The sequence below is a fragment of the Metabacillus rhizosphaerae genome, from assembly GCF_037201795.1.
GTDB lineage: Bacteria > Bacillota > Bacilli > Bacillales > Bacillaceae > Metabacillus > Metabacillus rhizosphaerae.
Genome location: NZ_CP147403.1, coordinates 2,082,672 through 2,140,342, shown reverse-complemented (window position 1 = coordinate 2,140,342; position 57,671 = coordinate 2,082,672). Strand labels below are relative to the sequence as shown.

General features: G+C 35.1%; 57 protein-coding genes, 1 pseudogene and 1 other annotated feature (1 of these 59 only partly in view). Of the genes and pseudogenes, 11 read left to right on the top strand and 47 right to left on the bottom strand.

The genetic code is table 11. The annotated features are described in order from the left end of the window. The 5 genes from ccpA to WCV66_RS10415 form a co-directional block, all read right to left on the bottom strand. Positions 1-368, bottom strand: the beginning of a protein-coding gene (ccpA, locus tag WCV66_RS10435) for a catabolite control protein A (protein ID WP_066326634.1). It extends 637 nt beyond the left edge of the window; the window shows 368 of its 1,005 coding nt (coding positions 1-368); the start codon lies at positions 366-368; its stop codon lies beyond the left edge, outside the window. A 568-nt stretch (positions 369-936) separates the two neighbouring features. Next, positions 937-2,013 (bottom strand): bifunctional 3-deoxy-7-phosphoheptulonate synthase/chorismate mutase, encoded by a 1,077-nt coding sequence (locus WCV66_RS10430; protein ID WP_066326630.1) that lies wholly within the window; start codon positions 2,011-2,013, stop codon positions 937-939. A 370-nt stretch (positions 2,014-2,383) separates the two neighbouring features. Then, a complete protein-coding gene (ytxJ, locus tag WCV66_RS10425; protein WP_260445645.1) occupies positions 2,384-2,713 on the bottom strand; it encodes a bacillithiol system redox-active protein YtxJ in 330 nt (109 codons plus the stop codon). Between the two features lie 43 nt (positions 2,714-2,756). Beyond that, on the bottom strand, positions 2,757-3,248 hold the full coding sequence (locus WCV66_RS10420; protein ID WP_338788921.1) for a YtxH domain-containing protein: 492 nt from the start codon (positions 3,246-3,248) through the stop codon (positions 2,757-2,759). A gap of 39 nt (positions 3,249-3,287) precedes the next feature. Then, a complete protein-coding gene (locus WCV66_RS10415) occupies positions 3,288-3,716 on the bottom strand; it encodes a DUF948 domain-containing protein (RefSeq protein ID WP_066326619.1) in 429 nt (142 codons plus the stop codon). Between the two features lie 231 nt (positions 3,717-3,947). Here WCV66_RS10415 and WCV66_RS10410 point away from each other — a divergent pair, with 231 nt between their 5' ends. Further along, a complete protein-coding gene (locus WCV66_RS10410) occupies positions 3,948-5,063 on the top strand; it encodes an aminopeptidase (protein WP_338788920.1) in 1,116 nt (371 codons plus the stop codon). Between the two features lie 54 nt (positions 5,064-5,117). Here WCV66_RS10410 and WCV66_RS10405 read toward each other — a convergent pair whose 3' ends face one another. Together WCV66_RS10405 and WCV66_RS10400 are read right to left on the bottom strand one after the other, a co-directional pair. Next, on the bottom strand, positions 5,118-5,882 hold the full coding sequence (locus WCV66_RS10405; protein WP_338788919.1) for an ABC transporter permease: 765 nt from the start codon (positions 5,880-5,882) through the stop codon (positions 5,118-5,120). Further along, a complete protein-coding gene (locus WCV66_RS10400; protein WP_338788918.1) occupies positions 5,879-6,808 on the bottom strand; it encodes an ABC transporter ATP-binding protein in 930 nt (309 codons plus the stop codon). The genes WCV66_RS10405 and WCV66_RS10400 overlap by 4 nt, the downstream gene beginning before the upstream one ends. Positions 6,809-7,008: 200 nt before the next feature. Here WCV66_RS10400 and WCV66_RS10395 point away from each other — a divergent pair, with 200 nt between their 5' ends. After that, positions 7,009-7,683 carry an FHA domain-containing protein gene (locus WCV66_RS10395; protein ID WP_338788917.1) on the top strand — a complete coding sequence of 225 codons (675 nt, stop codon included), beginning with the start codon at positions 7,009-7,011 and terminating at the stop codon, positions 7,681-7,683. 81 nt (positions 7,684-7,764) lie between these two features. Here the strand turns inward: WCV66_RS10395 and murC are convergent, their stop codons facing one another. The 9 genes from murC to WCV66_RS10350 form a co-directional block, all read right to left on the bottom strand. Continuing rightward, complete coding sequence (gene murC / locus WCV66_RS10390; protein ID WP_338788916.1) at positions 7,765-9,063, bottom strand: UDP-N-acetylmuramate--L-alanine ligase; 1,299 nt, start codon at positions 9,061-9,063, stop codon at positions 7,765-7,767. A gap of 450 nt (positions 9,064-9,513) precedes the next feature. Further along, the gene (locus WCV66_RS10385; protein WP_066326584.1) at positions 9,514-10,161 is read right to left on the bottom strand and encodes a hypothetical protein; all 648 of its coding nucleotides are present in this window, start codon (positions 10,159-10,161) and stop codon (positions 9,514-9,516) included. 2 nt (positions 10,162-10,163) lie between these two features. Then, positions 10,164-10,292, bottom strand: coding sequence for a hypothetical protein (locus tag WCV66_RS10380; protein WP_260445646.1), 129 nt, complete (start codon positions 10,290-10,292; stop codon positions 10,164-10,166). Positions 10,293-10,353: 61 nt separating this feature from the next. Continuing rightward, the gene (locus WCV66_RS10375; protein ID WP_338788915.1) at positions 10,354-13,173 is read right to left on the bottom strand and encodes a DNA translocase FtsK; all 2,820 of its coding nucleotides are present in this window, start codon (positions 13,171-13,173) and stop codon (positions 10,354-10,356) included. Between the two features lie 361 nt (positions 13,174-13,534). Continuing rightward, positions 13,535-14,338 carry a DUF1444 domain-containing protein gene (locus WCV66_RS10370; protein WP_338788914.1) on the bottom strand — a complete coding sequence of 268 codons (804 nt, stop codon included), beginning with the start codon at positions 14,336-14,338 and terminating at the stop codon, positions 13,535-13,537. 165 nt (positions 14,339-14,503) lie between these two features. Next, the gene (locus tag WCV66_RS10365; RefSeq protein ID WP_413789642.1) at positions 14,504-14,818 is read right to left on the bottom strand and encodes a thioredoxin family protein; all 315 of its coding nucleotides are present in this window, start codon (positions 14,816-14,818) and stop codon (positions 14,504-14,506) included. A gap of 165 nt (positions 14,819-14,983) precedes the next feature. Beyond that, positions 14,984-15,487, bottom strand: coding sequence for a hypothetical protein (locus WCV66_RS10360; protein WP_338788912.1), 504 nt, complete (start codon positions 15,485-15,487; stop codon positions 14,984-14,986). A gap of 331 nt (positions 15,488-15,818) precedes the next feature. Continuing rightward, the gene (locus WCV66_RS10355; protein WP_066326568.1) at positions 15,819-16,346 is read right to left on the bottom strand and encodes a DUF84 family protein; all 528 of its coding nucleotides are present in this window, start codon (positions 16,344-16,346) and stop codon (positions 15,819-15,821) included. Between the two features lie 14 nt (positions 16,347-16,360). Then, entirely contained in the window at positions 16,361-17,434 is a 1,074-nt protein-coding gene (locus WCV66_RS10350; RefSeq protein WP_338788911.1) for a M42 family metallopeptidase, read from the bottom strand. Between the two features lie 249 nt (positions 17,435-17,683). On the opposite strand from WCV66_RS10350, the gene WCV66_RS10345 reads away from it, so the two are divergent. Next, positions 17,684-17,995 carry a PepSY domain-containing protein gene (locus tag WCV66_RS10345; protein ID WP_066326560.1) on the top strand — a complete coding sequence of 104 codons (312 nt, stop codon included), beginning with the start codon at positions 17,684-17,686 and terminating at the stop codon, positions 17,993-17,995. 54 nt (positions 17,996-18,049) lie between these two features. On the opposite strand, the gene WCV66_RS10340 is transcribed toward WCV66_RS10345, so the two are convergent. Together WCV66_RS10340 and trmB are read right to left on the bottom strand one after the other, a co-directional pair. Further along, entirely contained in the window at positions 18,050-18,895 is an 846-nt protein-coding gene (locus tag WCV66_RS10340; RefSeq protein WP_066326552.1) for a YtnP family quorum-quenching lactonase, read from the bottom strand. 112 nt (positions 18,896-19,007) lie between these two features. Continuing rightward, positions 19,008-19,658, bottom strand: coding sequence for a tRNA (guanosine(46)-N7)-methyltransferase TrmB (trmB, locus tag WCV66_RS10335; protein ID WP_066326550.1), 651 nt, complete (start codon positions 19,656-19,658; stop codon positions 19,008-19,010). A 466-nt stretch (positions 19,659-20,124) separates the two neighbouring features. Here trmB and WCV66_RS10330 point away from each other — a divergent pair, with 466 nt between their 5' ends. Then, complete coding sequence (locus tag WCV66_RS10330; protein ID WP_066326547.1) at positions 20,125-20,403, top strand: YtzH-like family protein; 279 nt, start codon at positions 20,125-20,127, stop codon at positions 20,401-20,403. On the opposite strand, the gene WCV66_RS10325 is transcribed toward WCV66_RS10330, so the two are convergent. The 8 genes from WCV66_RS10325 to thpR form a co-directional block, all read right to left on the bottom strand. After that, positions 20,400-21,200 carry a phosphotransferase family protein gene (locus WCV66_RS10325; protein WP_198165125.1) on the bottom strand — a complete coding sequence of 267 codons (801 nt, stop codon included), beginning with the start codon at positions 21,198-21,200 and terminating at the stop codon, positions 20,400-20,402. The two genes, WCV66_RS10330 and WCV66_RS10325, sit on opposite strands and share 4 nt — an antisense overlap. Positions 21,201-21,466: 266 nt before the next feature. Further along, positions 21,467-23,593, bottom strand: a complete 2,127-nt coding sequence (pulA, locus tag WCV66_RS10320) for a type I pullulanase (RefSeq protein ID WP_338788910.1) — start codon at positions 23,591-23,593, stop codon at positions 21,467-21,469. 47 nt (positions 23,594-23,640) lie between these two features. Further along, entirely contained in the window at positions 23,641-24,063 is a 423-nt protein-coding gene (locus WCV66_RS10315; RefSeq protein ID WP_413789641.1) for a hypothetical protein, read from the bottom strand. A gap of 205 nt (positions 24,064-24,268) precedes the next feature. Continuing rightward, on the bottom strand, positions 24,269-24,553 hold the full coding sequence (locus WCV66_RS10310) for an acylglycerol kinase family protein (RefSeq protein WP_338788909.1): 285 nt from the start codon (positions 24,551-24,553) through the stop codon (positions 24,269-24,271). A gap of 135 nt (positions 24,554-24,688) precedes the next feature. Then, positions 24,689-25,657: an NERD domain-containing protein gene (locus tag WCV66_RS10305; RefSeq protein ID WP_338788908.1), complete on the bottom strand. Its 969-nt coding sequence runs from the start codon at positions 25,655-25,657 to the stop codon at positions 24,689-24,691. Between the two features lie 66 nt (positions 25,658-25,723). Then, positions 25,724-26,410 carry an LrgB family protein gene (locus tag WCV66_RS10300; protein ID WP_338788907.1) on the bottom strand — a complete coding sequence of 229 codons (687 nt, stop codon included), beginning with the start codon at positions 26,408-26,410 and terminating at the stop codon, positions 25,724-25,726. After that, positions 26,407-26,793 (bottom strand): CidA/LrgA family protein, encoded by a 387-nt coding sequence (locus WCV66_RS10295; protein ID WP_066326529.1) that lies wholly within the window; start codon positions 26,791-26,793, stop codon positions 26,407-26,409. The genes WCV66_RS10300 and WCV66_RS10295 overlap by 4 nt, the downstream gene beginning before the upstream one ends. Further along, entirely contained in the window at positions 26,793-27,368 is a 576-nt protein-coding gene (gene thpR / locus WCV66_RS10290) for an RNA 2',3'-cyclic phosphodiesterase (protein WP_338788906.1), read from the bottom strand. The genes WCV66_RS10295 and thpR overlap by 1 nt, the downstream gene beginning before the upstream one ends. A 198-nt stretch (positions 27,369-27,566) precedes the next feature. On the opposite strand from thpR, the pseudogene cysK reads away from it, so the two are divergent. Then, positions 27,567-28,496: pseudogene (gene cysK / locus WCV66_RS10285) on the top strand (cysteine synthase A). 33 nt (positions 28,497-28,529) lie between these two features. Here cysK and WCV66_RS10280 read toward each other — a convergent pair. Together WCV66_RS10280 and pepV are read right to left on the bottom strand one after the other, a co-directional pair. Continuing rightward, on the bottom strand, positions 28,530-29,711 hold the full coding sequence (locus WCV66_RS10280) for an MFS transporter (protein ID WP_338788905.1): 1,182 nt from the start codon (positions 29,709-29,711) through the stop codon (positions 28,530-28,532). 333 nt (positions 29,712-30,044) lie between these two features. Continuing rightward, positions 30,045-31,442: a dipeptidase PepV gene (pepV, locus tag WCV66_RS10275; RefSeq protein WP_338788904.1), complete on the bottom strand. Its 1,398-nt coding sequence runs from the start codon at positions 31,440-31,442 to the stop codon at positions 30,045-30,047. A 378-nt stretch (positions 31,443-31,820) separates the two neighbouring features. Between pepV and WCV66_RS10270 the strand changes: the two genes are divergently transcribed. Next, positions 31,821-33,125 (top strand): NCS2 family permease, encoded by a 1,305-nt coding sequence (locus WCV66_RS10270; protein WP_066326508.1) that lies wholly within the window; start codon positions 31,821-31,823, stop codon positions 33,123-33,125. A gap of 81 nt (positions 33,126-33,206) precedes the next feature. Here WCV66_RS10270 and WCV66_RS10265 read toward each other — a convergent pair whose 3' ends face one another. From WCV66_RS10265 to WCV66_RS10255, 3 genes are all read right to left on the bottom strand, one after another. Beyond that, positions 33,207-34,160, bottom strand: a complete 954-nt coding sequence (locus tag WCV66_RS10265; protein WP_066326500.1) for an ArsR/SmtB family transcription factor — start codon at positions 34,158-34,160, stop codon at positions 33,207-33,209. Between the two features lie 239 nt (positions 34,161-34,399). Further along, positions 34,400-35,146 carry a type I methionyl aminopeptidase gene (gene map / locus WCV66_RS10260; protein WP_338788903.1) on the bottom strand — a complete coding sequence of 249 codons (747 nt, stop codon included), beginning with the start codon at positions 35,144-35,146 and terminating at the stop codon, positions 34,400-34,402. Positions 35,147-35,239: 93 nt separating this feature from the next. Further along, entirely contained in the window at positions 35,240-36,373 is a 1,134-nt protein-coding gene (locus WCV66_RS10255) for an ABC transporter permease (protein ID WP_338788901.1), read from the bottom strand. 369 nt (positions 36,374-36,742) lie between these two features. Between WCV66_RS10255 and WCV66_RS10250 the strand changes: the two genes are divergently transcribed. Continuing rightward, on the top strand, positions 36,743-36,964 hold the full coding sequence (locus WCV66_RS10250) for a DeoR family transcriptional regulator (protein ID WP_046590011.1): 222 nt from the start codon (positions 36,743-36,745) through the stop codon (positions 36,962-36,964). Positions 36,965-37,038: 74 nt separating this feature from the next. Here WCV66_RS10250 and WCV66_RS10245 read toward each other — a convergent pair whose 3' ends face one another. Together WCV66_RS10245 and WCV66_RS10240 are read right to left on the bottom strand one after the other, a co-directional pair. After that, positions 37,039-37,767: a pseudouridine synthase gene (locus WCV66_RS10245; protein ID WP_338788900.1), complete on the bottom strand. Its 729-nt coding sequence runs from the start codon at positions 37,765-37,767 to the stop codon at positions 37,039-37,041. Positions 37,768-37,896: 129 nt separating this feature from the next. After that, positions 37,897-39,528 (bottom strand): polysaccharide biosynthesis protein, encoded by a 1,632-nt coding sequence (locus WCV66_RS10240; RefSeq protein WP_338788899.1) that lies wholly within the window; start codon positions 39,526-39,528, stop codon positions 37,897-37,899. A gap of 242 nt (positions 39,529-39,770) precedes the next feature. Here WCV66_RS10240 and WCV66_RS10235 point away from each other — a divergent pair, with 242 nt between their 5' ends. Further along, a complete protein-coding gene (locus WCV66_RS10235) occupies positions 39,771-41,042 on the top strand; it encodes an NAD(P)/FAD-dependent oxidoreductase (RefSeq protein ID WP_338789433.1) in 1,272 nt (423 codons plus the stop codon). A 163-nt stretch (positions 41,043-41,205) separates the two neighbouring features. Continuing rightward, positions 41,206-41,388, top strand: a complete 183-nt coding sequence (locus WCV66_RS10230) for a sporulation protein Cse60 (RefSeq protein ID WP_066326471.1) — start codon at positions 41,206-41,208, stop codon at positions 41,386-41,388. A gap of 75 nt (positions 41,389-41,463) precedes the next feature. On the opposite strand, the gene WCV66_RS10225 is transcribed toward WCV66_RS10230, so the two are convergent. From WCV66_RS10225 to WCV66_RS10160, 14 genes are all read right to left on the bottom strand, one after another. Continuing rightward, a complete protein-coding gene (locus tag WCV66_RS10225; protein ID WP_396652582.1) occupies positions 41,464-41,778 on the bottom strand; it encodes a rhodanese-like domain-containing protein in 315 nt (104 codons plus the stop codon). A 233-nt stretch (positions 41,779-42,011) separates the two neighbouring features. Continuing rightward, positions 42,012-44,426 carry a leucine--tRNA ligase gene (gene leuS / locus WCV66_RS10220; RefSeq protein WP_066326468.1) on the bottom strand — a complete coding sequence of 805 codons (2,415 nt, stop codon included), beginning with the start codon at positions 44,424-44,426 and terminating at the stop codon, positions 42,012-42,014. A 145-nt stretch (positions 44,427-44,571) separates the two neighbouring features. Then, positions 44,572-44,799 (bottom strand) — a binding site (T-box leader). Positions 44,800-45,060: 261 nt separating this feature from the next. Then, entirely contained in the window at positions 45,061-45,837 is a 777-nt protein-coding gene (locus WCV66_RS10215; RefSeq protein WP_338788897.1) for a 3-hydroxybutyrate dehydrogenase, read from the bottom strand. Between the two features lie 18 nt (positions 45,838-45,855). Then, the gene (locus WCV66_RS10210; protein ID WP_338788896.1) at positions 45,856-47,175 is read right to left on the bottom strand and encodes a GntP family permease; all 1,320 of its coding nucleotides are present in this window, start codon (positions 47,173-47,175) and stop codon (positions 45,856-45,858) included. A gap of 249 nt (positions 47,176-47,424) precedes the next feature. Beyond that, positions 47,425-48,789 (bottom strand): sigma-54 interaction domain-containing protein, encoded by a 1,365-nt coding sequence (locus WCV66_RS10205; RefSeq protein ID WP_338788895.1) that lies wholly within the window; start codon positions 48,787-48,789, stop codon positions 47,425-47,427. A 169-nt stretch (positions 48,790-48,958) separates the two neighbouring features. Beyond that, entirely contained in the window at positions 48,959-50,149 is a 1,191-nt protein-coding gene (locus WCV66_RS10200) for an MFS transporter (RefSeq protein WP_338788893.1), read from the bottom strand. 195 nt (positions 50,150-50,344) lie between these two features. Beyond that, positions 50,345-50,830: a GNAT family N-acetyltransferase gene (locus WCV66_RS10195; protein WP_338788892.1), complete on the bottom strand. Its 486-nt coding sequence runs from the start codon at positions 50,828-50,830 to the stop codon at positions 50,345-50,347. 85 nt (positions 50,831-50,915) lie between these two features. After that, the gene (locus WCV66_RS10190) at positions 50,916-52,235 is read right to left on the bottom strand and encodes an ABC transporter permease (RefSeq protein ID WP_338788890.1); all 1,320 of its coding nucleotides are present in this window, start codon (positions 52,233-52,235) and stop codon (positions 50,916-50,918) included. Further along, entirely contained in the window at positions 52,225-52,923 is a 699-nt protein-coding gene (locus tag WCV66_RS10185; RefSeq protein WP_338788889.1) for an ABC transporter ATP-binding protein, read from the bottom strand. Before WCV66_RS10185 ends, WCV66_RS10190 begins: the two co-directional genes overlap by 11 nt. Positions 52,924-52,945: 22 nt before the next feature. Beyond that, positions 52,946-53,911: an ABC transporter permease gene (locus WCV66_RS10180; RefSeq protein ID WP_338788888.1), complete on the bottom strand. Its 966-nt coding sequence runs from the start codon at positions 53,909-53,911 to the stop codon at positions 52,946-52,948. Continuing rightward, positions 53,905-54,783, bottom strand: a complete 879-nt coding sequence (locus tag WCV66_RS10175; protein WP_185653672.1) for an ABC transporter ATP-binding protein — start codon at positions 54,781-54,783, stop codon at positions 53,905-53,907. Before WCV66_RS10175 ends, WCV66_RS10180 begins: the two co-directional genes overlap by 7 nt. After that, the gene (locus WCV66_RS10170) at positions 54,749-55,165 is read right to left on the bottom strand and encodes a GntR family transcriptional regulator (protein ID WP_185653673.1); all 417 of its coding nucleotides are present in this window, start codon (positions 55,163-55,165) and stop codon (positions 54,749-54,751) included. Before WCV66_RS10170 ends, WCV66_RS10175 begins: the two co-directional genes overlap by 35 nt. A gap of 156 nt (positions 55,166-55,321) precedes the next feature. Then, complete coding sequence (locus WCV66_RS10165; protein ID WP_338788887.1) at positions 55,322-55,489, bottom strand: glycogen biosynthesis protein GlgD; 168 nt, start codon at positions 55,487-55,489, stop codon at positions 55,322-55,324. A gap of 10 nt (positions 55,490-55,499) precedes the next feature. Then, positions 55,500-55,763, bottom strand: coding sequence for a YtzC family protein (locus tag WCV66_RS10160; RefSeq protein WP_338788885.1), 264 nt, complete (start codon positions 55,761-55,763; stop codon positions 55,500-55,502). Between the two features lie 333 nt (positions 55,764-56,096). On the opposite strand from WCV66_RS10160, the gene WCV66_RS10155 reads away from it, so the two are divergent. After that, positions 56,097-57,062, top strand: a complete 966-nt coding sequence (locus WCV66_RS10155) for a TIGR01212 family radical SAM protein (protein WP_066326433.1) — start codon at positions 56,097-56,099, stop codon at positions 57,060-57,062. Next, the gene (locus tag WCV66_RS10150; RefSeq protein WP_066326430.1) at positions 57,059-57,631 is read left to right on the top strand and encodes a tRNA (mnm(5)s(2)U34)-methyltransferase; all 573 of its coding nucleotides are present in this window, start codon (positions 57,059-57,061) and stop codon (positions 57,629-57,631) included. Before WCV66_RS10155 ends, WCV66_RS10150 begins: the two co-directional genes overlap by 4 nt. The last annotated feature ends 40 nt before the right edge of the window (positions 57,632-57,671 follow it).

Below are 57,671 nucleotides of genomic sequence, written 5' to 3'. Positions count from 1 at the left end.
AAAACAATTCCGTCAACTTGCTTTCCTAACATTGTATTGAGAAGATGTAATTCTTTATCCTTATTTTGATCAGAATTACTTAAAATGATGTTGTATTTGTACATTGTAGCGATATCCTCGATTCCACGTGCAAGCTCAGAATAAAAGATACTTGAAATATCAGGGATAATTACCCCAACTGTTGTTGTTTTTTTACTTGCAAGTCCCCTTGCAACTGCATTAGGACGATAGCCTAATCGTTCAATTGCATCTAAAACTTTTTTCCTTGTTGTAGGTTTTACATTTGGATTACCATTTACTACTCGAGAAACGGTTGCCATTGAAACATTTGCCTCACGAGCAACATCATATATTGTTACACTTGTCATCTTGAACACTCCTTCAAATACTATCAAAAACGTATATTTAAAATTCCAACTTTAAATTTCGCTATATCCGTATGTAGAAAATTGTTTTTCCTTGTCAAATAGCCATATTTAAGCACGTTCTATGTTAACAATCATACGATACTCTGAAATCGACTGCAATCTATTTCAAAGGTTTTTTAGGCGTTTGTCACATATTGTTCGTTTTTTCACATGATCTTTTTATAACCTTCTTTTCCAAAAACTCGTAGCTTTAGACCTATAACATTCTATTTTTGAATTTTATAGCACTACTTTCGGCTGTTACTCAAGAGATTTCAACTAAGGAAATAAGCGAAAAAATAACCTATAAAGAAAGAACAGCTATGAATAAAACCATAACTTAAAAAAGCTATACTATCATTTTTACCTTAAAATATAACATTTATTAAAAAAAAAAGAAACAAATAAAAAGGTTGACTCATTTTCCAAGATTCTCCCAAATTTATTTAGACGTTTTTGCAAAAAAACTCTAAATATTCATTAGGAGATAATGGTGAGCCAACCTCTACTTATTTAATAAGAATTGCTTTTAAGCGTTCACTTTAACTAAAGGTTTTAATTCTTTGATGAACTGATCAAATTGATCGAAGTCCATTTGTTGAGCTGAATCTGATAAAGCAACAGCTGGATCTGGATGTACCTCAGCCATTACACCATCAGCACCAATTGCTAAAGCAGCTTTAGCTGTTGGAACTAATAGGTCTCTTCTACCTGTTGAATGTGTTACATCAACAAATACAGGTAAGTGTGTTTCTTGTTTTAAAATTGGAACAGCAGAAATATCTAGTGTATTTCTAGTCGCACGCTCATAAGTGCGAATACCGCGCTCACAAAGAATAATTTGGTCATTACCTTGTGAAATAATGTATTCTGCAGCATTAATAAATTCATCAATTGTAGCTGCTAAGCCACGTTTTAAAAGAACTGGCTTGCGAACTGCTCCTGCAGCCTTTAATAATTCAAAGTTTTGCATGTTACGTGCACCAATTTGAATGATATCAACATATTCCAATGCAGTTTCGATATCAGCTGGATTGACGATTTCACTAATGATTGCTAAACCGTACTCATCTCCAACTTTTCTCAAAATTTTCAGACCTTCAAGACCAAGACCTTGGAAATCATATGGACTTGTACGAGGTTTAAAAGCACCACCACGAAGAATTTTAACTCCCTGTTTCACAGCCTGTTCAGCAACAGCAGCAGTTTGCTCATAGCTTTCAACCGCACATGGCCCAATGATAAACGATTGGCTTCCATCACCAATTCTTACGCCATTAACTTCAACAATTGTATCTTCTGGCTTTTTCTTACGCGATACTAGCAATGCTTTGCTATGGTCGTCTTCTTGCAATTCAAGACCTGCTTTAAATATTTCTTTGAAAATATGTTGCAAAGTTGAATCTAAAAAAGGGCCGTCATTATATTCTTTAATGCTGTTTAACATTTTGCGCTCACGTACAGGATCATAACGATTTACACCTTGTGCTTCCTTTGCTTTTCCAATCTCTTGCACAACTCTTCCTCGCTCGTTAATCAGCTTTAAAATTTGTAAGTTAATCTCATCTGCTCTCTCTCTTAATGCTTCTAATTCTGCATTACTCATCTCTCTCATCCCTTCTTAAAAAAAATAGTCAAAAATCACTGAAACCACAATATGATTGAATGAATTTGAAGTTAGTTTTTAAATAATATAAGACTAACATGCAAAATCAGGATTCTACATTAATAAAATATAATGCTTACTTTATCATTCAAAGAATGTGTGATACATTTTCTTTAATTAATTGTAATTATAAACGATAAAATAGGGATTGTCACCAAAAACTTTAACATTTAAACGCTTTTAAGTGATAAAGCAAACTCATACAGTGAAAATCAACAACCAAGTTTAAACAAGAGCCAAAGTTTTAAAAACATAAATAACTAAAAAAGGTGAATAACCTCATGATTATCAGAGGTTATTCACCTTTTCTTTAACCTAATACTTCTTTTTTTAATGCATCATATGTGATTTTCCAATGTGATGCATTCCATACGACATCTTTCCCTTTAAACAAAAGTGCTTGTGGTGATTCATGTTTAATTGCAAATGTTTCAGCAATATAATTTGATAATGATCTTGAATCCTGAACATGTAAATGGTAACTTGGATAGTCTTGATGTTTTTCTACAAACTCCTGATATTCTTCAAATGCTGCTTGACTAATGGGACATGTCAGACTATTTTTTACAAATAGAAATTCTTCATGCTTATTAAATAAATCCTCAAATTGTTCTACAGTATCAATTAATTGTTTGCTCACTTTTTTCACCTTTCCCACAGCCACTAAACTGTCCTGCTATTATTTAATTTGATTTTACTTCATCTTTTAAATCAGCTTTTGGTTGTTCCTTTTTGTCATCTTCCTCAAACGCTTCAACTGCTTCTGTTATTGATTCTGAAATCGCCTGATCTTCAGTTTTTTCGTTAGTATTAGAAGTCGATGTTTCATCAGAAATTTGCTCCAATGCATCTGCTACTTCTTTTTCAACGAAATCTCCTTGTCCATTAGAAGTACTCTTTATATCACGAACCTTGTTCATGATTTGTGACGATTGCTCAGTAAGAACCTGTGAAAGTGATGCTGTTTTCTCTTTCGCTACACTTGCTATGCCTGAACCCTTTTCTAGAGCACCATTCGTAAACTTTCCTGTTCGATCCTTCATTACATTCGCTTGTTGTCCAAGATTGTCTCGAATTTCTTTTCCAGATTTTGGTGCTAAAAATAAAGCTGTTGCTGCACCTACTAGCCCTCCAATAATTGAACCAACAATAAAATCCTTATTATTTTTACCCATGATTTTTACCTCCTTAAAAGTGTAAATCTAGATACTTTATTAAATGGTTGTCTTTTTTTCACTCTTCTGCTTCCATTTTGCCCATATTTCCATGGCAGCATTACTCCATTGAACAACTTGGTTCACTTTATCCTGATTTTGTTCAAGGTTTGTTGAAACAGAAGTTGTTACTTTTCTTACTGATTGATTTAACTGTTGAATTGTTGTGCCAACATCCTTTACTGACTCCACAACAGTATTTAATTTTTCTGACTTATGTTGAATATCTTCTGCAAGTGCATTTGTTTTATGTAGTAAAAATGTTGTTTCAGTCGTAATTCCTTCCATTTGCTTCTCTAGACCAGCTAAGGTGCTTGCAACATTTGTTAATGTTCCTTGCAAAGCCTTTAGAGTTTTCGACACGTACACAACTAAGATGGTAAATGCTATCGCTATGAGTGCGATACTTAAATATAAAATAATAATCATGTCTTACACCTCCTATGTCTTTACTGTTCAATTACCCATCATAACCTATTATAAACATAAAATTTACATAATTACTAAATTCTCTATTCAATTAGACAATCCCTTTGTCAGTTTTTGCTGAAATCAAATTTTTGTTTATTTTTGAGGAATACATATTATGACGATTCTTTTTTATGTTCGGGTACAATAAGGTATGATATGACAACATCATTTTAATAGGGAGGATTTATTTTGAAGGATCCAAGAATTGAAACTTTAGCGAATAATCTTATAAACTACTCGATACGTTTACAAAAGGGTGAAAAGGTTTTAATAGAAAACTTTGGGATACAAAAAGAGCTTGTCATTGCTCTTGTAAAGGAAGCATATGAAGCAGGAGGTTTTCCCTTTGTTTCACTAAAGGATCATCAAGTTGATCGCGCCTTAATGTTTGGTGGCAGTGAAGAACAATATCATATGATCGCTGATTTTGAAGCAGAAGTGATGAAAAAAATGGATGCCTATATAGGATTACGATCCGGCAATAACATTAATGAGCTTGCAGATGTACCAGATGAAAAAATGAAGCTTCATGGTCAAACTGTTGGTCAAAAAGTTCATCGGGAAATTCGTGTACCTAAAACGAGATGGGTTGTACTACGATATCCAACTTCATCAATGGCTCAGCTCGCGAAAATGAGTACGGAACAGTTTGAGGATTTTTATTTTGATGTATGTAATCTGGATTATAGCAAGATGGACAAAGCAATGGATCCATTAGTTGAGTTAATGAATAAAACAGATAAGGTTCGCTTAACAGGCAAGGGTACAGATTTAACCTTCTCAATCAAAGATATTCCAGCCATCAAATGCTCTGGTCAAATGAATATTCCTGATGGTGAGGTTTATACAGCACCTGTTCGTGATTCTATAAATGGTCAAATTACATATAATACACCTTCGCCATATAACGGTTTTACATTTGAAAATGTCCAATTAACATTTAAAGCTGGAAAAATTATTGAGGCCTCTGCAAATGATACTGAGAGAATTAACAAAATATTTGATACTGATGAAGGTGCAAGATTTGTTGGTGAATTTGCAATTGGCGTGAATCCTTATATCTTACACCCAATGCAAGACATCCTCTTCGATGAAAAAATTGATGGCAGCTTTCACTTCACACCAGGTCAGGCCTATGATGACGCCTACAATGGCAACAAATCCAACATCCATTGGGATATGGTTATGATTCAACGCCCTGAATATGGTGGTGGTGAGATTTACTTCGATGATGTCCTCATTCGTAAAGATGGTCGCTTTGTGTTACCTGAATTAGAAGCATTAAATAGTGAAAATTTAAAATAAAAATTGGGCTGACGCATTGTCAGCCCAATTTTTATAAGTGTTTCATTACGTTGATCAAACATGGACATCTCTCTTTGTAAACGAAAGGATAGAAAAAACAAACAATACGACAAAATGTAAAATGATATTAATAATCGAAAAAGTCAATGTCATTCCTTCAAATAATGGTTGACCGAAAAAGTAGGGCATTATATTTGTGTTAGCAAATAGCAAGTACTTACCTGCTTGATAATGATAATGATCTAATAGCGTGATAATTGCACTTGATGTAAACAATAAAAAAACAGGGACTGCAATTGAAAATACACTACTTCTCGTAATTGTTGAAAAGCTAAAGGCTATTGTACTCATGACCACTATTTCAATTAAGTTAAAAAGATAACTTGCTAATCCAATAAGCACCTTATGATCAAGAGTTAATAACGTTTCCGAATAAAAAACAATACCGAGAATACCTGACATAAATAATTGGAGAGATACTAGTAAAATTATTATATACAAAACAGTTATATATTTAGAAATTAATATTTTCACCCTTTTTACAGGTCGAGTAAATAAAAACTTAATGGTGCCTTTTTCAAATTCACTTGATACTATATCACCAGCAACAATAATACACATTAATTGAATTACAATTAATAGGTAAGAGCTTACTTGAATATAGTCCCAAAACGTAAATTCTGTCCCTTTAAATAAAAACTTAAAAAATATACTTACGATAATATTCATAAATACCATTAAGCCAATTAGAATCCATATTCTTGGCCGTTTAAATAGTTTCATGTGTTCATTCTTGATTAAGTGAAGATAAGACATCATGTTTCTTCACCTCGCAATTTTTGTAAATACAGCTCTTCTAATGGACTACCAATTCTTTCAATACCTATTACATTGATTCCAGCAGTCACAAGTAGCTTATTTATTTTCGCTACTTCTTCTACCTCTAATTCTATTGAAAAACCATTAGATTGGAAATGAATTCTGTCATTTTCATACTTAGTTTGTAAAATAGGTTTTATGTTTTCTGCATTTAATACCTTAAAGGAATATAAATGTTTCGTGCTTGTTCCATTTTGTAATTCACTTAGTAAGCCTCGTTCAATACATTTACCTTCATCCATGACCAACACACTATCACAAATCAATTCCATTTCACCTAAAATATGACTAGAGATAATGATCGAAACACCATTTTCGTTTGCAAGCTTTCTCAATGTTTCTCTAAGGCTTTTAATACCTTCTGGATCTAACCCGTTTGTAGGTTCATCTAAAAGAAGTATAGATGGTTGATGCAGAATCGCTATAGCTAATCCGAGTCTTTGCCTCATTCCTAATGAATAGGTATATACTTTATCATCTATGTAATCATCCATTCTTAATAACTCAATAACCTCGTCAATTCTTCCATTAGAAAACTGATTTGTCATACGGAAAAAATGAACGAGATTATCATATCCAGATAAAAAATCATACATTACTGGATTTTCAATAATCGCGCCAACATGGGTAATTGCCTTTTCAAAATCTTTTCTTATATTAACTTTTTCGATAACAATACTCCCAATTGTCGGTTTTATGAGTCCAACTAACATTTTTAAAATCGTTGTTTTACCTGAACCATTTGGACCAAGGAGACCAAGGATTTCACCCTTATTAAGTTCAAAACTCACGTCTTTAATAATTGATGACTTCCCTATTCTTTTACTTAGATTACTTACTTTTAAAACTATCTCATTATTTATCATACAAACACCCTTCAACTAAAGCTATTTTAATATTGGTAAATGCCATTTGCATATTTGCTTTTATTAATCTTATTTATTAAACAGAGGAAAAATAATACATAACTATAATACTAATAATTTGTTTGCTCACACTCAATGGTTATGGGATAATATTTTGATGATAAGATTCTGACAATGATAGATAGTTAGGAGTTAATAGAATGGATACTTCTTCGTTTCTTGTAATTGAAAAGGCACCACATTATGAATCGGGGGATATTATCTCATTAGATAAAGTAAATATGGTTTTTGGTAGAGAATCTACACATTGGAAGCCAGACATAACGTTTAATAACGTATTTGTTTCAAGAAAACATTTTAGCATTTCTTTTGCAGCAAATGCCTTTTACATTAAAGATTTACACAGTAAACATGGTACATCTGTTAATGGGAAAATACTTGAACCGAATACACCTGTAAAACTAGCTACAAATGACAAAATATCATTCGCAAAAGATCTAGTTATCATGTCATTTTCACTTAGGGACTTTGAAGAGACTTGTGAGTTAATACCCATTAATCTAGAAGAACTGGAGAATAAGTCCAAAAACCCTCGGCTTGACCCATTAAAACAAAATTTAATCTTGAAAAACAACTGTTATGCTTTGACAGAAAAAGAATATAAATTTATGGAAATACTTCTTCAAAAGAAACGATTTGTTCCTAAGGATGAACTAACACATTATGTATGGTCTGAAAGATATACATCAAAAAGCATTGATTCTATGGTTAGTTCAGAAGAAGTGAATGCACTCATTTATAGATTGCGAAAGAAAATACCCTCTACAATAACAATTGAAACAATAAGAGGCAAAGGCTACGAATTAAGAACGTAAAAAAAGCTGACTTAGATAAGAATCATTACTTAACGTAATTTTCTTATTTATTGTCAGCTTTTTTTATCTCTTTAGAAAGAGTTAGGCTAGAACCTTTTCATAGGCTTCTTGGTATTTTTGAATATCTCCTGCACCCATGAATACGAGGACAGCATTGTCGTGAGCTTTTAGAACAGAGGTATCCTCTTCATTAATTAATTGGGAATTTTCAATTTTTTCAAGTAAATTATCAATTGATAACTTACCAACATTCTCCCTTGCAGATCCAAAAATATCACATAAATAAATATAATCTGCCTTTTGTAAACTCTCTGCAAACTCTTCTAAAAAGGATTGAGTTCTTGTAAATGTATGTGGTTGAAATACTGCGACAATGTCTCTATCAGGATATTTTTGTCTAGCTGCATCAATGGTTGCATTGATTTCAGTAGGATGATGTGCGTAATCATCAATTAAAATTTGATCTCCGACTCTTTTTTCATTAAAGCGTCGTTTCACTCCCTCAAATGTTAACAGCCTTTGTTGAATAATCTCAACGTCAATTTCTTCATAATGACATAATGCGATGACCGAAAGTGCATTTAAAATACTGTGATCGCCATAAGTAGTGATTTTAAAAGACGCATAAAAGGTGTTCCGAACAAAAACATCAAATTCAGTGCCGTCTGTTGATTTCACAACATTCCTTGCTTGGAAATCATTCTCTTCACCAAAGCCATAGTAAACTACAGGAACCTTTGCTTGAATTTGTTGTAGCTGCTCATCATCACCACAAGCAATAATCCCTTTTTTCACTAGAACCGCCATTTCCTGAAATGCACTAAACACATCCTCAATGTTAGTAAAATAATCAGGGTGATCAAAATCGATGTTTGTCATGATCGCATAATCTGGTTTGTATGATAAGAAATGTCTACGGTATTCACAGGCTTCAAAAACGAAATACTTGCTATTTGGAATACCATTGCCTGTTCCGTCACCAATTAAATAAGATGTTGGTTCAGCCCCTTGAATTACATGTGATAATAATCCAGTTGTGGATGTTTTTCCATGAACACCGGTTATTGCTACACTTGTATACATTTGCATGAATTCACCAAGAAAACGATGATAGCGAATAACTGGTAAGCCAAGATTGAAGGCTTCTTCAATCTCTGGGTGTGTATCCGGAAACGCATTTCCTGCGATAATCGTTAAACCTTCTTTAATATTTTCTTTTGCAAAAGGTAATACTTTAATGTTACGTGCTTCTAGGGCTTTTTGCGTAAAAACTTTCTTATCAATATCAGAGCCCTGAACTTCGTAATTCATATCATGTAAAATCTGTGCAAGGGCACTCATTCCAGTCCCTTTAATTCCAACAAAATGATAAACAGTCATAATTAGAACCTCCAACAAACGTCTATCTGATTGACAGTATATGACGCTCATCTAGATTTGCAACCCATCTATATGAATCCAATTCGAAAAACTTGGCTTTTTCACCAAGTGGCAAAGCCTTCGTTTTTCTTATACTATCATCCACAAGATTTAATTTTAGTAAGTGAAAGAAAAGCACAGTTGCCTAGTTAAACCAGGCAAACATGATATCCGCTATAAATAAAGGTAGCTCCAACAACCTATTTAATTTGGTGGTTGTGTTTACAAAAAAATATACCAACGAGAATTTTGCAGGTTACTACTCTAAAGGGTAAATGCGAAAATCAGTCCTAAACTTATACTTCCTAATTTTTCTTTAACATATGTAATAAGCTTACGGTTGTATATTATATCACTTGCATGAAATAATGACCATGAAAATAGTGGAAACCTTAGATTGGAGTTAGAATGTCACTTTTCAACTGATGCATCTCTATTCCAACTATATTTTATGGAAAATTTCTTTAAAAATGTACGCCAACTTTCTGTACTTTTTTCAAAATGACCTATTAAGTTAGCTATTGTTTTTTGATCATTTTGAACAAAAATTTCGCTAATACACAAAAGGTGAGCAAATACCGGAACTGAACGTAAAAAGATAATGTCTTCTCCATTAACCATTTTAGATTTTGACAACGTCTTAATTATACATCGTTCACCTGTAAGTAATTTCTCTGCATGTATATGACTATCATTTGATTTTATTACTTTAAATGGCTCAAGTACACTAGCCATAAAAAATGCATGTACCACTGCATCTAACGAGTGCCTATTATTACTCGAGTAATCCACAAATGATTGGTAATTGGTTGTTCCTTTTATCGTCAAATAATCAAAAGTAAACCAGTCAAGAAAATGCTGCTCTTCTATTTTAGTAAAAACGGATGATCGCTCACAACCTACTTTTTCACTAAATATATACTTAGCCTTCACTTTTTCCCTAATGTTTACTTGGCGGTCTACATAGCTCTTAATCATTGTAGCATGTTGAAAAACGTAGGTAGAAAGTCGGTCTTCTTTTTCCTTACGAAGAGTTTGAAAATGAATAATATTATCCATAATTATTCAACTTTTTCTAAACGTGGAATTGAATGAGTCTCTCTGACAATTCCACGCTTTTTTAACCTGATAACAGTTGAAAAGTTTCTAATGCTTATTTCCCCTTGTAGCTTTATTACAAATACCTTCATCGACCTAAACTCCCTTATCCCTCTCTATTTAAAGTATCATACCATTTTCTTTTACTATGCACTACTCACCTTGAATCGAATCTAATTCCTCTTCAGAAATGAGAATATCTCGAGGTTTACTTCCACGATTTTCTGAAATAATTCCTTGCTCCTCCATCATATCAATCAGTCTGGCTGCTCGATTATAGCCAATTCTAAAACGTCTTTGAAGGAGTGATGTTGATGCTCCACCTTGATTCACAACAAATTCGCATGCTTCAAGGAATAGCTCATCTTCTTCAGATTGTATGGTTGCTTTTTTCACCAATTCATCTTGATGAAATAAATAATCTGGCTTTGATTGTAGCCTTACATGTTTAACTACTCGTTCAATTTCCTCATCTGATACGAACGTACCTTGCAGCCTTACTGCTTTCGATGAGCCGTTTTCTAAAAACAACATATCACCTTTACCAAGAAGCTTTTCTGCACCATTAACATCAATAATTGTTCTTGAATCCACTTGGGATGAAACAGAAAAAGCAATTCTAGTTGGGATATTCGCTTTAATTAAGCCTGTAATAACATCAACAGATGGACGCTGAGTCGCCACAATTAAATGAATTCCACACGCACGAGCCTTTTGCGCAATCCGACAAATGGCTTCTTCGACATCATTTGGTGCAACCATCATTAAATCTGCTAACTCATCTATGACGATAACTAGATATGGTAGATGTTCACCTTGTTTATGCTCTTTTACAAGTTGATTATATCTCGTAATCTCTCTTGTACCAGAATGAGCAAATAGCTCATATCGACGTTCCATTTCCTCCACAGCCCATTTTAAAGCTGCAGTTGCTGCCTTTACATCGGTAATAACAGGACTTACTAAGTGTGGAATTTCATTATAAGGTGCCAATTCAACCATTTTCGGATCAATGAGCATTAATTTCACTTCATGTGGTGACGCTTTGTATAACAAGCTAACAAGAATTGTATTAATACAAACACTTTTACCTGAACCAGTTGCCCCTGCAATAAGTCCGTGAGGCATTTTCTTTAAATCTGTAACAGCAGGCTGACCAGAGATGTCCAAACCTAACACTGCATTCATCGGCGATGGATTCGTTCTAAATTCTGGACTTCGGATTATTTCACGTAAATAAACCATTTTACTTACCTTATTAGGTACTTCAATACCAATCGTATTTTTCCCAGGTATCGGTGCCTCAATCCTAATATCCTTGGCTGATAAGCTCAATTTAATGTCATCACTTAAGTTTGTAATTTTATTTACCTTCACACCTGGTTCAGGATGAACCTCAAATCTTGTTACAGAAGGTCCTTGAGTAACATTTACAACACTAGCCCTAACATTAAAGTTTTTTAAGGTTACATCTAAAAGCTCTTTCTGATCATTCAACCATGAATGATCTTCTAAAACTTCCTTATCTGGAACATTTAAAAATGCGAGTGATGGAAACTGATAACTGTCCTCTTTCGCTTTCATCCGTTGTTTATCTCGACCTAGCATCATAACATTGAAGGGATGGCTATTGTTTCTTGTTTTTGTTTCTGTCCTCTGCTTCTCGTCTTTAGTGAGAATTTCTTGATTAGACATATTTGGCTGATGCTCGTCTTCTTTTAAATATTTTTCTTGATGATGATTTATAATCTGCTGTTTATTTTCTTCCAGAGGTTCATCTTGTTGGAATAGATCAACATTGTTTCTTCCTTCTTCTCGATGTTCCTCTTGTTGGATTGGATCCTTCTTTTGAACAAATGGATTTTCAAGCTCATTTTCAATGACTGTTTTGTGTAATTCCTGTTGATATTCTTCTTCGTCTATTTGAGCTTGGTGAAGAAGTTGGTTCATTTCAGGACTATTAACCTGTTCTGAATATAATTGATTTTCTGCATCAGTTTCTTCATCAGAGATAATTGTTAAAGGTTGTCGAGTAACCTCAATATTTGATTCCTCTTCCAAAGTAATTAGAGATATTTCATGTTCATCTAGTGTTACTGCTACTTCTAGTTCATGTTCACTTATATGAATTTCTTTCTCATGATCATCAATTACTGGTATTTCTTCTTCGTAGAATGTATTAATTTGACTCAAATCAGCGTCAATTCTCAGATCATTCACTTCATGGTTCTCCTCAACGTTTCCATTGCTAATTATTGGAGTTACTTCATTCTCTTCATAAGAAAAACTCATTTCAGTGTGATTATCTTCTTTTTCAACCATTGAACTTTGCTTACGATCAAAATTTATAGCAATATCATTTTGTTCAATATTTTTTAGCTTTTCTTGTTGGAAGTTTTGAATGACTGTATTTGAAGATTGTTTCTCTTCATTTTTAGAAAATGAACCATTTATTCCACGGTTTTCCATTTGTAACTGCGGTCGAGTCATTATTCTTTCTTCTTTTGTTTGAAACCCGTAAATAGGCGATGGTATAGCGGTCGGACTAAAAGGCCGTTTAGGTTTTTCATCAGTCTTTTTAGGATTTGCTCTTGGTTTAGTAGCTGGACTTTTAGGATTTGTTCTTGGTTTAGTAGCTGGACTTTTAGGAGTAAATGTTACTTCTCCGCTATGTTTTTGATAATCACTAGTACGTATTGGACGCTTGGGACGGTCATCGCGACTTGCTAACTTTTCATCTGGTATCATCGGAAACCTAAAGTTACCTTTTGGATATTGATAGGCGACCTTAGCTTCAGCAGTAATGTTTTTTTGATTTTTAACTTCAACGCTAAAAGGAGTGTTGAAAACGGTTTGAGCATTGAGATCATCATGTAATTCTGCTTTTTTTTCATATTCTTTTTCATATTCTTTTTCATATTCTTTTTCATCATCTCCAGAGAAATAGGAGACTAACTTTGTTAACCAATTCATCTTTATCACTCTTTCAACATTCAAAATATCTTATACTCTATTGTATCAATAAATGTCTAGATTTGTAGATAAACTTCAATCAATGTGGTAAACAAATACTTTTTTAATCCAACTGTAGGAAGAAGGTTTTAGGTATATAGGTAAGGGTAGAACTACTAGACTTATTGATACTGAAGAACCCCCCTCACGTTAAAAATAAATTAAAGAAAAAAAAGAGGATAACCAATAATTAAAATAACCTCCATCACGATGAAAGCTATATCGGCCGCCTCTTTCATTTCTTCATTTTTCTTCTAGATTGTTCGGTTTGAAGTTTCTATTTATGGGTGTTCAAACCTTGTTAGTAAATTTTATCTAATGATTATTTTTGTGGTTTATTTTTCCCTAAAATAAACACTGGCTCAAGCTTTTTATTTTCATATAAAAACGATAATGCAGTAATTGGGACTGTACCACTTGCAAAAAAGCTCATCGTTAATTGTGCCAGAATATCATAACCTGTATTATTTCGAACATCGACTATTATTAACACATCTTGATGTGGGACAGCAACAGCCATTTTACCTTCAATCTTTTCCTCAAATGATTGCAATAGACTTTCATTCAATATTCTGCTTGCGTCATAGCCATCGTTTGCGTTTAAGAAATAAAAAATGTTCCCTGCAACATTGTCTTCTTTTATACTTGTCTTTAAAGATCTTATATTAAATGATGATACTTCTTTTAATTGGTCACTTGTCCAATTTTCTTTTTCCATCATTTTTTCATCAATTAAACGATACGTATTTCCAAGATCTAGTGCATAATAGATTCTTGTTTCTGCTGTATGCTCGCTGTAGCATAGCGGAATTCCATCATTACTCTCGGTAGGGAAAGAAGTAGAGCGAATCACTGGAAAAATAGATTTTTCCTTTCCTGTAAGCTCTTGTTTCTCGCTCATAACGATTAAAGCCTCTTCAACATAATAAACAACTTCATTTATTGCTTTTTCTTTTGATATTTCCCACTTTGCAATTATTCCCGGAAGAGATAGTGTTACACCTTTGTTTGTTGTGGAATCCTCAATTCTTAAAGAATCCTTCTTACGATCAAAATCAAATTGCCATTGTGGTTGTGTAAGCTTTTCTTTTAGGATTTCTACTAATTTTCTTGAAGTCATTTTCATTCATAGTTCCTCCTCTCGAATAAATTCTATGAAGGAAAGAGGATGGAACCCTCTTTAACTTGATTTTATGTCCAAATCCGATTTTTAACCAAATTGGGTCCATTATTTTGCAGAACATAATCGTTTTTCGTTTAACCTTAAAGTGAAGTGTATTCGTTATATGTGCTATGTAAGGCTGTTAATAAAATCTTGAATTTGTTCTTGTGTTTTGCGATCCTTACTTACAAATCTTCCAACTTCCTTACCTTGGTGGAATGCAACAAAGCTTGGGATTCCGAATACACTTAATTCCGCACATAAATCTATGTATTCATCACGATCGACATAATAAAATGTATAAGAGCTATTTTCTTTTTCGATTTCAGGTAAAATAGGTTCAATTACGCGACAATCTGGACACCAATCTGCTGAGAACATAAAAATAACATTGTCACCTTGAATAAGTTGTTTATATTCTTCTGCTGAAGTTAGTTTTTTCATAACAATTTCCTCCATCTTAATTAAACTCTGTTTCGTCATATATAGTTTATATGATTCCCTGTTACGTTTCCACTTAGCCAACTTGCAATGACTATATTACTACTACTTTTCGAAATGAAAAAGAGGCTTAAAAAAGGTTATGCCTAATTTAATCCTCTTTAACACTCATTTTTTTTGAACCGATTTAACAATATCCATCATATTTTTTGCAGCATCTGAAACATCATTGGCTTTTGCTTCAGTTGTTAACTTTGTTCCACCGATACCAACTGTAACTTCATAAGTGTTTTTTTCAAGATTATTAACAAATAGATAGCCGAATCTCTCTTTATCTTGAAAGGTTTCAGAAATAAAAGGCTTTTCATATTTTTCTACTAGTGTGTCATAAGAAACTTTACTATTAGCTTCCTCGTTTTCATTTACAAATAATAAATAGCTCATATTTCCCTTTTCGAGCAATACATTATACTTCTTCGTTTCTTTTACACTAAATTCTTCAGGTAAATAATATGAAAAGAGCTTTGTATGTTCATTTGTATCCTGTGGCGAGTCTTTGAATGCCTGTTTGGTATTATCTATTGTGGTTTTGGTTAATTCTTCATCTGATACTGTACAGCCCAATAATAAAAAAGTTAGTAAAAGACTTAGCACAAGAGTTAATTGCCTCATATCATATCAATCCCCCAAATATACTAGGTAAATAGAACTTATATAATAATACCCCGAATTTTTTTCTATTGACAAGTGAAAGTCGTTTTTTGTCACATTTTACCAAGTGGAAAATTTGTTTATATTAAATAATACCGATTTAAGGGGATATTATGGAAGTTATTATTTACTTAGCAGGCAAAATACATACGAATTACCTGAGCATCCTCATCATCAGTTAAAAGAACTGTCAGATAAGCTAATGTTACGGTTGGAATGTCCAACAAGCTATGTACTTTAATATTTAGTAAAAAAATAAAAAGCGACCCTTTAGTCGCTTTTTATTTTGGCTTTAGTAAGCCTTAGAGGTTTTATATAAATATTGACCAACTAAAAGTTTTGATAGCTGTGTAAACATTTCCGTTCTATCCACGCAACCATTTGTAAAAATTCCAATTGCCCCTTCATTTTGGCGAACATTATGTTTTCCGACATAGCGATCCATAACATCACCTAATTCCAATCCGCTAAAAACCAGAGCACCTACTTCTTCAGGAATAACAATCCTGGATCCACCAGCTACGATTGGTTGCATATGCTCGTCAACAATCGCTCCCCAGTTACATAAAAAGTAGCCATGCTCTTGTTTCACAACACCGCCCTCTAATCCTACACCAATTTGACCATTCGCTTCTATAAGAGCGTTTTTTGCTCGATTTATTGCCCCAGCCATTGTCTCATTGTCAGTTAAAGGCTGTGCTGAAACATTGGAAGGTACATTTATTGAGGTGAATTCTCCTGGTAAATTTGAGGCAAAAGCAGCTTTAACTGCATTAACTTTTGCTGGATTCTTCGTTCCAATTGCGATTATCACGTTCATTCCCCTTACTCTTTTTACGAATTACTTTTAATCGTTTGCACTGTTGTAGCATCACAGGACTTAACGAGACGCACAAGTAGTTCCTTTGCTGCTGCATAATCATCTACATGCATGATTGATCCAGATGTATGAATATAGCGTGAGCATACCCCAATTACAGCAGATGGTACACCTTGATTTGAAACATGGACACGTCCTGCATCTGTGCCACCCTGAGATACAAAATATTGATATGGGATATCATGTGTTTCTGCCATATCAAGAATAAATTCTCTCATCCCACGATGTGTAACCATGGAACGGTCATAAATTCTTAAAACAGCTCCCTTACCAAGCTGTCCGAACACTTTCTTATCTCCACTCATATCATTTGCTGGCCCAGCATCTAATGCAAAGAAAAGATCAGGATTAATCATTGTAGCTGCTGTCTGAGCTCCTCGTAGGCCTACTTCTTCTTGAACTGTAGCTCCAGAATAAAGTGTGTGTGGAAGTGTTTCATCTTTAAGTTCCTTTAGTAATTCAATTGCAAGTCCACATCCGTAGCGATTATCCCATGCCTTTGCAAGAATTTTTTTCCGATTCGCCATTGGCGTAAACGGACAGATCGGAACTATTTGTTGACCTGGCTTAATTCCAATTTGTTTTGCATCATCTTTGCTATCTGCACCGATATCAATTAACATATTACTTATTTCCATTGGCTTTGATCGTTGTGATTCACTTAATAAATGTGGAGGGATTGAACCAATTACACCAATGATTGGCCCATTGTCTGTAATTATCTCTACTCTTTGTGCAAGCAGCACTTGACTCCACCAACCACCAAGCGGCTGGAAACGGAGCATCCCATTATCCGTTATCGCAGTTACCATAAATCCAACTTCATCCATATGCCCTGCAACCATAATTGTTGGTTCATCTTGCTTTCCATGTCTAACACCAAAAATACTACCTAATTTATCTTGAACTACTTCATCCGATAATGGCTCAAGCTCATTTTTCATAAATGCTCTTATTTGATGTTCATTTCCAGATGCACCAGGAAGTTCTGTTAATGTTTTAAATAATTGTAAGGTTTCTTTTTTCATTCTTTACCCTCATTTCAGCGCAGATTGCGTCTTTTTCTTACTGTTACGTAATATGTATTGAAATAACTTCACTTAATATAACTAATTAACATGCTATAATGATTTTTATAAACTAGGCTCTGTTAAACTTGGTTGTTGATCTCCTCTTCAGGAGACCGCTCCAACAACTGTAGGCCATATACTAAAATGTATCTATGCATTTAAAAAATCGAGCGTAATTTAAATATATACGAATTAGGGGTGACGAATATGAAAGGTAAATATTTTTTACTTGGCTTAGGTATTGGAATTGCATCAACATTCCTTCTAAATGACCAAATAAAACAAATGTCAATCTCGTCCGATAAAGCATTAGAACTTGTAAAAAAAGCGTTTAAGGAAAAAGGTCCTATCGATGGGTCGTGGATTTATACAGTTCCTGAAACCTTTTCAAATGACCATTTAACTTATAAAGTTTTTAAAACTGGTGTTTCTCGTACTGTCAATGATCGTCTCGAGCAATATGAAGCGTTTGTAGATGCTAAAACAGGTACGATTATCCATGTAGAACAAATTGCATAATGTATAAGGGGCTCCCATTTACCTTGTGCCCCTTCTTAATATATATTCCACTAATTAATTCCTTTTTCGTTCAATCTTTTTTACAATATCACCTTGATCATTCCATTTTATTCCTCGGTAGTATGCATCATGATAAAAAGTAAACCATGCGTCTTGTGACTCGCCATACTTCAGCCATTTCTGCTTATTCTTAATCGAGGTCATTGGGTAATCATCATAAGCTAATACCCATAATGGATTCTTATGAGCATGTGTAGGCATTAAATCTGCCATATGAACAACCGTTTCTCCACCATCTTGTAAAATCACGACACTGTGACCATCACTATGGCCTCCTGTATGATGCATTTCTATACCATCAGTTATTGTAATTGATCTTTCAAATGTTGAGACCTGTTCCTTAATTGCTTCCCAATTTTCTTTCCAATATGTATTTCGCGAACGAATATTAGGTTGTTGCATTTCTTCCCACTCAATTAAGGAAGTAACAATTTTAGCGTTAGGAAACACAGAAATTAACTGGTTATCTTTCCACTTTGTTAACCCACAAGCATGATCAAAATGCATATGTGTCATTAAAACAATATGAATATCTTCAGGTGTAAGCCCGAGCTCTCTCAATGATTGCTCAACTGCTGATTCTTCTTTGACACCATAATTTCTTAACTGTTTTTCATTTAGCTTACCAGAGCCTATACCTGTTTCTAAGAGAATATTCTCGCCATTTTTTTGAATAAGCAATGGATCTGTCCGTAACTCAATTTGATTTAATTCGTTAACAGGATACTTTTTCGACCAAAGCGTTCTTGGGACAACGCCAAACATGGCCCCCCCATCAAGATATGTGACCCCACCATTTAACCAAGTTATCAGTGTTTGTCCTATTAAAAGTGTTTCCATTTCTTTCCCTCCCCCTTATTATTATCTTATCATACGACTAATTAGTTATGACAATAGATAACGATACAAAAAAAAAAGGAAATGACATTTGCATCATTTCCTTTTTTTACATTTATTTTATTTCATTCATATATTTAGCTTCAACGCGATATATCCGCTGACCTTTTTCAGAGAATTTCTCTTCGTATTCTGTCATAATATTTCCTTCGAAATCACTATTATGAAGGTCAAGGCTTAAAAATTTCAACTTTAAGCCGTATTCTGAAAAGCTTATTAATGAAAATTCAAATAGACCTTGATTATCTGTTTTAAAATGGATTTCTCCACCCTTTACAAGAATTTTCTCATATAGGGCTAAAAAGCTTTTAAACGTTAAACGTCTTTTACTATGACGCGGTTTCGGCCAAGGATCTGAAAAGTTTAAATACACTCGATCGATTTCATTTGCATCAAAGTACTCTGTCAAATCTTTTGCATTAACGTTTAGTAACTTCATATTAGGTAGTTCTAAATCCACAACTTTTTGAAGAGCTGTAACAATGACACTATCAAAAAGCTCAATACCAATATAATTAATTTCAGGATTCTGCACAGACATCCCTGTTAGAAATTGCCCCTTACCTGTACCCACTTCTATATGAATTGGATTGTTATTTCCAAATACTTCGTTCCATTTTCCTTTATATTGTTCAGGGTTTGCGATTGCATATTGTGAATGCTCGGCAATAAAATCACTTGCCCAAGGTTTATGACGTACACGCATGAAGACACCTCAATTGAATTAATTTCGTTCTAAAAGATAACATGAAATAAGCATGCATGCAATACTTATTAAGAAAAGCGCAAGCGCCTTGTTCAGACTAAGGCAGGCATAAGACGCTCAGGAAAAGAAAACGTTCTTTGTCTTCAATTCCTGAGTGGCTTATGACCCCGAGGGGCTAGGCGCTTGCGCTAGACACCAAAAAAACTAAGTAAAAAATTTTATACTTTCTTAACTGCTTAAAAAAAGCTGGATGGATATCAAGTCAAAAAATTTTAAACTTTTCTAATCCTCACAAAAAGACTGACTTTTGCTCTTGTCAGTCTTTATATATATTGACTACTCTATGTATTACTTAAGTATAATTCCGCTTTATTAAAGACAAGTTATATTTATATGATTTATCCCAATCTTTACGTGAAGTAAAACCTCATGGTTCGAGATTCAAGTATGAAAGGATGTGTTTAATTTGCCAATCCAATATCATGATCAGGTAAGTTTATTAAAAGATATCTTATCAGAGCATCAAAGTGAATGCTGTGGAACAGTTGCAGAGTGTGAACAGCTTGAAAGAGTAATTAAATCGTTAATGGCTAACTCAAGCACAGGCCAAAATGTAAAAGGTGTACTCGAGGACATCTATTTCTACAGCCAATCTGGAAAGAATTCAGCTTCTCTCGATCAACATATTGAGTCGCATCAGGACCAATTATCTCAATGGATTCAAGATATTGATACCTTTTCTTAATTTGAGTTCATTTTAATTCGTATCATTTTAATGTGATCTATCCAGTTCTGCTTTTCTTTTTCATTATCTTTTGCATGGTACCATAAAAACGATGTTAATGCCTGCAGTAGCACATACCAGTAAATTCTAGTTTTTAAGCGCTCATTAAGCTCCAAGCCATATGATGAAAGCCACTCTTTCCAGTCTGCTTCATCTATGTACCAATATAAAAGAATTCCAATATCAATAGCAGGGTCTGCAATCATTGCCCCATCCCAATCAATTAAATATAACTGATCGGTTTCTGATAAAAGCCAATTATTATGATTAACATCACAATGACAAACAACTTGTTCGTCACATTGAACATCTGGAAGTTGACGAACTAGTAATTCGATTGCCTGATTTATTTCTGGTTGCTCTAATTTTTCAAAAGCAACTGCTTGCTGTATATCTTCAATTATGGAGTTAGGAGTGAGCGGTTGCTTTCCTAATCGTTTTAACATATCTAATAGTTCTTTAGAGTGATGAATTTTTTGCAAGAGCTCAGCAACATTTGAACCATTCATGTCGATTGGTTTTAACTCACGACCAATCAACCGATGTTGAGCAGTGATTACATCACCATTCTCCATTCTCTTTGTCCAAACTAGCTTTGGAACGATTCCTTCTGCAGAAAGCACAGCTAAAAACGGTGAACTATTGCGCTTTAAAAAAAGCTCCTGTCCATCGCGTTTTGCAAAATAAGCATCACCTGTTGCTCCTCCAGCGGGAGTAATTTTCCACTCACTACCTAATACTTGTTCCAACCAGTTCACCTTCAATTTCAACCCAACATTTCATAAAAGTATTTAGAAAAGCGCAAGCTCGATGTTATTTCGTACTCTTCCTGCTAGAAATCATATTCGGGAATAGTTCGCTTGAGCTAAAGACCAAATCTAGATGTATTATTTACTTCGTCTTCAATAATCTTCATTTTGAAATAAAAAGGATAGCTATTGGTGATTATAAAATAATTGCACAATAGCCATCCTATTAAATTTTATCTCCTTATGATAAGACTAGTCAAGGAAAACTGAAAAACCTAGTTTTTACAGAAAACGTACGTTCCTATTTTATTGATTTTTGCCTCATTTTTTATTGCAATTGGCTCATTCAAATAGATTTTTTCAGGATCCACGACAATTTGCCAATCTCCCTTAGTTAAAGAAAGCGTAAATGTTTGATTGAGATGATTATTATGAACAACAAAGATTGTTCCCCAAGGGCCCAGATGCTCCACTTCTTGTAATTGATAGGTAATCAGTTGTGGGAGTTCATCTTTAAAAACAAGATGTTTGTTTATCTGAAGTGAAGATGGAAAACGAAATGCTGCATGAAGCTTTCTTAATTTAATTAACCCTTTTACATATTCAACATTTTCTTTGTAGATCGATCGATTACTCCAGTTTATCCAGTTTATTTCATCGGGAGAGTTATAGCTATTTTCAACACTATTTTTAGTACGGAAAAACTCCTGACCTGCATGAAGGAACGGAACACCTTGCGAAAGAATGACAATGCTCGTTGCTAAACGATGTCTAGCCAGTCTGCTCCCCTCCATCTCAGTTGGACAAAAGGATAGAAAGCGATCCAACATTGTATGATTATCGTGTGATTCAACGTAATTAATGGATTGATGTGGTTCTTTAAACATAGATGGTGAACCACTAATAAGTTGTTTCATCTGTTCATTTTTTTCTAAATTAGCATATACAAATCCACGATCATGTACACTAAACGTACTTCCTTTAATAACGTCGCGAAAATGATCATTAAAGAAGCTAATTGTTGGAATTTTATTTGCATTTGGAATGATCGCTTTCTTTTCAAATGGCAAAGGTGTATCTAAATTCCACCCCTCACCTAATAAAAGCGAATCTGGCTTCAAAGCATAAATTTCGCTTTGTAATGCGAGCATGGTATCTACATCCAGAATCCCCATTAAGTCAAAGCGAAAGCCATCAATATTATATTCATTCATCCAATAGCAAGCACAATCAATAATGAATTTTCTCACCATGTATCGTTCTGAGGCAAGATCATTTCCAACACCGGTTCCATTTGATGGAATCCCATTTCCATCATATCTAAAATAATAACCTGGTACTAGCTTTTCAAAAGACGAATCCTCTTTTGAATATACATGATTATAAACAACATCAAGTATAACTCTTAAGCCTTGTTGGTGAAGTGATTGTACAACATGCTTTAATTCAATTATTCGTTTATACGGATTTGTGGGGTCCATTGAATAGCTTCCTTCAGGAGCAAAAAAATGAAGCGGATTATAGCCCCAATTATAGGAAGCAAGTGGGTTGTTTTCATCCACCTCTTCATAATCATTTACAGGTAAAAGTTCAACATGTGTTACACCAAGCTCAGACATATAGGAGATACCTGTTGAATCACCTTGCTTATTTTTCGTACCCTTCTCTAACCATGCATTGTATTTACCTTTATGGATCATACCGCTATCCTCATGTATAGAAAAATCGCGGATGTGAGCTTCATAAATAATTGCATCTGTCTTCTGTTTAAAAATAGGGAGCTCAACAGTAGGGATAGAGATTTTTTCTTTATCAACAATTACACCATATTCACCATTTATTGAAACTGCTGTCGTATATGGATCTACCGCTTCACGCCACACTAAATTTACGCATGCAAGATAAGTGTAGAAGTATCCCTCAAAGTCACCTTCCAAAACAATTGACCAAGTTCCTTTCTCACACCTAACCATATCATACGTACCGAGTTCAGTTTTATTTTGCTGGTAAAGTCTTATTTTCACCATAGTAGCTGTTGGTGACCACACTTTAAAAACCGTTTTTTCCTTATGATAAATGGCACCAAGATCATTTCCCTCATAAGCAAATAGATGATCAAACTCAACCGAGCGAATGACAGAGCCTATTTGCAAATCCGTTTCAATTCCACGTTCATCAATAATCATATAGGTTTGACCGAATTGTAGGTCACTTGTAAACTGACAAATATATTTCACATGTGACTCAATGTTCACTTTTTGCTTGATAGTAAGCAGTTCGTTTCCGTGATTACTTTTTATATAAAACGCCTTATCCTCTTTTTCCAAATCTTTTGGAACTAGAATAGCGATTTCATTAATCTGATCTAAAAAAGCTTCATATTTCCGATTTATTTTTAGCAATCAAGCCACCCCCATTTGGAAGTCTTTTTATTTCATTTGAAATGATTTTATTTAATAAGGGCAACACGAAATTTTCTTATACTAATTGAAACTGGAGTCTCTCCCACAACTTTTCCATCTGCATGGATTATTGAAGGTTTTTTAGAAGTAATTGATATGGATTCACAAGCAATTGTATTTATTACTGCACTTAAATGTTTTTCAGCCATATTGAAAAAAATCACCATAAAAAGCTGAAATCGATTGATACTGTGTACAATTGTCATATTTAGTTCCCCATTCGTAGCGTTTGCATTAGTAGTAACCTTAAATTCCCCTTGATAATTAGGTCCATTTGATATGATAATGAACCATACATTATTATACGTAGTAAACTCTCCATTAACGCAAACTTCTAATGAAGAAAGTTGATAATCTAATAATACCTTAAAATAGGCAATGATAAACGTTACAAACTCCATTTTTAGCATGGCCAATAACTTTTTAATTGGAATATTTTCTATTTCCTTTTGAACCTCAGCTTGTAATCCTATTCCTAAATGGTTTATAAAATACTGCCCAATTTTCTTTCCAATTAATCGAAACTCTCCAAGGTCATATTGTGTTACCGGTTTATTGCCCCTTTGTTTGATTAGTCTTATTGCCTTAACTGGATTTGTTGGTAATTGAAACCAGTTATTCCCACTTCCAGCTCTTAAAAAACCTATTTGTATTAGAACTTATGCCATTTATAATTTCATGTATTGTTCCATCTCCACCTACACCAACGATGGTTTTTAAATGATAATTCTGTATCGTTGCCACTTGTCTAGCTAGAATTTCTGCATGACAAGGATATTCTGTGTAGAATGAACGATATAAAACTTTCTTTCTTTCAAGCTCTCTTTTTACTTTATTCCACACTTTCATTCTTCGACCATGACCTGCTGATGGGTTTATGAAAAAAAATAATCCATTCATACATTTATACTCCATTATCTATACTAGTTTATGTACGTGAATATATTGTGTTCACTAAAAAGTGCAAGAGCTAAATTCACTATAATTTCATCTCAAAAAGGGACTGACTCCAAAGGCCTTGTCCCTATACTGCAATTAATCATTTGAGGATTCTTCGTCCCATTCCTTACGGTAGTAGGAATTTGTTAGGCAGTGAGATAGCAATACTTGCGCTGCTTTTAACTGGGTATGCTTTAATGGTGCAGATGATTTCCTTAGCCGCTGAAACCACTCGTGATATGTACGTTTATCTAAAATTGTTATATCATAAGGAGCATAAGGGTAATCTATATAACCGTTACGGCTTATCATTAGTTTTTTAACGGGAATGTCAACTTCCTGTGCTGAAATTAGTTTTTCGACAACAGTTCCTGTACGATTGAGACTTAATAATGGACTCAGCACTTTTTTTTCGTGATCACCTTTTCTTGCAACCCAGAATTTTTCCTTCGAACCTGTAAAAACTGTTTCATCTAACTGTTCAACAAGTGTTATACAATAGACTTCTGTTGTCCCTATCAGGATTAAATCTAGTTCAACTGGAGCATTTTTCAACTGAAAAACTGGTCTATAAAGTAATAAGTAGTGATCAGGTATACGTTGAACAAAATACTTCAATACCCTATCTCTATACACCGATTTTTCTACCGATGATATTTCCCGAAGAGTTGAGCTTGCCCAACGAACTTGAAAACGAAAAATATAATCCAAAAATAAATGTTTAAGATCGTCAATTGTTTTTGGTATCGTTGTAAATTGAAATTGCAAATCCTCATCAGCAAGTATTGCGTCATTTATAAGTGGTTTAATAACCTGTGGTTCAGGTACTTCCTTGGAAAATCTACTTTTAAACATTTTTAAAATGGACAGCTTTTCCGTATCATCTTCACGCTGCAGGGTTGGAGATTCACTTACTTTCATTACCGAATGAAACGAATCACTTTCCCATGCTCGTGAAACCTTATCCCATTGTTGCTTTTTTAATCGGATAAACTGACTTGAATAACGGTAAGCATTGAGCTCGTAGCGTGAGATATAATCATAAAGTTTAATTAATTGTGCCAACCGTTTATCAACTCCCTCATTGTTTGTTATGGTTGCTGTAGAAATTCTCTCACCAACATTTTCGTTTCATAGGAAAAATGACAAAATTATTGGACATAGGAAGCTTGTAAAAATAGCGCTTAAGGTCATAGAAATTGAACTAAGTGCACCTTCAACATTTCCAATCTCTAACGCCCTTGCAGTTCCAATTCCGTGCGATGCTGTACCAAAGCCAATTCCTTTTGAAATGGAATGCTTAATATTACAGACTTTCATTAAATACGGTCCAAACATTGCACCTGATATCCCAGCAACCATTACGTAAACAGCCGCAAGTGCAGGTGCTCCACCAACGAACTCGCTTATTTCCATTGCAATTGGTGTAGTAACTGATTTTGGAGCTATTGAAAAAATAAGTTCTTTATTAATTCGACTTATCATTCCTAAAATGATTCCACTTACCATTCCAACAATCGCTCCTACAATAACACTAATGAAAATAGTTAGTGAATTCCTTTTTACTATATCTCGATGATCATATAGTGGAATAGCTAATGCAACTACAGCTGGCCCTAATAACTCATCTAGCCATTTTGCACCACTCATGTAGGTGATATATGACGTATTTGTCACTAATAATAATCCAGCAACTAGTAGGCTGGACGTGAAGATCGGAACGAGTAATGAGTAGGTATAACGGTTATAAAATTGCTTCATGAGTAAATAAATAACAATTGTTATCCCGATAAATAAGATTGAAAAAAACAGACTCATAAGTGTAGCCCCTTATCCTTATTAGCATCCTCACCTCTTGTTAATAAAACATCACTTATTCGAGCAGAGGTTACCATCACGATGATTGTGCTAACTAATACGATCCCAATCGTAATTAGTCCACTTCCCATAAATAAATCAAGGTAGTCAATGACTCCTACTGTAGCAGGTATAAATAACATTGGTAAATATTTTAAAAGGAGAGAGCTTCCCAAGGTTATCCACTCTCGCTTAATAATTCGAAAATAAAGCGCTCCAAATAATAAGATCATACCAATAATACTTCCTGGAACAGTTAAGTTACAAACCTTTTGAATAAGCACTCCTATAAGATATATCGTCAATAAACATGATATTTGCAGTATGGTTAAAACATATTTCATCATTTATCACCTTTTAAATGAAAAACATCAATTGCTTCATACTTTGGAAATCGATCAAGATGGGTCTGATACAAATGAATCTCTTTGACTATAAAGGTTTGGTGCTCATTATGAATTGCTTCGAGAAACAGTTCCGGTGTAACAAAAGGTTTGTCTGACTTCCAACGTCTTGCAAGTGTGATATGAGGACGGAACGGCTTTGAATCAAGATTAAAACCAATTTCTTGACAAGCATGAAAAACTTGTTTTTGCAAATAAATAAGGGATGAAGAGTCTTCAATTCCAGCCCAAAATATTCTTGGTGTATCTTTTTTACCGAAAACACCAAGCCCCTTTACTGAAAGGCTGAATGGTGGTAGATTGACTATTTTGTCTTTCAAAAGTTTCGATAATCTTTTTAACTGATCATCTGCATCAATGTGACCCAAAAAAGCTAAAGTAATATGATAATCTTCTTGATGAACCCAAGATTGGAATGGAAGGTTGCCCTTATTATTAGCTAGCCAGTTATGTATTGCTTTTCTAAGATCGATTTCTATTGGAACTGCAATAAAAAAATGAGTTTGATGTTTCATAAAAATTGCCCCCAGATTTCTTAATGTACAGACGGTTCGATTCATTATTTATTTATTCTATCCCACATTAAAAGAAAAAACATTATTCAGGGTAAGTATTGTGTTAAATTCAATCTTTGTTATATCCTAGTATTGTAATAGGAATATTAATTTTTATATGATAGAATTTTTACAAGCACATCAAAAGGAAGTGACATAATGAAAGTCGTTAACAACATTGCAGACCTTATCGGAAATACTCCATTAGTAAAATTAAATCGAATAACCCCTGAGGATAGCGCAGCGGTTTACTTAAAGCTTGAATTCTTTAATCCAAGTGGAAGTGTAAAGGATCGTGCTGCTTACAATATGATTATTGAAGCTGAAAAGCAAGGTTTATTAAAGCCTAATTCAACCATAATTGAACCTACTAGTGGAAATACTGGAATCGGGATTGCAATGAATGCAGCTGCACGCGGCTATAAAGCAATTCTTGTTATGCCTGATACAATGACACAAGAACGTATTAATTTACTTAAAGCATACGGAGCAGAGGTTGTTCTAACACCTGGTGACGAAAAGATGCCAGGCTCTATTAGAAAAGCAGAGCAGCTAACAAAAGAAATACCAAACGCCTTTATGCCAATGCAGTTTGATAACGAAGCAAATCCTAATGCACATCGTCATACTACGGCAAAAGAAATAATCGAGGCGATGGATGAACTTGGCAAGCCGCTATCTGCTTTTGTTGCTACTGCTGGCACTGGTGGGACGATTACAGGAACAGGGGAAGCATTAAAGGCACATTACAAAGATTTAAGAGTTCACGTTGTTGAACCAGCTGGATCTCCGGTTCTTTCAGGTGGAAAACCAGGCATGCACAAACTTGTCGGGACAAGCCCTGGCTTTATTCCTTCAATTTTAAATCAAAAGGTATATGATGAAATTCTCAAAATTGAGGATGATCAAGCATATGATATAACAAGAAGACTTGCTCGTGAGGAAGGAATATTAGTTGGGCCATCTTCTGGTGCAGCATGTTATGCAGCATAATAAGTAGCAAAACGTTTAACACCTGAAGATGTAGTCGTTTGTATAATAAGTGATACTGGTGAACGTTATCTATCAAGTGATGTCTTTGCTTTTTAATTTAGACGGAGAGGAAATGTTTCCTCTCCTTTTTTACATAGCAGCTTTTTTATTAGTAAGTTTAAACAATAGTAACACCAACAATCCCAATACAGTCATTGCTCCGAAAAACAAATATACGTACATGACTGAAAATCCTTCTAAAATTAACCCTCCTACAAAAGTACAGAACCAGTTCCCTAGCCCATTACCGATAGCTGAATACAACGAAATAGCAGTTGCCCCAACTTTTTTAGGTGCTAAATCTCTGACATATTGTATAGCCGCTGGCATGAACAAACCAAATGAAAGCCCTTGGGCAATAGTAGAAATATAAATGATTGATAAAGGTGGTTCAATAAAGTATAAAAACCAGCGAATAGCAGCTACTACTGTCGCCAAAATTAAGATATTAATCATTCCAAGCTTGTTTATCCAAAGGCTTGCGACTTTCATAAATGGGGCTTCACTACCAGCTGCTAACAAAAACGCAAGACCAATACCCGTAAGCCCACCACCTACTTCAGCTATTAATATCCCAAAATAAATATTATTCGCTAACAGTGGTCCTAAAACTAAAAAAGAAATAAATAAAAAGACAAAGTATCTTGGCACATTAATAAGTTCTTTAAGCCCTTTTCTTAAACTAATTTTCATAGATTGATTTTCTTTTGGTAGCTGCCAAGCAAATAAACATGAAACAAGTAAGGCAATGGAAAAAACATAAAAAATAACTGATAAGCTTATCAGGTCTGAAAGCCAACCAACAATTTGAACAGCAACGGCAAAGCCAACAGCTCCCCACAGGCGAAGCGAACCGTATTGACCTTTTGTTTTTTGAACATAATTTACCGCAATACTATCTGATAACGGAATAACCGCACTTTGCACGATAGCAAGCAAAATTGCCATAACTACAATCCAGTAATAGCTATTTATAAAAGAATAAATGATCCCAAACATCGCAGTTAAAAGGATCGCCGCGGATAATAAGAAGCTTGGCTTTTGTGTTACATCACTTAAGACTCCCCATATCGGTTGTACGACAATCATCACAACTGGGCTAATCGACATAATAATTCCTATTTGGCTACCCGATAGGCCAACAACATCTTTTAAATAGAGGGATAAAAGCGGAAAAAGTGAACCAATCCCAAAAAAAACAAAGAAATAAAACTTTGAAAAATTAAGATTGGTTGCTTTTTGTTCCTGCTGATGTATGACTGTGTATTCCATAATATTCCTTCTTTCCTTAACAAAATACAGACCCTATTTATCACTTTAGAGTTACTGGCAACTGTTTATCCTTTAAAAAGTCTATTTTCACAAACATTGTTGCAATTTACCAAGTAATGCGGTGTGGTTGATTGCAGCGAGAGATGCTCACTTTCCGCGGGGCGGTGCTCCCGCAGGATTCTCGCAAACCGTTCCAATCAACCTGAATTTGTTTTTGTTTTAAAAGCAATAATCTCTTAGAAAAGAGCCTTAAAAAAAGAGATGACTTCATTTTCAAGAAATGAAGTCATCCTGTTTCAATCTACTATCATCCCTGCCATATTTCATCATTCATTATTTCGCTAATTCATATATAGCTTGTGCATAAATGGCCGTTGCTTTCAAAAGGTCTTCTATAATTATATATTCATCCTTTTGATGAGCAATATCTGGTCTCCCAGGAAACAGTGGACCGAATGCAACACCTGCAGTTAACGACCTCGCATAAGTACCACCACCAATTGCAATTAGCTCTGCCTTCTCACCTGTTTGTTCTTCATACACCTTCTGTAAGGTATGAATAAGTAGATGATTCTCATCCACATGGTGTGGTTCAGAGTCATCAAATGCTTGTAAATCAAAACCTGCTAGAGCTGAGAAGCCTTTCTTTATATGATCTGCATCACCAGTAACTGGATAACGAACATTTACTCCTAGCTTCCCATTGGTCTCATTTGTATAAGACATAATGCCAAGATTTACAGTTAATTCACCACTGATCTCATCAGAATATGAAATCTGAAGTTTCTCCCCACGAGTATCCGTTTCAAAAACATCAACGATTGTTTTGATATACTGGCTACCCTTTTTATCTAGTTCAAGCTTATTCAAAAATGCAGCCATTAATATCCCAGCATTTACCCCGTTGTTTGGCTCCATTGCATGTGCTGAGATACCTTCAATCGTTAATTTGATAAGATCCCCTTCGACTTTACTAGTTCCTTTTACATTTGCTTGAGTTATATAATCTGTAAATAATTCGCTTACTGATGTTTGATCACTTTTAATCATGAAAGATGCTTCAGCAAAATCAGGGACCATATTAAACCTTCTCCCAGAATGGAAGGTTTGAAGCACTGCATTACCTTGCTCATTATCATAGGTAGATGTTTGTATTAACGTAGCATCAATTATTCCCTTTTCAGCAAAGATGATCGGAAAATCAGCATCAGGCGCAAAACCCATTAGTGGCATTTTTTCATGCTTAAAATAATGATCAACACAGCGCCATTCACTTTCTTCATCTGTTCCGATAATCATGCGTACATTCTTTGTTAAGGATAGCCCAAGTTCTTTCACAATTTTCATCGCATAAAATGCCGCGATCGTCGGTCCTTTGTCATCCAACGCCCCTCTAGCAAAAATCTTACCATCTCTAATCTCCGCACCATAGGGATCACTCGTCCAACCGTCACCTTCTGGAACAACATCAACATGACAAAGCACACCAACAACATCTTCTCTACTTCCCTTTAACTCGATATGTCCTGCATAGCCGTCAAGGTTCTTAATTGTAAAACCCGAAGCATCACCTAACTGCAATAAATGGAGAAATGCATTATTTATCCCTTCACCAAATGGAGCAATCTCAGATTTGGTATCCTCATCTAAAACACTTTTTATTTGCAGAAATGCCTGTGTATCTTTTATGATCTCGTCTTTTCTTTTTTCAACTTCTTCTTTCCAATTCATTATGTAAACCTCCTACTATCATTTATCATCAATTCCTTCTATAACATACCAAACACTATCTCAGGATAAAAGTAAACAGCAACAACAAAAGCGCAAACGCCTTGATCAGTCCCGACAAGCTTATAACCTCGAGGGGCTAGGCGCTGGAGCTGGATGTCGTGCGCTTATCCACAGTGCAAGAAACTTCCTAAACTAAAAGATAACTTGGCTCATTTTTATAATTTACTTATTAATGCACATAATATGTTTACATTACTAAAGAAAATCCCCTATAAAGGAAAAGGTAACAAAAAAAGAGAAAACTATTGCAAAATAAATTAAAAACGAATATTATTATACATGTTTTGAAAAACGTTCGTAAAAATGACGGGGGTAACTATGTTTAAATTAGCAGAACACAATACAAATGTAAGAACTGAAATAATTGCAGGGCTTACGACCTTCTTAACTATGGTTTATATTGTTGTCGTAAATCCGATTATATTAGCTGACGCAGGAGTGCCATTTGATCAAGTGTTCACTGCAACAATCATTGCAACAATCATCGGTACACTTTGGATGGCACTGTCTGCAAACTATCCAATCGCTATTGCCCCAGGTATGGGTTTAAATGCATATTTTGCTTATTCAGTTGTTGGAGCAAATGAAAATATTACATACATGACAGCTTTTTCTGCTGTATTTGTTGCGGGTATTATTTTTGTCCTTTTATCTTTAACACCATTCCGCAAAAAATTAATTGAAGCTATTCCAAGTAATTTAAAGAGTGGAATTACAGCTGGTATCGGTCTTTTCATTGCCTTTATTGGACTTCGTTTAACTGGAATTATAACTGCTGATCCTAACAACCTAGTTGCATTAGGTGATCTACATTCACCATCTGTTGTTTTAGCATTAGTAGGTCTAGCGGTTACATTAGTCTTAATGAGCTTGAATGTTCATGGTGCATTATTTATCGGGATGGTTATTACTGCACTAATAGCCTTTTTGACAGGACAGCTTGAGTTTAAAGAAGGATTCGTTTCTTTACCTAGTCTGCCCGAAGGTATTCTTATCACAAATCCATTTTCAGCAATTGGTGATGTGATCTCACACGGTTTATATACAGTTGTCTTTTCTTTCTTATTGGTAACAATTTTTGATACAACTGGAACAATGATTGGTGTTGCACAACAAGCTGGATTAATGAGGGGTAATGAGCTACCAAAGGCTCGTACTGCTTTATTGGCTGACTCAGCTGCAACAACAGTTGGAGCAATGTTTGGAACAAGTCCAACAAGTGCTTATATTGAATCTTCAGCAGGAGTAGCTGCAGGAGGAAGAACTGGATTAACAACATTAACCGTATCGATTTTATTCGGATTCACGCTTTTATTCAGTCCACTGATTGGTGCAGTTTCTGGTATTTCAGCAATTACAGCACCAGCACTCATTATAGTTGGAAGCTTGATGATGGGTGCAATTTCCGATATTAACTGGAAAGAACTTGATGAAGCATTTCCTGCATTTCTAGTCGTGATTAGTATGCCCTTAACATCTAGCATCGCTACTGGTATCGCACTTGGATTTATTTCTTATCCTTTAATGAAGATTGCAAAAGGTAAGTGGAAAGAGGTTCATCTTTTTGTTTACATTTTTGCCGTCCTATTTTTCATTCAACTAGCATTTATTGGCGGACATTAAGTAAAGCGCAAGCGCTCGTTCGAGACATCAAAACTTACAAAAAAATCACTTTAGGAAGTTGACTTTAGATAGTCAGCTTCCTTATTTTATTGAGTTAATATTCTCTATTAACTTTTCTTTATTTTGATTTTCCTTTTCAAAATAAAGATGAAAAAGAATATCTTGATTATAATTGCCAAACCCTCTTCCGAATAATGTAACACCACCTACATGCTCACTATCTTCATGAACGGCAATACGAAATGTCCATTGTTTCTCCCTAATCCCTACATCTTCTAATTTAATATCAGATAGTCTATTCCCATCCATATATGTACCATCATTAGCAATTCTAAGCTTCTTCAATAGCCCATATTGATTCACAACACTTGGCCACCATGAAGGAGTATACTTACCACGATTGTCACCATAATCTCCTGGACTTGTCCATGTACCTAAATGAATATTATTTAGATAAAAATCAATATCAGAGGGCCAATTACTATTTGTAAATGGTGCTTCAGATGAAAGTTCAAGAGAAATTTCGAGCTCATTTGGGTGTTGACTTGCTAGCAAGTAATTTGGAATTTTATATTCAATATACCCTTTATAAAACCACAATATTTTAGCATTTACACGGTCAGCATCAAAAAAATATCGAAGGTCATCGAACTCTCCAATGATCTTTTCCGTGGTAGCTAATCCACAAGTTGGTTCAGCATGTAAATCAGTATAATGTCCAACTGAAATTTCAGTTTGGTGAAACTCTTTATGTTCTTCTTGTTTTTTAGGGAAGATAATTTCCATATTTTCTACATACAGGACACATAGCTTTTGTACTCCGCCTTTACCAGGCACTCGATCAGTACGAATGATTCCTGCTTTTTCTAATTTTTTTATATGCATACTCATTATTGCACTACTTAACCCTAATGCCTCCGCCAATTCTTTCATATTTCTTGGACGCTCAGCTAAAAGTTGAATGATGTTAATTCTTACATTGCTTGCAAGTGCTTCGAAAACTGGCAAGGAATGCTTTGATATATCTAGTTCCATAAGCGCCTCCGATAGTAATGAATTTATTTCTTATGATACACCTGTGATAAAATTAGGACAAGTAAGAACTTAACACAATTTTCCACTTCCTTTTAATGTTTTTGAATTTTAATAGCACAAAATTGAATCAATTATTACGATAATTATTTCATTCAAAGAATTCGTACAAACAGCACAAACCTTCTAATAAAAGTCATTAGATGGCTTGTGCTTCACTTTTAGTTATTCTTATTTTAGTATCATTGCTTTGTTAAAATGATTGGTCCCTCTTTCGTAATTGCAATCGTATGCTCATATTGCGCTGAAAGCTTTCCATCTATTGTTCTAGCTGTCCAACCGTTATTATCCATTTTAGATTCCCATGCGCCTAAATTAACCATTGGTTCAATCGTAATGACCATACCTTCCTTTAAACGCTGACCTTTATTTGGTTCACCATAGTGTAAAACAGTAGGTGCTTCATGTATCGTTTTGCCAATACCATGACCCGTAAACTCTCGTACAACTGAAAATCCCGCGCCTTCAACATAGCTCTGAATTGCATGACCAAGATCGCCAAGTCGATTTCCTACGATTGATTGTTCAATCGCTTTGTTTAAGGATTCTTCAGTAACCTGCAATAAACGGGCAGCTTCAGGTGACACATCACCAACAGCGTATGACCATGCTGAATCAGCAAGTGCACCGTTTAAATTCACAACCATATCTATCGTTACGATATCTCCATTTTTCAAAGGACTATTCCTAGGAAACCCATGGCAGATTTCATCATTTATAGACGCACAAGTGGCATATTTATAGCCCTTATATCCTTTTTGCTCTGGTGTTGCTCCATGCGCTTTAAAATAAGCATCAACAAACGAATCTATTTCTAATGTCGTAACACCTGGTTTGATTCTCTTTGCGATCTCTTTATGACAATTGGCCAATAATTGACCAGCTTTATGCATTAACTCTATTTCACGTTTACTTTTTAAAATAATCAAACTCTATTCCCTCCGATTACACGTATGTAGCTGAAAACTATATTAATTAGCTTAGCACAACATGAGAAGCTTAACTAAATAAACTACTCAACATCAGATAAAAATCGCTAGTATGGTTGATAAACTAGCAAAAAGAATAACAATAGAAACACCAGGATATACAAATCGTTTTTCACACATCTTTTGTGCTTGAAAAATATATTCCCTCTGCAAGTAATCAATGGATAAATATGGGTTTTGTTTTATTATCTCTTTAAATAGTAAGATGACCCACTCTTTAAAGAAGAACCAAAATGCTATAAAAACACACCATTTTAACCATATTGGAGTGACAAAAATTAGCGTAATTGTTACTGAAAGTATTTGGATATAGCTGAAAATATTTGTCTTTTCACGTAGAAATGCTTTAATAAATAGTTCTGTGACACCGTTTTCTGGTGCACGGTTTATAAATATTCTCGTTGAATTTCTCCATAACAACAAAGAACGCTTCTTTAGTTTCTTTTGCTTTGGTAGATAGATATCGGGGTTAATCGCAAACATAAAAGAAATAAGCCTCACTTTATTTCTTTGTTCCTTTTCAACATTTGTATAGAAGCTTTTATATTGAGACTGATAGAGTTTTATTTGCCAAATTGCTAAACCAATAAATATGATTGAAACAATCATTAAAACGATGAAAATCAATTGATTTATCAATAAATATGACAAAAAAGCAAATAAAATGAAAACAAAGACATGCAAGAAAAACTTCTTAATGAAACGGTAATGATAGACTGTCTGCTCATATGTAGTAAGCAAAAGATTTAAACTGAAGAAATATACAATAGCTGCTGAAAATTGTCCTATTTCTAATTCGCTGAAATGATTAGTCATTGGAAATAAGAACAAAAACACTACTACCCATTTTATAAATATGCTAAAAGAAGAATATAGTGCACCCATATATCTCATTGACACTGTTTTTTTAGAAAATTGGAGGAGATATAGTTGGTCTGCTTCCTCCATAAATGTCCTTAGCCGTCCTTGCCAGCAAATGAAATAACAACCTAGGAAATAAAGAGAAGGTGGGAATCCTATTAACCAATTTGGAACTGTAAACCACCATGAATGATAGGCAATCCCTACAAAGGCAAGGGACGGAATGAGGAGATAAAGGATGATCGTCCAATCCAAAATTGATAGAATGTTTTTAAATTGGAATCGCCAATCTTGTTTAATAGCCATTTCGAATCCCCCTTTCCTTTAATACGGGAAATAAAGGAAAAAGATTCATTTCACTTGAAAAAGATTCAAAATATTGTCATACTATTCAGAACAAACATCATATAGTTTTATTAATTGACTTGGTCAACTGGAACTAGAAACAGAAACTAAGTAAAAAGCTTATTATTTGTTACTGTAAGCTAGGCAAAAATGTTAATATTGTGTAAATTTAATCTTTTCTCTGGATGTTATGTGTCGAAATCGTGTAAAATATTGTTGTAACGTTTTACCACATCATTAAATATATGTATGAAGTGACATCTGAAGTTGCAGTCATCGAAAGGTTGTAGTAGGCATTGCCAGTGCGATCAAACGATAAGGAGTGGTTTTTTGAAACCTTCAACAAACCGTATGCTAACCAGAATCAAATCAGTCTACATGTTTATTAATGAGAGGGGAACTGTGACCACACAGCAACTTGTTGACGAATTTGGTATTACACCAAGAACCATACAACGTGATTTAAATGTGTTAGCATATAACGATTTGGTTCACAGCCCAACAAGAGGTAAATGGGCCACTACAAAGAAAAAAGTTAAGATGTCTTCGTAAGAAAAAGTAATCAAAAATTAATATGAATATACATAAAAGGAACCTTCATCATGAAAGGTTCCTCTTTTTTTATTTTATAATTCTATGGGTTGTGCATGTCTTAACAATTCAATCTCATCTTCGGTTAGTTCACGATATTCTCCAATCTTTAGTTCATCCTCATCTAATTTTATTGGTCCCATTGATATTCTTTTCAGGTAGGTAACCTTCTTCCCAACCGACTCAAACATTCGTTTCACTTGATGATATTTACCTTCAGTAATGGTGATATGAATTGTTGATTGATTTCCAGATGTAAGAATTTCCAGATCTGCCGGCTTAGTCACATAGCCGTCGTCTAACTCAACACCCTTTTTAAACGCTTCTATATCCTCTTCTGTAACACTACCTAAAATCGTAGCATAATACGTTTTTGGTACATGTTTTTTCGGAGATAACAATTGATGTGAAAGCTGACCATCATTCGTTAACAGCAACAATCCCTCTGTATCCTTATCAAGCCGTCCAACAGGAAAAGGCTGACAAACAGCATCCTCCATCTCTAATAAATCAATAACTGTTTCTTGTAATTCATCCTCAGTTGCTGATAAATAACCTGCAGGCTTGTTCATAATCAAATAAACAAATTCCTTATATTCGATTTTTTCACCGTTAACAGTTACATGCTGTTCATCTGGATTCACATGAATTTTTGGATCTTTAATTACTTCCCCATCTGCTTTTACAACACCTGTTTTTAGCATCTTCTTTACATCTTTACGACTTCCATAACCTACATTCGCTAATAATTTATCAATTCTCATTTATAAGAGCACCACTCGATCATTTAATTTTTATAATAAAAGCGGAAAATACCAAACCTAAAATGCATTTCATACTTTCATTAAAAAAACTCGGCAATTTCACCGAGCTTTTCTTATTTTTACCTGTTTTTAACCATTCGCACGGCTTCGCGGTAAAAATCGCTTTAATCGATCTCCTAAAATTTTTTCCAAGAGATGAGATCGATAGGCTAAATATAAATAAACGACTCCTCCGACTATAACTGCAACGACAGCTACAATAACTGATTGCATTCTTCCATCCTCATAATTAATAAAAATACCTAAGATTGATTGAATGACAGAAACGGCTAATCCCATAAATGTACAAAGCATGGTCATTAATACTGTTCGTTTAAATAATAATTTAAACGAATAACCTGAATGACGTTTAATCATTGCAAACCCATATATTAATGAAATTGAATAACCCGCTGCAGTAGCAAGTATTGATCCAACACCTTGATATAATTGAATCAGTGGAGTGTTTAAAACTAGCTTGGCGATAATACCAATGACTAGACTAATTACTGCAAGCTTTTGTTTATTTATCCCTTGAAGTATCGCTGCATTGACCGTAAAGAGCGAAAACAATAGAGCAACCGGTGCATACCACATTAGTATGTTTTTTCCGATTTCCTCATATTCACCATAATAAAAAATGTTATACGCTGGTCCAGCTAGTACTGACATCCCTACAACAGCAGGCAATGTTAATAACATAATTATTTGTAATGTTTGATCGATTTGCTTATGTAGCAGTGCTCGATTATTACTTGTAAATGATTCTGTGACTGAAGGAATAAGAGTTAAACCAAAAGCAGTTGCTAATGAAACTGGAATCATCACGAGTTTTGGAACGTAAAGTAACAGAATTCCATACATAGCAATTGCAATATCTTTATCGTATCCCGCTTCAATCATTGCCCCATTAAATGTGTTAGTATCAATATAGTTATATATAGGAATCGCTAAGCCAACAAATACAAATGGTCCTGCATAGCGAAATACTTCTTTAAACATTAATCCTAGAGGCATGGATTTTGTTTCCACTTTATTTTCTTGCAAAGCTTGTAGCGTATGCTTTCGCCTTATCCAATAGACCAATAAAACAAGCAAACCACCTATTGCCCCAACAAATGCTGCAAATGTTGCATAACCAACTGCTAACACTAATCCACCATTAAATACATTCATAATGAGATAAGTAGCTGCTAGTAAAAAAACAATCCTGACGAGCTGTTCTATGACTTGAGAAACAGCTGTTGGCCCCATTGATTGATGTCCTTGAAAAAAGCCACGGATTAAACTCATTAATGGCACAACAATGAGCGCTAAACTGACCATTCTGATGACTAATATAGCGTCTTCAACAGTAAAACTGCTATAATTCTTACCAGCAAGTGCACTTTTAGCTAGCATCGGTGCAAGCATATATAGAAGGGAGAATGCTAGTAACCCTGTCGCAAGCATAACAGCCAATCCAGCTTTAAACATCCGCCTACTTGTTTCATAATCGCCGATTGCATTATATTTCGAAACAAACTTAGAAACTGCAGCTGGAAATCCAGCCGTTGCAATACTTAAAAATATTGTATATTGAGCATAACCAGTTTGGAACAAGGCTCCTCCATCAGTTCCAACCATAGCTGCAAAAGGAATGAGATAGATCATACCTAATATTCTCGAAAGATATGTACCTAACGTTAAAACAAACGTACCTCTTAACAAATTATTCGACATATTTCTGACTCACCATTCTTCTCTATGAAGATTCAACTTTTCTATTTTACCACAATCCTACGCTTATACCACATGTTTGTATTCAGAAAAACGGTAGCTTACATGTTAGGATACACACTGGAGCTAGACAAAAATTAATTCCTAATTGAGTATTAAAACCAAAATTGTTTTTTGCTTTTTAACATCTTTAGCTATAATATGAGGAGCAGACCAAGATATAAATGAAGGTTGTGAAAAACATAATGAAATATGATGTGTTAGTAATCGGTGGGGGGCCCTCAGGTTTAATGGCAGCTATTGCAGCTGGCCAGCAAGGTGCTCGCGTTCTCCTAGTAGACAAAGGGAATAAATTAGGAAGAAAACTTGCTATTTCAGGTGGAGGTCGTTGTAATGTAACGAACCGCTTGCCCATTGACGAAATTATAAAACATATTCCAGGTAACGGAAGATTTTTATATAGTGCGTTCTCAGAATTTAATAATGAAGATATAATTTCTTTTTTTGAAAAACTCGGAATTAAGCTCAAGGAAGAAGATCACGGACGCATGTTCCCAGTTACTGATAAAGCACAAACAGTTGTCGATGCCCTTCTTAGTGAATTAAACCGTTTGAACGTTGAAATTCGGACAAATGAACCTGTAAAGAATGTTTTTTATGATGAGGAAAAGGTACAAAGTGTACAACTTGTAAACGGTGAAATGATTTCGACTAATGCAGTTGTTCTCGCTGTAGGCGGAAAAAGCGTACCCCACACTGGAAGCACCGGGGATGGCTATGCATGGGCTGAAAAAGCGGGTCATACAATAACCGAACTATTTCCAACAGAGGTACCTATTACGTCTAATGAGACATTTATTCAGGAAAAAACACTTCAAGGGCTTTCTTTACGAGATGTTGCCTTAAGCGTATTGAACCCGAAAGGAAAACAAATTATCACCCACAAAATGGACATGCTCTTCACTCATTTTGGTATTTCTGGACCAGCTGTTTTAAGATGTAGTCAATATGTTGTAAAAGCAATGAAAAAGTTTAAAACAAATGCAATTCCTGTGAGCATTGATGCAATTCCTGATACTAATGAAGAGCAGCTATTTCAATCAATCGTTAAGGATTTAAAGTATGATGCCAAAAAAGCAATCAAAAATGTCTTAAAGGGACTTTTACCTGAAAGGTATTTATTATTTTTATTGGAGAAAAATGATATTGATCCGCTTCTGACATATGATAATCTCTCAAATGAAAAGCTTCGTTCATTCGTACGAGATTGCAAACAGTTTCAATTTAACGTACATGGTACTCTATCAATTGAGAAGGCATTTGTAACAGGCGGAGGAGTTTCTGTAAAGGAAATACACCCTCGAGAGATGTCTTCGAAATATAAAAATGGACTTTACTTCTGTGGTGAAATTTTAGATATACATGGATACACAGGTGGCTATAATATCACTTCAGCTCTCGTTACCGGGCGACTTGCGGGGAAAAATGCTGCAATGTATTCTAGAGTTAAGAACTAAAAAAATATACTTCCTTTCATCTGCGCTAAGTTACACTTGGCGCTTTTTTAATTCTCAACTTTAATTAAAACACGTATTTTTTTAATAGATACTTATAAAAACTAGTTCTAATTCTAGCAACTTTTTAATAAAGTTTACTAACTTAGTTAAAGGGTGTGAGTGCATGTTAAAAGTAGCTGTATTTGATGAAGAGCACGAAAAGGATTTAGAGGAAGAAATAAATGATTTTTTAGCTAGGCTTAACGATAATCATGTTAGAGATATTAAATATAGTGTGTCAATTACAACCGATGAGGAAGGAGAACAGATTTATTGTTATTCTGCGCTCATTATGTATCATGTTTAGATAAAAATGCAAGAATTGCTCTTGAAGTATTTTATAGAGTATGCTTGTTGGACAGGCATACTCTTTTTATGTAGGTTAAGCTAATTCACTTTTAGGCTTAGTCTCACCTTTATATTCAAGCATACCACCAGTCATATTAACTACGTTATATCCTCGCTCTTGTAAATATGCACATACATTACCACTGCGACCACCTGAACGACAAATAAAAAATGTCTCTTTTTCTTTATCAATTGCATCTAGTTGATTAGGAATATCATTCATTCGAATATGTCGGGCTTGTGGAATCATTCCTGCTTCTACTTCATCATCTTCACGAACATCTATTAACTCTATCTTTTCACCGTTTTCTAGCTTTTGTTGAATTTCTTCAGGAGAAATTTCTTTCATTTCGTACACCCTTTCAAATTTGATACCTGCATTATATCAAATAAAATGTGTGGGGTTCCAGTTTTAGGATGAGGTAGTTAGAAATGAATTGTGTTTCTATCATTGTGATTTCAGCTGAGAAAAGAACTAATTCTCATTGATTAGAAGTTCTCCACCGTTTTTTAATAATTCCCAACTACATAAAAAGACCCGTAAGTATTAAACATACTTACGAGTTGGCTTTCATCATTTTATTAATTTGCAACAATATTAACAAGCTTTCCAGGGACAGCAATTACCTTACGAATCGTTTTCCCTTCAACATGCTCATTTACTCGATCATCTTCAAGTGCTATTTTTTCGAGCTGATCTTTTGTAACTTCCTTTGCAACAAGCAGTTTTGCACGGACTTTCCCGTTGACTTGAACGACAATTTCAACTTCGTTTTCTACAAGCTTTGCTTCATCAAAAGCAGGCCATGAAACGTAAGTTATAGTTGTGCTGTGACCAAGCTTGCTCCATAACTCCTCAGCTAGATGAGGGGCTATTGGGGATACTAATTTCACAAAGCCTTCGACATACTCTTTAGGAAGAACAGTCGCTTTATAGGCCTCATTGATGAAAACCATTAGTTGTGAGATTGCTGTGTTAAAGCGTAAGCCTTCAAGATCCTCAGTTACCTTTTTCACTGTTTGGTGGTAAACACGCTCAAGTGTTTCACTTGTTTCATCAACAACCTTAGGACTTAATTCACCATTGTCTTCGATGAATAGACGCCAAATACGATCTAAGAAGCGTCTTGCTCCATCAAGGCCAGTTGTAGACCATGCAATTGATGCTTCTAAAGGTCCCATGAACATTTCATATAGTCGAAGAGTATCAGCACCATGTGATTCAACTATTTCATCTGGGTTTACAACATTCCCTTTAGATTTACTCATTTTTTCATTATTTTCACCAAGAATCATACCTTGATTAAATAATTTTTGGAAAGGTTCCTTCGTCGGCACCACACCAATATCATATAAAAACTTATGCCAGAAACGAGCATATAGCAAGTGAAGTACTGCGTGCTCTGCTCCACCGATATAAATATCAACAGGTAGCCATTGCTTTAACTTGGCATCATCTGCAAGTGCTTCACTGTTTTTAGGATCGATGTAACGTAAGTAGTACCAGCAGCTTCCTGCCCATTGTGGCATAGTATTTGTTTCACGACGACCTTTTTTCCCTGTTACAGGGTCAACTACATGAACGAAATCTTCAATGATTGCAAGAGGTGATTCACCTGTTCCTGATGGTTTAATTTCTGTCGTTTTTGGAAGAACAAGCGGAAGCTCTTCTTCAGGCACTGCAGACATTGTCCCATCTTCCCAATGGATAATTGGAATTGGCTCTCCCCAATAACGTTGACGGCTAAATAACCAGTCACGCAAACGGTACGTAACCTTTTTCTCGCCTTTTTTATTTTCTTCAAGCCAAGCAATCATCTTTTCAATCGCTTCTTGCTTACCAAGTCCATTTAAGAAATCAGAGTTAACATGCTCTCCGTCACCAGTGTAAGCTTCTTTCGTCACATCTCCACCGCTAACAACTTCTTTAATTGACAGCGCAAATTTTTGAGCAAATTCATAGTCACGTTCATCGTGAGCAGGTACCGCCATGATTGCACCTGTTCCATATGTGGCAAGAACATAATCAGCAATCCAAATTGGCATTTTCTCACCATTAACCGGATTGATCGCATAAGCTCCTGTGAACACACCTGTTTTTTCTTTTGAAAGTTCAGTCCGCTCAAGATCGCTCTTATGTTTAATTTCATTAATATATGCTTCAACTGCATCTTTTTGTTCCGCCGTTGTGATTTTTTCAATAACGGAATGCTCTGGTGCTAATACAGCATAAGTCGCACCAAATAATGTATCTGGTCGAGTAGTGAATACCGTGAAGTTTTCATCATAACCATCAATGTCAAAGGTTACATGTGCGCCTTCAGAGCGTCCAATCCAATTACGTTGCATATCTTTAATACTCTCAGGCCAATCAACATCTTCAAGATCTTCAAGAAGACGATCAGCATATGCTGTTATTCTAAGCATCCACTGCTTCATCGGACGACGTTCAACAGGATGGCCGCCACGCTCACTTTTTCCATCTATAACTTCTTCATTTGCCAAAACGGTTCCTAATGCAGGACACCAATTTACTGGCACTTCATCTACATACGCTAAGCCTTTTTTGAATAGTTGTAAAAAGATCCATTGTGTCCATTTGTAATACTCAGGATCTGTAGTGTTTACCTCGCGATCCCAATCATACGAAAATCCAAGTGCTTGAATTTGTCTTCTAAAGTTATCAATATTTTGTTTCGTAAATTCCGCTGGGTCGTTACCAGTATCAAGGGCATATTGCTCAGCTGGCAATCCAAATGCATCCCATCCCATTGGGTGAAGAACATTAAATCCTTGCATTCGTTTCATTCGCGATAAAATATCTGTTGCCGTGTATCCTTCTGGATGTCCTACGTGTAAACCAGCACCTGAAGGATACGGGAACATGTCAAGCGCATAAAACTTCGGCTTCTCCGTATCCTCTGTAGTTTTAAACGTTTTATTATGTAACCAAAAATCTTGCCATTTTTTTTCAATCTGTTGATGATTGAAGCTCATATGTTTTCCTCCTTAAAAGCTAGATCAATGTTTGTTTATACAATTAACCAGTTGAACGGATCAAAGTAAGTTCCACTTATCTCATACTTACCAATTTGAAAAGGGTTATTCTGTTAGATAAAAATGAAAAAAACCCCACATCCCAAACAGGGACGAGAGGTTTAATTCCCGTGGTACCACCCAACTTTGGCATAGCGATATGCCCACTTTGACATCCGTAACGTGGATAGACGACAAATATTACTTTCCCAAATAAGGCTTTCACATTTGTAACTCAAAGGCGAGTTCATCAGCAAAAATCGGTTGACTCACACCAGCCGTCAACTCTCTGAACGATATTTCGCAAATTACTACTCCTTATCTCCGTTCATTATATATACATATTAAGCTTATTTTATATAAATTTGTCGGGATATGCAAGTTTGCCTTCTCAAATTAGGAGTCCAAGTTTGGGGACAGTCCCCAATATTATTACTTGTTATACTATTTATCGCTAAAAACCTTTGATTTTAGTTGTTTATTCTATTTTGGGGACAGTCCCCAAAAAGAATAAAAAAAGACTCGCAAACGATTGTAAGCTTTAATATTTGTCATATTGGGGACTGTCCCCAATATGAGTCCCCGATGAAAAACTTCACTGAACCGTATACCCTCCGTCCAACACAACAGCTTGACCTGTGACGCCTTTTGCTTTTTCGCTTGCTAAGAAGATTGCATAGTCTGCAATTTCTTGTACTTCTAGTAATCTTTTTTGTGGAATAAGTGGGTACAATACTTTTTCTAATACGCTTTCTAGTGAGACATTCCTTGTCTTAGCGATATCTTCTAGTTGATTTCGAACGAGGGGTGTATCAACATAGCCAGGGCATAGCGCATTTACTGTAATTCCGTGCTCAGCCCCTTCTAATGCCGCTACCTTTGTTAATCCAATTACCCCATGTTTTGCACTATTATAAGCTGCTTTTCCTGCAAAACCAATTAATCCATTGATCGATGCAATGTTTATTACCCTTCCATATTGTTGGTTTTTCATAATTGGAAATACATGCTTAGTTGCGATAAAAGGTGCAACCAGCATTACTTTCATGAGTAATTCAAATTTTTCTGTTGGAAAATCCTCAATATGTGCCACATATTGTATACCTGCGTTATTTATTAACGTGTCAATTCTTCCATATTCAGCCTCAGTTTTTTTTACAGCATCAATGATTTCTTGTTCCTTGGTAACATCACATTTTAATCCAATTGCATCAAATCCAGCATCTTTTAATCTCTTTGAACTTTGTAATACTTGATCACCATGTAAGTCTGTTAAAACAACCTTTGCACCTTCCATCGCGAAAGCTTTTGCAAGTTCAAAACCAATTCCTCCCGCAGCACCTGTTAACAGTACAACTTGTGCTTGAACCACATACATCAACCTCCGTTCTTAAATCCCTAGTCCGAATGCAAATAGTATTATTGCGATAGCCAATCCGATTAATGGAACAATAACAGTTAATGCAGCAACAGGGTTATAGGCTTCCTTATGGGATTCTCCACAGATTCCACGTATCGTTGTTACGACATAACCATTATGAGGTAAGGAATCCAATGCACCGGAAGAAATTGCCACAACACGGTGCAATGCCTCAGGGTTTACCCCCATATCCATATAATGTGGTGCAATTAGTGGTAGCGCTATTGCTTGACCTCCTGATGCTGATCCTGTCATCCCGGCAATTACACTTACAGCAATTGCTCCTCCAATAAGCGGACTGCCTGGAATACTTGTCATCGCATTAACAGCTATTTCAAATGCCGGAACAGCTTTTGCAACTCCACCAAATCCAACAACAGCTGCTGTATTCCCAAGTGCTATTAGTGCACCAAGCGTTCCTTCAGATACAGCATCCCAAAATGATTTAAAATAGTTACGGTTTAATAAATAAGCTGTAATGACGCCTCCAAGTAAAGCAATGATTAAGGCAGATTGCTGTAGTGAATCATGGAATATAAACGAAATGATTAAGACAACCAAAAGTGGGATTAGCCCAGTTAGCGGGTGAGGAAGTGCCTTATCCTCATTAACTGGATCATTATCACGAGAAACAAATTTTTCTCCACTTGCAACAGCTTTTGTAATCATTCTTCTTAACCACCAATATCCAAAAACCATCATAAATACAGCGACAATTAAACTAACTTCCCAACCAGCATATGGAGACGTACTTAAATATTCTATCGGAATCCAGTTTTGAATTTCAGGAGAACCTGCAGAGGTCATTGTAAATGTTACTGATCCAAACGCTAGTGCTGCAGGAATAAACCGTCGCGGTAGATTTGCTTGCCTAAACAAACTAACAGCCATTGGGTAAACAGAGAATGCTACGACAAATAAACTAACACCACCATAGGTTAATATAGCACAGGCAATTACGATGGCAAGGACTGCTCTTTTCATTCCAAGCTTTTCAACAATCCATTTTGATACACTATCGGCAGCACCACTATCTTCCATAACTTTTCCAAAAATCGCACCTAATAAGAACATTAAGTACCAAGAAGCAATAAAGCCTGAAAATCCAGTCATATAGTTACCTACAAGGTTTGCTTCACCCTCTCCAACTAGCTGTGGAAATAGTGGCAAACCGCTGAAAATAGCAACAAATAATGCACAAAGCGGACCAGCTACTAATAAGTTCATACCTTTCATCGTTAAATAAATTAATAGAGCTAAACCACCAACTAATCCGATCATACTTAACATCATTTATCCCCCTTTGTTTGACTGATAGTGATGCTCCTCCTTTCCTCTTCACAACTATATAAAGCAAGTTTTATGCCAACATAGGAGTGCCTGAAGGACGTTACTAAAATGTTCAATTCTTGAATTATTCATTCCGGTTTTTTGGAATTTTTAGAGTCTCCTAACTTGTCCATTCGAATATATGTCGTTAAGATCAACAAAAAAAAACAGTCCATCATTATGGACTGCATTCCGATTTTTCGGACACCATTAGCCTAGCTCATATTTCTGGACCTTTTCATACATACTCGATTTACTAATCCCTAATGCTTTTGCTGCTTTTCTCTTATCTCCGTCATATTTATTTATTGTTGCTATAAGAATATTTTTTTCTGCTTCATTTACCATTTCTTTTAGAGAAGCTTGTTGATAGTGAAATACAGCAGGCTTTTTAATATAATCCGGAATGGCATCCAACGTAATCACATCTGTCTTTGCAAGATGAATTGCAGCCTCTATAATATTTTCTAGTTCACGTATATTCCCTTGCCAATGATAGTGATGTAAGGTTTCCATTACACCTTCCTGAATCATTGAAATTCGTTTTCCAGTTCTAGTTGAAACTTTTTTTAAAAAGTACCTCACAAGTATTTCTAGATCCTCCATCCGTTCACGTAAAGGAGGAATGAACAATGGAATAACACTAATTCGGTAATAAAGATCATTTCGGAATTCATTCTTTTCCATAAGTGCCTCAAGTGGTCGATTTGTTGCGGTAATCACTCTTACATCTAATGAAAAAGATTTTGTAGATCCTACCGGTTCTACTTCTTTTTCCTGCAGCACCCGAAGTAGCTTAACCTGCATTTGTAGACTCATGTCGCCAATTTCATCGAGAAAAATCGTCCCACCATCTGCCTGCTGAAATTTGCCTTTTTTTCCACCCTTTTTCGCACCAGTAAATGCACCATCTTCATAACCAAACAATTCAGATTCAAGAAGCTGCTCTGGAATGGCACCACAGTTCACCTTAATAAATGGCTTTTCACTTCGGTGACTAAGAAGATGAATGCTATGTGCAAACAACTCTTTACCAGTTCCACTTTCCCCTCTAATTAACACTGAACTATCAGTTGCAGCGATTATTTTAACTTTGTCCTTTAGTTCCGTCATGACACGGGAATTTGATTGAATATCATTTAATGTATACTTCGCACCTGTGATTTCTTGCTTTTCAAGGAATGATTGAATTGATGATAAATGATGGCGTACATGGGAATTCATCTCATGCCATTCCTTTGTATCGCGAAACATAACTGTCCCAAAAGCCCCAACCACCTTATTGTCAGCAAAAATTGGAATTCGATTTGCGATCATATAATTCCCTTTAATGTATTGAAGATCTGCGATTTCCTCCTCCCCACTCTGCACAACAATATGCATTCTCGTGTTTTCAATTACTTCAGTAACATGTCTTCCAATTACAGCTTCTCTAGTAACCTCGCAAAAACGGCAATAGTTATCATTCATGTAAATAATTTTTCCATTAGCATCAACAATAACGATCCAAACGTAAGCGTTTTCAATAACTGTCTCAAAAATCTCCTTAGCATACGGAAAACGTTGATTTAACATATTACCTTCCCCTAGCAATCGTTTTTTTTATCGTATCATAAAACTTTTCACTAAAATAGAGGGACAGTCTATACTGGGGACAGTCCCTCATTATGGTGTAGGGACTGTCCCCAGTATAGCAGTACTCCATTAACTTAGCACAATTCGTTTGTTTGGGGACAGTCCCCCACTATTGATTGGGGACTGTCCCCAACTCAATAGTCGCTTTAAGCCTTTTATCGTAAATCAAAGTTGTAAAAACCCCAAAGATTAACAGACTAATTATAATCATGAAAAGTAGGTTCATATTATAGTAGTCAGCAATCATCCCACCTAAGAGGGGGCCGATCATTTTACCGCCTGTTGCTGTACTGTTTACAAAACCTTGGTAAAAACCTTGTCTTCCCTTAGGAGCTAAGCCATCCGCGATCGTTGGGACTGCTGGCCAAACGAGCATTTCACCTATTGTTAGAATAACCATTGCTATTAAAAAGCCTGTAAATTGCTCTGCATATAAAACAACAACAAAAGAAGCGATGAATAGAAAAAAACCAATGATCATTTGTTGTTTTAACGTTTTAGCAACATGCTTTACAAATTGAGAGAGTATTGGTTGAGCACAAACGATTAGAGCCCCATTCACTGTCCATAATAAACTATACTGATTTAGTGGAATATTAAGGCTTTGTGTATGTGAGGAAATAGTTGATGGCCATTGAACATATCCAACCCAGCATAATAAATAGCCTACACATAGAATAACTAAAGCTGTAAATTTTTGAGAGTTTTTCACACCAGGTTTTTGTTCTAAAATAGATGTTTGGCTTGCTTGTTTTGCATCAATATTTCGATATCCGAAGTATGCAATTAAGAAAAAGACAGCGTAAAGAGCTGCATTTGCAATAAAAATATAATGAAATGAAAATGACGCAACTAGTCCTCCTAATGATGCCCCTGCTGCTACACCTACATTTTGTGCAACGTAAATCGCATTAAATGCCTTTCTACCACCTTCAGGCCACACTGTACCTGCGAAAGCATATGTTGCAGGAAAAACAATTCCAGACCCTAAACCAATGAGAATGAGTAAATATATATAAACAGGCCATCCGTGGAAAAACACCAGTGTAATGACAGCCACTAATGTGATAACAATTCCTAATAAAATTGATTTGAATCCGCCGATTTTATCAAATAATACACCACCAACAAGATTACCAATAACACTAGCTGCAGCATTGAGCATTAGTACTACTCCTGCTACGGTTAATGATTTGCCTAGATGTTCATGAATATAGATCGTATTAAGTGGCCATAAAAATGATGACCCTGTCACATTGATCATCATTCCAATGACGAGCAACCAAAGAGAACGTGGCATATTCATCCTCCTAAAAAGATTATTGTAAATAAAAAAATCACAGACAACTCAATCTATGAGAATATGTATCTGCTTAAATTTTTTATTGTTCCTCAGAGAATTTTAGCCGCTTTTTCTTTGCTTTGCAATGAAGAAAGTGATCGTTTTCTAATGTTGTAATAATATGAATTTACCGACTTTTTGATCAATGAAATTCTATTCATCCAATAGCATGTACATGAGTATATCGTCTACATACTTACCACCAATATAAAATTCATGAATCAATCTACCTTGTTCGATAAATCCACACTTTTTATAAAACTGGATTGCCCCTTCATTTGTCGCTAATACACGTAAAGATAGTTTATTTATCCCCTTTTCCTTTGCTGCTATTTTTCCCTTTTCTAAAAGTTGTTTACCTATTCCTTTCCCTTGAAATTTTTCATCTACCGCAATATCAAGTTCTAGTACATGTTGATTTGTTTCAAGAGGGGTTGGAGGATGGTATCCTAAATATCCCACAACATCACCATCAACAAGCGCTACGATTTGGCTACCTTCAGGATTTTGTTTTGCAAATTCCTGAATCGATTCCCAAGCAATTATCGCTGGTGTTGTCTCTGCACTCCAAATACGATGATCTAACTCAATAAGTTTCCCAAAATCTTGTTTCTTTGATAAGCGAATCTCAAATTCCATTAATCATACACCTCACTATAATTTAATGTGATCTTGTACCATGAAAAAGTTGACTACCAATTTAGCAGCCAACCTTTTTTATCCCCTATAGTTCTCTTCTAAGAGCCGATAATACATTAATATTAGTTGCTTTTACAGCTGGACGTAAGCCTGAAATCATTGCAACTCCTATACTAATTCCTGCTGAGATCAGAACTAGACTTAGCGGTATATAAGAAAAAGTAAAGTCCATTACTGCTTCTTCACCCATGGTAGAATTTAATATGATTGGTAACAGCATGTTTGCTGCAAAGCTTATTGCGTAGGAAATAACAACACCTATGATAGACCCAACAATACCAATATACGCACTTTCCATTAAAAATAACCGACGAATAATCCCTGGTTGCGCGCCTAATGCCTTCATAATACCTATTTCTTGTGTTCGTTCCGTTACAGCCATCGTCATTGTATTAAAAATCCCTATTGATGAAATAATGATAGCGATCGTACCGACAAAGATCAAACCTGCTTTAAAAACGTTAAAAAACAAGTTTACACTGTCTAATTCCTCTGTTATTGAATAGACCATATAGCCTTTATCTTTTAAATCATCTGTTACTTGTGCTACATGTTCAAGGCTTGATGCATAGACTAATACTTCATTATAAGGTATATCAGAACTTATACCTTCCTCATCAATACTTACAAATGACAATATCTCTTCTTTTAATGCTTCATCAATATAAATGTTTTGGTCTGTTACCCAATCCTTCGCAGGTTCACCAACAACACCGGCTACTTTGAAGGTAAAGGACTTAGTTTCTTCCTTGCCGTCAACATCCTTCAAAATTGTCATCGTAATTTCTTTTCCAACTAGTTCACCTTCATATCCAGTTGGTGCTTCTACTGGACCATCAGCGGTTTCCAACTCTTTTTGATATTTTTCATTCTCATCTTCAGTCAATAAACTTTGTGCAAAGTGATACCCAACAATAACCTCATTTTCTGATTTTGGAACCGCTCCAGTTTCAAGAGTAAGATTAGCTTTTAGCTCTGCATCCATATTTGTGATCGTTGGACGTACATCTGCCTTACGATCATCAAGTGATGCTTCTACAGGTATATCAATATAATTCCTTCGTACGACTGCAGTAACATTGTCTGTTTCTTCTAATTCTTCAAGGTTTCCCTTTTTAATTTGTTCTAGGCTTCCATCATTCTCTTTTCCCTGTACACTTACTTCAGTTATAATCTGCTGAGATTTGATTTCTTCCGTAATACTTTTTTGTATGCCGAATCCTACAGATGCTAATACAATTAAAAATGCACAGGCCATTGTTGTCGCTAATATTGTCATAAACACACGCAAACGATTTTTCTTCATATTTTTTCTCATAAATTTCAACTGATCTTTAAACTTCAACGAAAGCACCTCCTTTTGACAACACTCCATCTTGTATATGGAACTGATGATTGCTGATTTTTGCTACTTCATCATCGTGTGTAATAATGAAAAACGTAATTCCCTGTTCTTCATTTAATTGTTTAATCAAATCTAAAATTTCCTTTTCTGTTTCAGAATCCAAACTTCCTGTAGGTTCATCTGCTAAAATAATACTTGGCTTTGTAATTAGTGCTCGGGCAATACTTACACGTTGTTGCTGCCCACCCGATAGCTCATTTGGATAATGTTCCGCATGATTGTGCAGTCCAACACTCTCTAAAAGCTCCATCACTTGTTTTTTTCGTTCAGCTTGGTCAATTCCTTTTAATGTCAGTGGCAGTTCTACATTTTCAAATGTCGTTAGACTTGGGATTAATTGAAAGCTTTGAAAAATAAATCCAAAATGATCTAACCGAAACTTAGCCCAATTTTTTTCATTATAGGATGTTACATTTGTATCTTTAATAATAATCTCACCTGCAGTTGGTGAAATATATCCTGAGATTAAGTTCAGTAAAGTAGACTTTCCTGAACCACTTCTGCCGACAATTGAAGCAATTTCCCCCTTGTTAATTTTCAAGGAAATATTTTTTAAAACGGGTATTTCATTCTCAACTCCTTTTTTTCCTACTTTAAAAGAATGACTTAAATTTTTAACTTCTATCATGATTTCTCCTCCTAAACTCTATTTAAATTTCATTTTTCTTTTTATAAATCACAAAATAGCTCACGATAAATCCAATGAAAGCTCCGGCTGCTGCACCAACAAAGTAGCCAACCATGCTATGATCAAATGTTGATAAGTACCCGAATGAACTAAAACCAAGAATCCCCAACAAAATAACAAAGACCTGGATTGGTCTTTCCATCCATTTCCATACAAAAAATGAACCATTCCGTTCAAAGGGATGCTTGATAAAGGCGAATAACCCAAGGATAAAAAAGAAAACAGCTTCTATAAAAGGAGGGTAAACCTCTTTGATCGGAAAGCTATCATACTTAAAAAACACATAGGTAATCGGCGTTAAATTGTAAGCACTCAAAAATTGTTCATTGCTGAATAGAAAGTCTGGCTCTGTTAAAACCTCTAGTTGCACTCCGATTAAGCCAATAAATAAAAGTGGTAAAATCCCAACTGTAATCGTTACAAGTCCTTGGGCAAATGGAGATCCTGTAATTGCTCCAGCTGAAAATGTCATAGTGTAAAACAACAGCAGGGATCCAATTAAAAACCAAAAATAGTTCTCAAAATTAACAGTTGGAATCCCAGCAAGCTTAATGATCACCCCAGTTAAACCGAATGAAATAAACCAGCTTATTAAAATACTACCAAAACCAACCATCCACTTAGATATATAAATACTTGCCCTCGAGAAAGGCATGGCCAAGTTAAATTCCAATGTTCCGTTGTTTCGTTCAACACCGATTTGAACTATCCCTAATGTCACAACAAAAACAATAAATATAAAAGTTGGATCACTATATTCAAAATTAATAGTAAACATGTTGGACTCTAATGCTTCTTCAAAGTTCCGATATTCCAAATATTGAGTCCACACCCTAATTGGTATCATGAAACTTATTGCTAAAATGGATAATAAAAGCTGCACCCAATACTGCCTTATTTCTTTTCTGATTAATTCCCCAACTACCATCTCCGCTTCCCTCCAAACTTCGCAATAAATACTTCCTCAAGATTTGCAGGAAGTTCATTCCAGATTTTTGGTTTAAGCGCTCTTAGCCACTCCAGGCTCTTCTCATCATCTCGCTTCGCGATCACGGTGTAAAAGACACCTGATACCTCTAATATCGGGATTCCTTTTTCGCGAATTTTCAAATGAACATCCTCTTCAAAAGCTAATTGGATTTTTGCATAATCTTCTTTCAAGCCTTCAACATCTAACACATTTGATAAATTCTTCTCCTCCAAAAAGGCAATTCGATTACATATGCGTTCAATATCTTCTAACCGGTGTGAAGTAATTAAAATCGTTGTATCATGATTTGCCACCTCATCAATCATTAACTGCATTAAGTCATGGCGTGTTACAGCATCAATTCCATCTGTTGGTTCATCGAGCATTATAACTGCTGGGCGAACTGCAAATGCTAGGATAAGTGCCATTTGTTTTTTTAAACCTGTTGATAAATCTCTGTATTTCTTCGTTTCTGGTAACCCATAACGATTGACTAACTCGTTTGCATACGTTACATCAAATTCAGGATAAATATTTCGCATGATCCTAACTAATTGTTTATATGTGTAACGATCATAAAAGAGAGTTTGCACAGGCATATAGATAACTTTTCTTTTTACAAGCGGGTGCTTTGATATTGATACATTTTCAAACAGAATATCACCTTCATCAGCTTGAATAATCGTCTGAATACACCTAAGTAAAGTTGTTTTACCTGAACCATTGCGACCAAGTAATCCAAAGATTTCACCTGGCTCTAATTTTAGATTAATATCTTTTAGAAGCTCGATACCATCAAGACTTTTCGTCAGATTTTTTATTTCTAGCATGGGCTTCTCCTCCCACTTCCTTCTTAATTTCATCTATCCAATCATGAATATGGTTAAAGTCAATTCCAGCATAAAATGCATCAATAATTAGAGGCTTAAGTTGCTCTTTAATCATTTCCATCTTCCCTTCATCAAGTGTTTCTCTAGCATTTTCTGAAACAAATGTTCCTCGTCCTCGAAGTGTTTCAATGATTCCTTGCCGTTCAAGCTCCTTATAAGCCTTACTAACCGTATTTGGATTAGCAATAATCATTGTCGATAATTCACGGACAGATGGAAGCTTGTCACCAGACTTTAATAACCCTTTAAAACAAAGCTCCTTCATTTGCTGAATGATTTGTTCATAAATGGGAGTAGAACTTCTCGGATCAATTTGGATCAATTGCTTCTCCCTCTTTCTTTGAATTCTCTATACTATTTGTATTATGTGTATTACATCAACTAATACACTTAATACAATATTATTTATTCTTTCATATGTCAACTAAAAATAAAAAAGGACCTACTGAGGTCCTTTTTTGGCATTTCCTAAACAAAGTTACTCATTTTCGGTTCTTTGTTTTGATTTGATTGGCTGCCCTTTTTTTGCATTTTTCGCTTTAGTTTCAATAACGGGATCAAAGTCTTGACCAAGTTCAAGGTCATTGCTATTTACACTGTTTTTCGTTTTTTGCTCAGGATTGTTTTGTTTAGATCGTTTTTTCATATTGATCCCCCTAATGATGTCTGATAATCATCTCATTTTGTAACTGTTGAAGCTGGAGTCTCATTCGATAAAGTTGATCCTGCTGTTGATCATTCGCACTTAGTGATAAATGATTAATATCATTCACTGCATTTTCGAGCCCTTGAAGAGCTTTTGTATATTCTGTTTGATTATAATGCTCTTGCTGAGAACCAGTTTTATATTGATCGCGTGCATATTCTATTGCTTCCGTACAGCGTTGTAGATATTCGTCAACTGATTGTCTTGTTGCCATCTATATCTCTCCTCCAAACGATATGAAGTCAATTAAAGCTTCATCAGTTTTTATTGTTTACAAGCATGAGCAAAAACTTGACTTAAAATTATTGGTAAGTAATAAAGAGAACTGTCATTATCATGGTGATCATGTTAAAATTTTCTGATGAAAGAAAAGCGTAAGCGAACGTTAGCTCGTATGAACTAAGAACACACTGTATATAAAAAAACATGATGAGCACGAGCCTCCGATGTAGACTTAGGGTAAAAGGAGTGTGCCTCTGCTTAGTGCAAGACCAACTAATTACAATAACTATCAAACGTTTAATTACTTTATAGGAGGTATCTAAATTTGAATCAGACTAATCCATTTTCGTTTGCATCTGACGATAAACGTTACCATACATGGAATTATCATTTACGGAATACATTTGGGCACAAAGTGTTTAAAGTTGCCTTAGATGGTGGATTTGATTGCCCAAATCGTGACGGCACTGTTGCACATGGAGGTTGTACGTTTTGTAGTGCAGCAGGATCTGGAGATTTTGCTGGAAATAGAGCAGATGACCTTGTTACACAATTCAATGCGATAAAAATGAAAATGCATGAGAAATGGAAAGACGGAAAATATATGGCTTACTTTCAAGCATATACAAATACTCATGCGCCAGTTGAAGAATTAAGAGAGAAATATGAATCCGTACTTGGCTTAAACGGTGTTGTTGGTTTATCAATTGCTACACGTCCTGATTGCCTTCCAGATGATGTTGTCGAGTATTTAGCTGAATTAAATAAGCGGACATATTTATGGGTTGAGCTCGGCTTACAAACCGTACATGAACGAACTGCGATGCTCATCAATCGGGCACATGATTTTAATTGCTATGTAGAAGGAGTAAATAAATTACGAAAGCATGGAATTAGAGTTTGCTCACATATTATAAATGGTTTACCTTTAGAAAATCACGAAATGATGATGAAAACAGCAAAAGCAGTTGCTGATTTAGATGTTCAAGGTATTAAAATTCACCTGTTACATTTATTAAAAGGGACACCAATGGTGAAACAGTATGAAAAAGGAAAGCTAGACTTTATGTCCCAAGATGAGTACGTAAATCTTGTCTGTGATCAATTAGAAATTATTCCACCTGAATTGATCGTCCATCGAATTACCGGTGATGGACCAATTGATTTAATGATCGGTCCGATGTGGAGTGTTAATAAGTGGAATGTTTTAAATTCAATTGATGCTGAATTAAAAAGACGTAATAGCTATCAAGGAAAATTTCACAATAAAGAAGAGGTAACATTTTCATGAAGCTTCAAAGAATTTTACCCTTTGCTAAACAGCTTCTCCAAACAGTTGTACAAAGAGGCGATACAGTCGTAGATGCAACAATCGGAAATGGGCATGACACTGTTTTTTTAGCAAAATTAGTCGGTGATGAAGGACATGTTTTTGGTTTTGATATTCAAGAGGAAGCAGTATTAAATACAACAGCACGCTTAAAATCAGAGCAATTAAGGAAATGTGTAACCATTGTACAAAAAGGGCATCAGCATATTAAATCAACTGTACCAGTTGAGCGACATGGATCGATCTCTGGTGCAATCTTTAATCTTGGATACCTTCCAGGTGGAGATAAAACAATTGTAACGTTACCAACAACAACCATTTCGGCAATTGAACAACTTTTGGAAATTATGAAACCTGAAGGCATTATCGTCATCGTAATCTATCACGGGCATGAAGAGGGTCAAGTTGAGCGGGATGAATTAATGAATTATGTAAAAACAATTGATCCAGGTGTTGCTCATGTTTTACAGTATCAATTTATTAACAAGCAAAATAATCCTCCGTATATTGTCGCAATTGAAAAATGTTAACATTAATGAAGCACCTTCTTAATCGAAAGTGCTATTTTTT

Excerpts from the sequence above, each read along its gene's own strand:
- WCV66_RS10405 (WP_338788919.1), bottom strand. The coding sequence starts at position 5,882 with ATGATGTCTTATCTTCACTTAATCAAGAATGAACACATGAAACTATTT.
- WCV66_RS10160 (WP_338788885.1), bottom strand. The coding sequence starts at position 55,763 with ATGGCAACAAGACAATCAGTTGACGAATATCTACAACGCTGTACGGAA.
- WCV66_RS10370 (WP_338788914.1), bottom strand. The coding sequence starts at position 14,338 with ATGAAAATGACTTCAAGAAAATTAGTAGAAATCCTAAAAGAAAAGCTT.
- WCV66_RS10400 (WP_338788918.1), bottom strand. The coding sequence starts at position 6,808 with ATGATAAATAATGAGATAGTTTTAAAAGTAAGTAATCTAAGTAAAAGA.
- WCV66_RS10280 (WP_338788905.1), bottom strand. The coding sequence starts at position 29,711 with ATGGAATACACAGTCATACATCAGCAGGAACAAAAAGCAACCAATCTT.
- WCV66_RS10225 (WP_396652582.1), bottom strand. The coding sequence starts at position 41,778 with ATGAAAGAAATTTCTCCTGAAGAAATTCAACAAAAGCTAGAAAACGGT.
- WCV66_RS10385 (WP_066326584.1), bottom strand. The coding sequence starts at position 10,161 with ATGGATAATATTATTCATTTTCAAACTCTTCGTAAGGAAAAAGAAGAC.
- WCV66_RS10240 (WP_338788899.1), bottom strand. The coding sequence starts at position 39,528 with ATGTCGAATAATTTGTTAAGAGGTACGTTTGTTTTAACGTTAGGTACA.
- WCV66_RS10375 (WP_338788915.1), bottom strand. The coding sequence starts at position 13,173 with ATGAATTGGTTAACAAAGTTAGTCTCCTATTTCTCTGGAGATGATGAA.
- WCV66_RS10365 (WP_413789642.1), bottom strand. The coding sequence starts at position 14,818 with ATGAAAAAACTAACTTCAGCAGAAGAATATAAACAACTTATTCAAGGT.
- WCV66_RS10340 (WP_066326552.1), bottom strand. The coding sequence starts at position 18,895 with ATGGAAACACTTTTAATAGGACAAACACTGATAACTTGGTTAAATGGT.
- WCV66_RS10175 (WP_185653672.1), bottom strand. The coding sequence starts at position 54,783 with ATGCTAGAAATAAAAAATCTGACGAAAAGTCTTGATGGTATCGAGCTT.
- murC (WP_338788916.1), bottom strand. The coding sequence starts at position 9,063 with ATGACTGTTTATCATTTTGTTGGAATTAAAGGGACTGGAATGAGTGCC.
- leuS (WP_066326468.1), bottom strand. The coding sequence starts at position 44,426 with ATGAGCTTCAATCATCAACAGATTGAAAAAAAATGGCAAGATTTTTGG.
- WCV66_RS10350 (WP_338788911.1), bottom strand. The coding sequence starts at position 17,434 with ATGAAAAAAGAAACCTTACAATTATTTAAAACATTAACAGAACTTCCT.
- WCV66_RS10270 (WP_066326508.1), top strand. The coding sequence starts at position 31,821 with ATGTTTAAATTAGCAGAACACAATACAAATGTAAGAACTGAAATAATT.
- WCV66_RS10415 (WP_066326619.1), bottom strand. The coding sequence starts at position 3,716 with ATGATTATTATTTTATATTTAAGTATCGCACTCATAGCGATAGCATTT.
- WCV66_RS10150 (WP_066326430.1), top strand. The coding sequence starts at position 57,059 with ATGAAGCTTCAAAGAATTTTACCCTTTGCTAAACAGCTTCTCCAAACA.
- trmB (WP_066326550.1), bottom strand. The coding sequence starts at position 19,658 with ATGCGTGTACGTCATAAACCTTGGGCAAGTGATTTTATTGCCGAGCAT.
- WCV66_RS10195 (WP_338788892.1), bottom strand. The coding sequence starts at position 50,830 with ATGGAATTTGAGATTCGCTTATCAAAGAAACAAGATTTTGGGAAACTT.
- WCV66_RS10420 (WP_338788921.1), bottom strand. The coding sequence starts at position 3,248 with ATGGGTAAAAATAATAAGGATTTTATTGTTGGTTCAATTATTGGAGGG.
- WCV66_RS10205 (WP_338788895.1), bottom strand. The coding sequence starts at position 48,789 with ATGTTAAATCAACGTTTTCCGTATGCTAAGGAGATTTTTGAGACAGTT.
- WCV66_RS10395 (WP_338788917.1), top strand. The coding sequence starts at position 7,009 with ATGGATACTTCTTCGTTTCTTGTAATTGAAAAGGCACCACATTATGAA.
- WCV66_RS10185 (WP_338788889.1), bottom strand. The coding sequence starts at position 52,923 with ATGATAGAAGTTAAAAATTTAAGTCATTCTTTTAAAGTAGGAAAAAAA.
- WCV66_RS10315 (WP_413789641.1), bottom strand. The coding sequence starts at position 24,063 with ATGCTAAAAATGGAGTTTGTAACGTTTATCATTGCCTATTTTAAGGTA.
- WCV66_RS10265 (WP_066326500.1), bottom strand. The coding sequence starts at position 34,160 with ATGGAACTAGATATATCAAAGCATTCCTTGCCAGTTTTCGAAGCACTT.
- WCV66_RS10300 (WP_338788907.1), bottom strand. The coding sequence starts at position 26,410 with ATGAGTCTGTTTTTTTCAATCTTATTTATCGGGATAACAATTGTTATT.
- WCV66_RS10165 (WP_338788887.1), bottom strand. The coding sequence starts at position 55,489 with ATGAAAAAACGATCTAAACAAAACAATCCTGAGCAAAAAACGAAAAAC.
- thpR (WP_338788906.1), bottom strand. The coding sequence starts at position 27,368 with ATGAAACATCAAACTCATTTTTTTATTGCAGTTCCAATAGAAATCGAT.
- WCV66_RS10380 (WP_260445646.1), bottom strand. The coding sequence starts at position 10,292 with ATGAAGGTATTTGTAATAAAGCTACAAGGGGAAATAAGCATTAGAAAC.
- WCV66_RS10245 (WP_338788900.1), bottom strand. The coding sequence starts at position 37,767 with ATGAGAATTGATAAATTATTAGCGAATGTAGGTTATGGAAGTCGTAAA.
- WCV66_RS10360 (WP_338788912.1), bottom strand. The coding sequence starts at position 15,487 with ATGAGGCAATTAACTCTTGTGCTAAGTCTTTTACTAACTTTTTTATTA.
- WCV66_RS10230 (WP_066326471.1), top strand. The coding sequence starts at position 41,206 with ATGTTAAAAGTAGCTGTATTTGATGAAGAGCACGAAAAGGATTTAGAG.
- WCV66_RS10295 (WP_066326529.1), bottom strand. The coding sequence starts at position 26,793 with ATGAAATATGTTTTAACCATACTGCAAATATCATGTTTATTGACGATA.
- WCV66_RS10180 (WP_338788888.1), bottom strand. The coding sequence starts at position 53,911 with ATGGTAGTTGGGGAATTAATCAGAAAAGAAATAAGGCAGTATTGGGTG.
- WCV66_RS10430 (WP_066326630.1), bottom strand. The coding sequence starts at position 2,013 with ATGAGTAATGCAGAATTAGAAGCATTAAGAGAGAGAGCAGATGAGATT.
- WCV66_RS10200 (WP_338788893.1), bottom strand. The coding sequence starts at position 50,149 with ATGCCACGTTCTCTTTGGTTGCTCGTCATTGGAATGATGATCAATGTG.
- WCV66_RS10345 (WP_066326560.1), top strand. The coding sequence starts at position 17,684 with ATGAAAGGTAAATATTTTTTACTTGGCTTAGGTATTGGAATTGCATCA.
- WCV66_RS10310 (WP_338788909.1), bottom strand. The coding sequence starts at position 24,553 with ATGAATGGATTATTTTTTTTCATAAACCCATCAGCAGGTCATGGTCGA.
- WCV66_RS10210 (WP_338788896.1), bottom strand. The coding sequence starts at position 47,175 with ATGTTAAGTATGATCGGATTAGTTGGTGGTTTAGCTCTATTAATTTAT.
- WCV66_RS10255 (WP_338788901.1), bottom strand. The coding sequence starts at position 36,373 with ATGGCTATTAAACAAGATTGGCGATTCCAATTTAAAAACATTCTATCA.
- WCV66_RS10235 (WP_338789433.1), top strand. The coding sequence starts at position 39,771 with ATGAAATATGATGTGTTAGTAATCGGTGGGGGGCCCTCAGGTTTAATG.
- WCV66_RS10355 (WP_066326568.1), bottom strand. The coding sequence starts at position 16,346 with ATGAACGTGATAATCGCAATTGGAACGAAGAATCCAGCAAAAGTTAAT.
- pepV (WP_338788904.1), bottom strand. The coding sequence starts at position 31,442 with ATGAATTGGAAAGAAGAAGTTGAAAAAAGAAAAGACGAGATCATAAAA.